The sequence below is a fragment of the Thermus brockianus genome (assembly GCF_021462505.1).
Lineage (GTDB): Bacteria > Deinococcota > Deinococci > Deinococcales > Thermaceae > Thermus > Thermus hydrothermalis.
This window is the reverse complement of record NZ_JAKEDV010000009.1, coordinates 1-53087: the sequence shown is the minus strand read 5'-3', so window position 1 is coordinate 53087 and position 53087 is coordinate 1. Positions and strand designations below refer to the sequence as shown.

At 68.7% G+C, this 53087-nt stretch carries 59 protein-coding genes, 4 pseudogenes and 1 riboswitch (1 of these 64 running past the window's edge); of the genes and pseudogenes, 24 read left to right on the top strand and 39 right to left on the bottom strand.

Annotated features, from left to right (window positions below):
• The 10 genes and pseudogenes from dctP to LXN00_RS10660 all read left to right on the top strand — a co-directional run.
• Positions 1-377, top strand: the final stretch of a protein-coding gene (gene dctP / locus LXN00_RS10700; RefSeq protein WP_234508099.1) for a TRAP transporter substrate-binding protein DctP. The gene continues 889 nt to the left of window position 1, outside the view; the window shows 377 of its 1266 coding nt (coding positions 890-1266); its start codon lies beyond the left edge, outside the window; it ends in the stop codon at positions 375-377.
• Positions 374-1624: pseudogene (locus LXN00_RS10695) on the top strand (TRAP transporter large permease). Before dctP ends, LXN00_RS10695 begins: the two are co-directional and overlap by 4 nt.
• Positions 1625-1840: 216 nt before the next feature.
• Positions 1841-2202: pseudogene (locus tag LXN00_RS12825) on the top strand (transposase); the annotation flags it as partial.
• Positions 2203-2247: 45 nt separating this feature from the next.
• On the top strand, positions 2248-2490 hold the full coding sequence (locus tag LXN00_RS10690) for an AbrB/MazE/SpoVT family DNA-binding domain-containing protein (protein ID WP_234508097.1): 243 nt from the start codon (positions 2248-2250) through the stop codon (positions 2488-2490).
• Complete coding sequence (locus LXN00_RS10685) at positions 2471-2926, top strand: type II toxin-antitoxin system VapC family toxin (RefSeq protein WP_234508094.1); 456 nt, start codon at positions 2471-2473, stop codon at positions 2924-2926. Before LXN00_RS10690 ends, LXN00_RS10685 begins: the two co-directional genes overlap by 20 nt.
• Positions 2927-3014: 88 nt before the next feature.
• Positions 3015-3404: a hypothetical protein gene (locus LXN00_RS10680; RefSeq protein WP_234508093.1), complete on the top strand. Its 390-nt coding sequence runs from the start codon at positions 3015-3017 to the stop codon at positions 3402-3404.
• A 27-nt stretch (positions 3405-3431) separates the two neighbouring features.
• Complete coding sequence (locus LXN00_RS10675) at positions 3432-3785, top strand: hypothetical protein (protein ID WP_234508091.1); 354 nt, start codon at positions 3432-3434, stop codon at positions 3783-3785.
• Positions 3769-4725, top strand: a complete 957-nt coding sequence (locus LXN00_RS10670; RefSeq protein ID WP_234508089.1) for a hypothetical protein — start codon at positions 3769-3771, stop codon at positions 4723-4725. The genes LXN00_RS10675 and LXN00_RS10670 overlap by 17 nt, the downstream gene beginning before the upstream one ends.
• Positions 4722-5441 carry a hypothetical protein gene (locus LXN00_RS10665; protein WP_234508086.1) on the top strand — a complete coding sequence of 240 codons (720 nt, stop codon included), beginning with the start codon at positions 4722-4724 and terminating at the stop codon, positions 5439-5441. Before LXN00_RS10670 ends, LXN00_RS10665 begins: the two co-directional genes overlap by 4 nt.
• A gap of 3 nt (positions 5442-5444) precedes the next feature.
• Positions 5445-5981, top strand: coding sequence for a hypothetical protein (locus LXN00_RS10660; protein ID WP_234508085.1), 537 nt, complete (start codon positions 5445-5447; stop codon positions 5979-5981).
• On the opposite strand, the gene LXN00_RS10655 is transcribed toward LXN00_RS10660, so the two are convergent.
• Genes LXN00_RS10655 through LXN00_RS10640 form a run of 4 tightly spaced genes read right to left on the bottom strand, consistent with a single transcriptional unit; the run spans position 5978 to position 9739 of the window.
• Positions 5978-7858 carry a hypothetical protein gene (locus tag LXN00_RS10655; protein ID WP_234508083.1) on the bottom strand — a complete coding sequence of 627 codons (1881 nt, stop codon included), beginning with the start codon at positions 7856-7858 and terminating at the stop codon, positions 5978-5980. The two genes, LXN00_RS10660 and LXN00_RS10655, sit on opposite strands and share 4 nt — an antisense overlap.
• A gap of 3 nt (positions 7859-7861) precedes the next feature.
• Positions 7862-8605: a hypothetical protein gene (locus tag LXN00_RS10650; RefSeq protein ID WP_234508081.1), complete on the bottom strand. Its 744-nt coding sequence runs from the start codon at positions 8603-8605 to the stop codon at positions 7862-7864.
• Complete coding sequence (locus LXN00_RS10645) at positions 8602-9513, bottom strand: RNA-guided endonuclease InsQ/TnpB family protein (protein ID WP_234508178.1); 912 nt, start codon at positions 9511-9513, stop codon at positions 8602-8604. Before LXN00_RS10645 ends, LXN00_RS10650 begins: the two co-directional genes overlap by 4 nt.
• Before the next feature lie 16 nt (positions 9514-9529).
• Complete coding sequence (locus LXN00_RS10640; RefSeq protein WP_234508079.1) at positions 9530-9739, bottom strand: helix-turn-helix domain-containing protein; 210 nt, start codon at positions 9737-9739, stop codon at positions 9530-9532.
• Between the two features lie 272 nt (positions 9740-10011).
• On the opposite strand from LXN00_RS10640, the gene LXN00_RS10635 reads away from it, so the two are divergent.
• From LXN00_RS10635 to LXN00_RS10600, 9 genes and pseudogenes are all read left to right on the top strand, one after another.
• Positions 10012-11382: a replication initiator protein A gene (locus LXN00_RS10635; protein WP_234508077.1), complete on the top strand. Its 1371-nt coding sequence runs from the start codon at positions 10012-10014 to the stop codon at positions 11380-11382.
• 595 nt (positions 11383-11977) lie between these two features.
• The gene (locus LXN00_RS12660) at positions 11978-12286 is read left to right on the top strand and encodes a hypothetical protein (protein ID WP_267962809.1); all 309 of its coding nucleotides are present in this window, start codon (positions 11978-11980) and stop codon (positions 12284-12286) included.
• Between the two features lie 37 nt (positions 12287-12323).
• Positions 12324-13058 (top strand): CRISPR-associated endoribonuclease Cas6, encoded by a 735-nt coding sequence (gene cas6, locus LXN00_RS10625; protein ID WP_234508075.1) that lies wholly within the window; start codon positions 12324-12326, stop codon positions 13056-13058.
• A complete protein-coding gene (locus LXN00_RS10620; RefSeq protein ID WP_234508073.1) occupies positions 13051-13641 on the top strand; it encodes a hypothetical protein in 591 nt (196 codons plus the stop codon). Before cas6 ends, LXN00_RS10620 begins: the two co-directional genes overlap by 8 nt.
• A 72-nt stretch (positions 13642-13713) precedes the next feature.
• Entirely contained in the window at positions 13714-14676 is a 963-nt protein-coding gene (locus LXN00_RS10615) for an AAA family ATPase (RefSeq protein WP_234508071.1), read from the top strand.
• The gene (locus LXN00_RS10610; protein WP_234508069.1) at positions 14673-15548 is read left to right on the top strand and encodes a ParB/RepB/Spo0J family partition protein; all 876 of its coding nucleotides are present in this window, start codon (positions 14673-14675) and stop codon (positions 15546-15548) included. The genes LXN00_RS10615 and LXN00_RS10610 overlap by 4 nt, the downstream gene beginning before the upstream one ends.
• A gap of 110 nt (positions 15549-15658) precedes the next feature.
• Positions 15659-15865: a DUF2281 domain-containing protein gene (locus LXN00_RS10605; protein ID WP_234508068.1), complete on the top strand. Its 207-nt coding sequence runs from the start codon at positions 15659-15661 to the stop codon at positions 15863-15865.
• Between the two features lie 72 nt (positions 15866-15937).
• Positions 15938-16273 (top strand): annotated as a pseudogene (locus LXN00_RS12820) (PIN domain-containing protein); the annotation flags it as partial.
• Between the two features lie 152 nt (positions 16274-16425).
• Positions 16426-16905 (top strand): annotated as a pseudogene (locus LXN00_RS10600) (chromosome partitioning protein ParB); the annotation flags it as partial.
• On the opposite strand, the gene uvsE reads toward LXN00_RS10600, so the two are convergent.
• Genes uvsE through LXN00_RS12655 form a run of 8 tightly spaced genes read right to left on the bottom strand, consistent with a single transcriptional unit; the run spans position 16874 to position 21582 of the window.
• The gene (gene uvsE / locus LXN00_RS10595; protein WP_234508066.1) at positions 16874-17788 is read right to left on the bottom strand and encodes a UV DNA damage repair endonuclease UvsE; all 915 of its coding nucleotides are present in this window, start codon (positions 17786-17788) and stop codon (positions 16874-16876) included. The pseudogene LXN00_RS10600 and the gene uvsE overlap by 32 nt on opposite strands.
• Positions 17785-18291, bottom strand: coding sequence for a YceI family protein (locus tag LXN00_RS10590; RefSeq protein ID WP_234508064.1), 507 nt, complete (start codon positions 18289-18291; stop codon positions 17785-17787). The genes uvsE and LXN00_RS10590 overlap by 4 nt, the downstream gene beginning before the upstream one ends.
• Complete coding sequence (locus tag LXN00_RS10585; RefSeq protein ID WP_234508062.1) at positions 18288-18785, bottom strand: flavin reductase family protein; 498 nt, start codon at positions 18783-18785, stop codon at positions 18288-18290. The genes LXN00_RS10590 and LXN00_RS10585 overlap by 4 nt, the downstream gene beginning before the upstream one ends.
• Before the next feature lie 2 nt (positions 18786-18787).
• Positions 18788-19411 carry an SDR family NAD(P)-dependent oxidoreductase gene (locus LXN00_RS10580; protein ID WP_234508060.1) on the bottom strand — a complete coding sequence of 208 codons (624 nt, stop codon included), beginning with the start codon at positions 19409-19411 and terminating at the stop codon, positions 18788-18790.
• 50 nt (positions 19412-19461) lie between these two features.
• A complete protein-coding gene (locus LXN00_RS10575) occupies positions 19462-20877 on the bottom strand; it encodes a DUF2867 domain-containing protein (protein ID WP_234508058.1) in 1416 nt (471 codons plus the stop codon).
• Between the two features lie 23 nt (positions 20878-20900).
• Entirely contained in the window at positions 20901-21233 is a 333-nt protein-coding gene (locus tag LXN00_RS10570; protein ID WP_234508056.1) for a nucleotidyltransferase domain-containing protein, read from the bottom strand.
• Positions 21206-21445 (bottom strand): hypothetical protein, encoded by a 240-nt coding sequence (locus LXN00_RS10565; RefSeq protein ID WP_234508054.1) that lies wholly within the window; start codon positions 21443-21445, stop codon positions 21206-21208. Before LXN00_RS10565 ends, LXN00_RS10570 begins: the two co-directional genes overlap by 28 nt.
• A gap of 11 nt (positions 21446-21456) precedes the next feature.
• The gene (locus tag LXN00_RS12655) at positions 21457-21582 is read right to left on the bottom strand and encodes a hypothetical protein (RefSeq protein WP_267962833.1); all 126 of its coding nucleotides are present in this window, start codon (positions 21580-21582) and stop codon (positions 21457-21459) included.
• 59 nt (positions 21583-21641) lie between these two features.
• On the opposite strand from LXN00_RS12655, the gene LXN00_RS10560 reads away from it, so the two are divergent.
• Positions 21642-23045 (top strand): phytoene desaturase family protein, encoded by a 1404-nt coding sequence (locus LXN00_RS10560; protein WP_234508052.1) that lies wholly within the window; start codon positions 21642-21644, stop codon positions 23043-23045.
• On the opposite strand, the gene LXN00_RS10555 is transcribed toward LXN00_RS10560, so the two are convergent.
• The 21 genes from LXN00_RS10555 to LXN00_RS10455 all read right to left on the bottom strand — a co-directional run bounded on the left by LXN00_RS10555 (position 22951) and on the right by LXN00_RS10455 (position 41042).
• Positions 22951-24228, bottom strand: coding sequence for an alpha/beta fold hydrolase (locus LXN00_RS10555; RefSeq protein WP_234508050.1), 1278 nt, complete (start codon positions 24226-24228; stop codon positions 22951-22953). The genes LXN00_RS10560 and LXN00_RS10555 overlap by 95 nt on opposite strands.
• A gap of 420 nt (positions 24229-24648) precedes the next feature.
• A complete protein-coding gene (locus tag LXN00_RS10550) occupies positions 24649-24999 on the bottom strand; it encodes an endoribonuclease YicC domain-containing protein (protein ID WP_234508048.1) in 351 nt (116 codons plus the stop codon).
• A gap of 28 nt (positions 25000-25027) precedes the next feature.
• Positions 25028-25729 carry a class I SAM-dependent methyltransferase gene (locus tag LXN00_RS10545; RefSeq protein WP_234508047.1) on the bottom strand — a complete coding sequence of 234 codons (702 nt, stop codon included), beginning with the start codon at positions 25727-25729 and terminating at the stop codon, positions 25028-25030.
• A 44-nt stretch (positions 25730-25773) separates the two neighbouring features.
• Positions 25774-26436: a DUF4397 domain-containing protein gene (locus LXN00_RS10540; protein ID WP_234508045.1), complete on the bottom strand. Its 663-nt coding sequence runs from the start codon at positions 26434-26436 to the stop codon at positions 25774-25776.
• 111 nt (positions 26437-26547) lie between these two features.
• Positions 26548-28467 (bottom strand): cobyric acid synthase, encoded by a 1920-nt coding sequence (locus LXN00_RS10535; RefSeq protein WP_234508043.1) that lies wholly within the window; start codon positions 28465-28467, stop codon positions 26548-26550.
• A complete protein-coding gene (locus LXN00_RS10530; RefSeq protein WP_234508041.1) occupies positions 28457-28867 on the bottom strand; it encodes a HEPN domain-containing protein in 411 nt (136 codons plus the stop codon). The genes LXN00_RS10535 and LXN00_RS10530 overlap by 11 nt, the downstream gene beginning before the upstream one ends.
• Positions 28836-29168: a nucleotidyltransferase domain-containing protein gene (locus LXN00_RS10525; protein WP_234508039.1), complete on the bottom strand. Its 333-nt coding sequence runs from the start codon at positions 29166-29168 to the stop codon at positions 28836-28838. The genes LXN00_RS10530 and LXN00_RS10525 overlap by 32 nt, the downstream gene beginning before the upstream one ends.
• A gap of 4 nt (positions 29169-29172) precedes the next feature.
• The gene (locus LXN00_RS10520) at positions 29173-30171 is read right to left on the bottom strand and encodes a pyridoxal phosphate-dependent aminotransferase (RefSeq protein ID WP_234508037.1); all 999 of its coding nucleotides are present in this window, start codon (positions 30169-30171) and stop codon (positions 29173-29175) included.
• 44 nt (positions 30172-30215) lie between these two features.
• A complete protein-coding gene (gene cbiB / locus LXN00_RS10515; RefSeq protein WP_234508034.1) occupies positions 30216-31070 on the bottom strand; it encodes an adenosylcobinamide-phosphate synthase CbiB in 855 nt (284 codons plus the stop codon).
• Positions 31067-31756, bottom strand: a complete 690-nt coding sequence (cobA, locus tag LXN00_RS10510; protein WP_234508032.1) for a uroporphyrinogen-III C-methyltransferase — start codon at positions 31754-31756, stop codon at positions 31067-31069. The genes cbiB and cobA overlap by 4 nt, the downstream gene beginning before the upstream one ends.
• Positions 31753-32118, bottom strand: a complete 366-nt coding sequence (locus tag LXN00_RS10505; RefSeq protein ID WP_234508030.1) for a DUF3209 family protein — start codon at positions 32116-32118, stop codon at positions 31753-31755. The genes cobA and LXN00_RS10505 overlap by 4 nt, the downstream gene beginning before the upstream one ends.
• Positions 32119-33222 carry a CbiX/SirB N-terminal domain-containing protein gene (locus LXN00_RS10500; protein WP_234508028.1) on the bottom strand — a complete coding sequence of 368 codons (1104 nt, stop codon included), beginning with the start codon at positions 33220-33222 and terminating at the stop codon, positions 32119-32121.
• On the bottom strand, positions 33219-34295 hold the full coding sequence (locus tag LXN00_RS10495) for a cobalt-precorrin 5A hydrolase (protein WP_234508026.1): 1077 nt from the start codon (positions 34293-34295) through the stop codon (positions 33219-33221). The genes LXN00_RS10500 and LXN00_RS10495 overlap by 4 nt, the downstream gene beginning before the upstream one ends.
• On the bottom strand, positions 34288-35151 hold the full coding sequence (cobJ, locus tag LXN00_RS10490) for a precorrin-3B C(17)-methyltransferase (RefSeq protein WP_234508024.1): 864 nt from the start codon (positions 35149-35151) through the stop codon (positions 34288-34290). The genes LXN00_RS10495 and cobJ overlap by 8 nt, the downstream gene beginning before the upstream one ends.
• Positions 35152-35153: 2 nt before the next feature.
• Positions 35154-35897: a cobalt-precorrin-4/precorrin-4 C(11)-methyltransferase gene (locus LXN00_RS10485; protein WP_234508022.1), complete on the bottom strand. Its 744-nt coding sequence runs from the start codon at positions 35895-35897 to the stop codon at positions 35154-35156.
• On the bottom strand, positions 35894-36559 hold the full coding sequence (locus LXN00_RS10480) for a precorrin-2 C(20)-methyltransferase (protein WP_234508020.1): 666 nt from the start codon (positions 36557-36559) through the stop codon (positions 35894-35896). Before LXN00_RS10480 ends, LXN00_RS10485 begins: the two co-directional genes overlap by 4 nt.
• Entirely contained in the window at positions 36556-37770 is a 1215-nt protein-coding gene (gene cbiE, locus LXN00_RS10475; RefSeq protein WP_234508018.1) for a precorrin-6y C5,15-methyltransferase (decarboxylating) subunit CbiE, read from the bottom strand. Before cbiE ends, LXN00_RS10480 begins: the two co-directional genes overlap by 4 nt.
• Positions 37771-38469 (bottom strand): precorrin-8X methylmutase, encoded by a 699-nt coding sequence (locus LXN00_RS10470; protein ID WP_234508016.1) that lies wholly within the window; start codon positions 38467-38469, stop codon positions 37771-37773.
• Complete coding sequence (locus LXN00_RS10465) at positions 38462-39562, bottom strand: cobalt-precorrin-5B (C(1))-methyltransferase (RefSeq protein WP_234508014.1); 1101 nt, start codon at positions 39560-39562, stop codon at positions 38462-38464. Before LXN00_RS10465 ends, LXN00_RS10470 begins: the two co-directional genes overlap by 8 nt.
• Entirely contained in the window at positions 39559-40218 is a 660-nt protein-coding gene (locus LXN00_RS10460; protein ID WP_234508011.1) for a nickel permease, read from the bottom strand. Before LXN00_RS10460 ends, LXN00_RS10465 begins: the two co-directional genes overlap by 4 nt.
• A gap of 95 nt (positions 40219-40313) precedes the next feature.
• Positions 40314-40468, bottom strand: a riboswitch (cobalamin riboswitch).
• A 31-nt stretch (positions 40469-40499) separates the two neighbouring features.
• Positions 40500-41042: a histidine phosphatase family protein gene (locus tag LXN00_RS10455; RefSeq protein ID WP_234508009.1), complete on the bottom strand. Its 543-nt coding sequence runs from the start codon at positions 41040-41042 to the stop codon at positions 40500-40502.
• Positions 41043-41076: 34 nt separating this feature from the next.
• Here LXN00_RS10455 and cobT point away from each other — a divergent pair, with 34 nt between their 5' ends.
• From cobT to LXN00_RS10435, 4 genes are read left to right on the top strand one after another with little or no spacing between them, the layout of a single operon-like run.
• A complete protein-coding gene (cobT, locus tag LXN00_RS10450; protein WP_234508007.1) occupies positions 41077-42087 on the top strand; it encodes a nicotinate-nucleotide--dimethylbenzimidazole phosphoribosyltransferase in 1011 nt (336 codons plus the stop codon).
• Positions 42088-42783, top strand: a complete 696-nt coding sequence (locus tag LXN00_RS10445; RefSeq protein ID WP_234508005.1) for an adenosylcobinamide-GDP ribazoletransferase — start codon at positions 42088-42090, stop codon at positions 42781-42783. It begins immediately after the preceding gene.
• Positions 42762-43325: a cob(I)yrinic acid a,c-diamide adenosyltransferase gene (cobO, locus tag LXN00_RS10440; protein WP_234508003.1), complete on the top strand. Its 564-nt coding sequence runs from the start codon at positions 42762-42764 to the stop codon at positions 43323-43325. Before LXN00_RS10445 ends, cobO begins: the two co-directional genes overlap by 22 nt.
• Positions 43325-44644: a cobyrinate a,c-diamide synthase gene (locus LXN00_RS10435; protein WP_234508001.1), complete on the top strand. Its 1320-nt coding sequence runs from the start codon at positions 43325-43327 to the stop codon at positions 44642-44644. The genes cobO and LXN00_RS10435 overlap by 1 nt, the downstream gene beginning before the upstream one ends.
• Before the next feature lie 130 nt (positions 44645-44774).
• Here the strand turns inward: LXN00_RS10435 and LXN00_RS10430 are convergent, their stop codons facing one another.
• The 6 genes from LXN00_RS10430 to LXN00_RS10405 form a co-directional block, all read right to left on the bottom strand.
• Positions 44775-48047: a DUF499 domain-containing protein gene (locus LXN00_RS10430; protein ID WP_234507999.1), complete on the bottom strand. Its 3273-nt coding sequence runs from the start codon at positions 48045-48047 to the stop codon at positions 44775-44777.
• Between the two features lie 52 nt (positions 48048-48099).
• Complete coding sequence (locus LXN00_RS10425; RefSeq protein WP_234507997.1) at positions 48100-48660, bottom strand: winged helix-turn-helix domain-containing protein; 561 nt, start codon at positions 48658-48660, stop codon at positions 48100-48102.
• 3 nt (positions 48661-48663) lie between these two features.
• A complete protein-coding gene (locus LXN00_RS10420) occupies positions 48664-49038 on the bottom strand; it encodes a helix-turn-helix domain-containing protein (RefSeq protein ID WP_234507996.1) in 375 nt (124 codons plus the stop codon).
• A 44-nt stretch (positions 49039-49082) separates the two neighbouring features.
• Complete coding sequence (locus tag LXN00_RS10415; RefSeq protein ID WP_234507994.1) at positions 49083-49442, bottom strand: hypothetical protein; 360 nt, start codon at positions 49440-49442, stop codon at positions 49083-49085.
• Between the two features lie 69 nt (positions 49443-49511).
• Positions 49512-52346, bottom strand: a complete 2835-nt coding sequence (locus LXN00_RS10410) for a DUF1156 domain-containing protein (RefSeq protein ID WP_234507992.1) — start codon at positions 52344-52346, stop codon at positions 49512-49514.
• A partial coding sequence (locus LXN00_RS10405) for a Fic family protein (protein ID WP_234507990.1) occupies positions 52327-53087 on the bottom strand: 761 nt, incomplete at its 5' end. The genes LXN00_RS10405 and LXN00_RS10410, both read right to left, overlap by 20 nt.

Sequence of the window (53087 nt, the reverse complement as noted above, 5' to 3'; positions counted from 1 at the left end):
AGCGCTTCCTCGGCTTCGTGGTCCCCTCGGCCCTGGAGCTCGCCGGCTACGCCACCGCTGGCCTCATCTTCCTGGGCCTCGCCCCCACCCTGCGGGCCGGGGGGCACATCCGGGTGGGGCTCCTCCTGGAGCGGCTTCCCCCAGGGCCCAGGCGGGCCGTGGAGGCGGGGGCTCTCCTCCTGGGCCTTTTGGCGAGCCTCTTCGCCGCCTACCACGCCTGGGCCAAGGCGGCGGAGAGCTACCGCTATGGCGACCTGGCCCCGGGGCTACTCCCCTTGCCCCTATGGCTGCCGCAGGGTTTTCTAGCCCTGGGGCTTAGCTTTTTCGCCTTAGGCCTCCTGGAAGCCTTCCTGAAGGCGGCGAGGAGGGAAAGGTGAACCTCCTCGAAGCCAGCCTCGCCCTCATCCTCACCCTCCTGGAGCTTGGGGTGTACGTGGGGCTTGCCCTCCTCCTGGTGGGCCTCCTGGCCCTCGCCCTCTACACCTAGGCCCCCCTTGGGCCCAACCTGGCCACGGCCCTCTGGACGGCCACCTCGGGCTGGAGCCTGGCCGCCCTTCCCCTCTTCGTCTGGATGGGGGAGGTCCTCTATCGGTCCCTCCTGGCCCAGGGGCTTTTCCAGGGGCTTGCCCCGCTCCTCTCCCGGCTCACCGGGGGGCTCCTCCACGGGAACGTGGTGGCGAGCGCCCTCTTCGCCGCCGTCATCGGTTCCTCCGCCGCCACCACGGCCACGGTGAACCGCTTCACCCTGCCCGAGCTCCTGCGGCGGGGCTACCCCAAGCCCCTCGCCCTGGGCTCCCTGGCGGGGGCGGGCACCCTGGGCTTCCTTATCCCCCCGAGCGTCATCATGATCGCCTACGGGGTGATGGCGGAGGTGTCCGCGGCCCGGCTCTTCATGCTCACGGTGGCCCTCCTCGCCCTAAGGCACCGGGACGCCTTGCCGAGGGAGCCCTCGAGGCCCCTCGGGGAAACCCTCCTGGGCCTCCTAAAGGTGGGCCCCGTACTCCTCCTCATCCTCCTCGTCCTGGGCTCCATCTACCTTGGGGTCGCCACCCCCACGGAGGCGGCGGCCATCGGTGTAGTGGGGGCCTTCCTCCTCGCCGCCCTCTGCCGGGAACTCTCCCCTTCCCTCTCCTTTGAAAGCCTCTTGGGAGCCGTGCGTACCACCAGCATGATCGGCCTCATCTTGGCGGGGGCTGGGGTGCTCACCCTGGCCATGGGCTTCACGGGCATCCCCCGGGCCCTGGCCGCCTGGGCGGCCGAGGCCGGGGTCACGCCAATAGCCCTCATCTTCTTCCTAACCCTGGTCTACATCGTCCTGGGCTGGTTCCTGGACGGCATCTCCATCGTGGTCCTCACCATCAGCGTGATCCTGCCCGTGGTGAAGGCCATCGGTGTGGACCCCCTGTGGTTTGGCATCTACCTGGTGATTATGGTGGAACTCGCCCAGATCACGCCGCCCGTGGGCTTCAACCTCTTCGTCCTCCAGTCCCTGACCGGGGAGGACCTCGTCCGCATCGCCCGGTATAGCCTCCCCTTTATGGGGGTCCTCCTCCTCATGGTGGCCCTCCTGGTGGCCTTCCCCGAACTGGCCACCTGGCTACCCCGGACCATGACGGGAGGCTAAGGCCTGGCGGCACGAGCTCGCCATCTGGCGGATGGTATCGCCCCTTGGGGAAACCTTCCTGTAGGCAGCTCCTCGGCATCTTGACTCCAACAAGCGGAATGCCTTCGTGTGCTACTTGATCTCCAGGGTCAGATGCGCAAAAAGAGGGGGTGCTATGAAGCTTAACCGTGAGCACCCCCTTTAACCACCTTGATTCCAAAGGTCCTTGAAGGCTAAGACCTCGCCAAAGACTACCTGGCCAGCAAAACCCTCCTCAAACCCCTCTTCCCCTCTCTACCCCACCTCTCCCGCTTCTACCGCGTCCTCCAAAAAGCCGCCCGCCTCCCCGCCCTCCTGGCCCAACGCCTGGAAGGCGGACCCGGCCTCCCCCAAGGGGTGGACCGCAAACCCCTACCCCTAGTCCACGGCCACCGCATCCACACCCGCTCCTTCCCCCACGTAGCCATCGGCGTGGGCCCTTTGGATTTGCTGGGCTTGTCCTGGGGGTGGTGATGAACGAGCGGGGACGCTTCTTTCGCTTCGCCCTTTTGCCCAGGAACGTTCGGGAGAAGTGGAGCGAGGGGCTATTGGAAGGTATGAATTTCGGCAAACCAAGAAACCCTGAGTTGGGATATACTGAAACCATGGAACTGGCCAAGCTTAGCCGAAAGGGCCAACTCTCCATTCCCAAGCGCCTCCTCAGGGCCATGGGCGTGGAGGGGGAAGCTTACTTCCTAGTGGAGCTCGCCCCCGAAGGGGGGCTCCTCTTGCGCCCCGCCGGGGTCTACCCTCTGGAGGTGTACACGGAAAGGCGCCTCCAGGAGCTCCTGGCAGAGGACGCCCTTACCGAAGAGGAACGGGCCCGCCTTGCCGCAATCCCCCGCTAAGCTCCGCCGCCTTTTTCTAGACGCCAACGTCCTCTTCGCCGCTTGTTGGCAAGCGGGAAGGGCGCGGGCTCTTCTGGAGCTAGCGCCCAAAGTGGGCTTAGAGCTCCTCACCTCCGCCCACGCCCTGGAGGAGGCCCGGCGCAACCTGGAGGCGAAACGGCTGGAGGCCCTGGAGTACCTTCAGGTCCTTCGGGAAAGCGTGCGGCCGGTTCCTGAGGCTCCTTGGAGCTTGGTGCAAAAAGCCTTAGCGAAAGGTCTTACCTTGGAGGATGCACCGATCCTGGCGGCCGCCTGGAGCGCTCGTGCGAATGCCCTGGTTACCGGTGACCGACGCCATTTCGGGCACCTTATGGGCAAAAAGGTGGGAACGGTCTGGGTGCTTTCCCTGAGGGAGTCCTTGGAGTTGGTTCTGGACCTCCTGGAGAGCCAGGGGTGAGGAAAGCTTTGGGACGAGGGGTTTGCGGGGTCCCGTAGGCCCTGAAGTTCCCCCTGGCCCACCGAGGAGGAAGGGAGAAGCCTTGGGCATGGCAAGATCCCTCCGCCTGGCGGTCTTTCTGCTCCTGGGGGGCTTAACTTACGGCCAAAGATTGGGCAAACCCCTGGGGGCTGACTGGAACGCCATCTCCCAAGATCTCTTGGCGACCGGGGCGGCACCCGACACGCTCGGGGAAAGACCTCCCTTGGAGCGCCTCCTCCTTGGGCCCTTGCCTGAGGGTTACCAAGGGTTTTCCCTTTCCGTGGGGCTTCTCCGTTGGAGCGTGCCCTGGACCTTCGCCGGGGCCTTGGAGGGGCTCGTGGTGGCCGATTCTTTATGGCAGGGCTTCTGGCTCACCAACGCCCTCTGGGCCGCAGAGGACGGAGGCATCGCCCTGGTGTTCTTCCTCGAGCGCAGAGCGCCTTTCAAACCCTCATAGGTACGGTGCAAACCCCTCAAGGAACGGGTGAAGAGGCAACTTGTCGCCCTGGAAGAGCGGTTCACACGCCGCAAGGCGCCCTTACTGAAGGCCCTGGAGGAGTACCAGAAGGTGCTCGCCCACCTGGAGAACCTTCGGGCGGAAGGGCGCTACCCCGAGGGCGCCCTCCGGGCGGCCCTTGCCCGGGAGGAGCTTAGGATCGCCTACGTCAAGGGGGAGCTTGCCCGCCTCGAGGAGGCCCACCGCCTCCAGGTGGCCAAGCGCCTCACCCGGGCCCGGGTCAAGGCCGCCCGCCTAGCGGCCCTGGCCCAAGCAGAGGAGGCCTTGGACGACCTCTTCCCCCTGCCGCAAAAGGAGGAAGGCCATGCCCCTGCTCTTTAGCCTGCGCAACATGCGCGCCTACTGGATCGGAAAGCGGGACGGGAGGAATTTCGCCAAGAAGCACGCCAGCCTCGCCTACCTCACGCCAAGCCCCTTCCCCCAGGAGCTCGCCGAGCGCTTCCGGCGCTGGATGGAGGGGGTGGCGGGGCGGTACCTGCGGCTTAGGGCCAGGCTGGAGGAGCGGCTAGAGGTGGTCCGCCACCAGCGGAAGGCCCTCACCCGGGTGGTGGGCCAGGACGAACCCACCCCGGAAGTCTTCGCCCACATGTGGGGCTACGCCGGGCGGTACGGGCTCCTCGGAGCGGTGCTCGCCGCCGAGCTCGTCTACAACAAGCTCGCCATGGACACCCTAGAGCTCTCCCAGCTAGAGGCCTACATCGTGGCCTCCATCGCCACCTTGGTCATGTTCTGGCTTGGGCACGAGGCGGGCAACCAGTTCCGGAAGGGCAACGTGCCCCTCGCCCTGGGCATGGCGGTCTTGCCGGCCCTGATGGCGGTGAGCTTCGCCGCCCTCCGCACGGAGTTCACCCGGCGCATGGCCCAGATCAACGGGGACCCCCTCCCCTCCCCCTGGGCCCTGCCGGCCCTTTTGGTCTTGGGCCTGGCCCTCGTGGCCTTCACCTTCTTCCTGGGCTACAAGAGCCCCCACGAACGGGAGGTGCTCATGCGGAAGCTCTTCCTCACCGCCCGGAAGGAGAGGCGGCTTGCGGAGCACCTAGAGGCCCTACACCGGCACACGGAGCGCGCCCTGGACCAGCTCCTCGCCCACTACCGGGAGGAGGTGGCCGCCTACTGGCGGGGGTTCGCCCGGGCCTGGCCCGCCTGGGACCCGGCCCCCGAGTTCGTGGGATACGTGCCCCCCTTGAACCGCCCCGAGCTCCCACCCCTCACCCACGAGGCCCCGAGCGACCCCCTGACGCAAGAGGTGCGGGCGGGATGATCCCTTGGGTCTTGAGCCTAGCCCTCACCCTGCCCTTTGGCGGGCAGGTCCAGGACTTCCAGGTGCTGGTGGCCCTGGGATGCAGCGCCCCCCGTCACGTGCAAAACGCCTACCGGGAGGCACTGGCCCACGAGGTCCTGCCCCGCCTGGCGGAGAGGCTTCTCAACGAACGGATACGCCTCACCCTGGCCCCCATCACGGGGCGGAGCTACACCGCCCCCGTGCGGGTCCTGGAAACGCCGGACCCCCTTTCCACCCCCCGGTTCAAGCTGGAAAAGGAAAAGGCCCTCTGGCAGAGGCGGGCCCTCGAGGCCTTTGACGAGCTCCGCAGGCGGGCCACCGCCGAGTGCACCAAGGGCACGGAGATCGTGGCCGCCCTAAAGGCGGCTGGGGAGCGGGCCAGGGGCAGGGGGCGCATCCTGGTCCTGGCCCACGGATTTGAGCAGTCCGAGCTGGTGAACCTTTACGATTACCGGCTCAAGCTGGAAAGGCCCGAGGTGCGCAAAACCCTGCTAGAGCGGACAAAGCAACGGCTGGGATTACCTAACCTAAGGGGCCAGGAGGTCTGCATCGCCGGCATCACCGCAGGCCACGACAACAACGCCAACGCCCGGCTCACCACCTCCATCAAGGCCTTTTGGGAAGAGCTTATCGCCGCTTCCGGAGGGAGGCTTGTGGGCTACGGCGCCTCCCCCCGGCTCTACCCCTTCCTATAGGCCATGGCCGCAGTCTGGAAACGCACGGGAGATCCGCTTGGGGACTTTATCCGGCTCATCCTCCTCCTGGAGGAAGCCCTGGAGCGGCTCGGGGCTCCCCCTGAGGCCACCCTGGGGGCCAAGCTCCACTCGGGGGCCGCCCTGGCTTTTTTCCAGAGCTACCCCGATGGGGAGGAGGTGCGGGCCAGGCTTTGGCGGCTCGTGGAGGTGCGGAACGCCGTCCTGCACGAGCGGGCGGAGGTCCCCCCTTGGGCCTTTGAAGAGGGAGAGGCCCTCCTCCGCCGGATGCTTCTCGCCCTGGAGAGGCAGGGGTTCTACGAAAGGGGGGAGCTTGCCGAGCGGGTGGCCTTCCTTCAGGCCCCGCCCCCGCCCGAGCCCGCGCCTATCCTCGAGGCCATCCCCCCGGAGGAGGCGCGGGTCCCCGAACCCTTGCGGGAAAGGCCCAAACGGCCCTGGTGGGCCCTCCGCCTTCCCCTGCCCATTCCCGCGCGGGCCCTTCCCAGAAGGCTCCTCCCCGTGCCCAAGCGTAGGCTCCGCTAGGGAAGCACCTTATCCAGGTCCTCGGGGAAGCGGTGGACCCCTTCCACCCCTTCGGGCACCCGCAGGGCCATGTAGACGAGCCGAGGGCTCCTCTCCGGCGGCGGCGCATTCCCCCAGTCCCGGGCCAGCATGAGCCCCTTCCCCTGGGTCCCCGCCACCCCCTGTACCAGGCTTTCCATGAAGGGGGCCCGTTTCCGGAGTTCCCGGGCCGTGGGCTTGCACTCCAGAAACCACAGGGCACCCCGGTAGAGGAGGACGCCGTCCACCTCCGTGTTCTGCCCGCCCAGGTCCTCCCGCCCTCCCAGGGGCACGAGGTTGCCGCCCATGGCCGCCCTACCTCCTCTGGTCGCAAGGTGGGCCTGGAGCTCGGCGAAAGCGAGGTACTCCAGGGCAAGACCCTTCAGGCTTCCCCTGTCCTTACCGGAAAACTCCCGGCCAAACCGCCTCCACCGGTCAAGGAAGCCTTTGACTAGGGGAGAGGTGTCCCATCCCCGCTCCGCCTCTTCCCAGCCCTCGAGGATGCGGCGGGCCAAAGCCAAGAGCTCGGGGTCCGGGTAAGGTCTCCCCACCTTGCCGAGGAGCCGGTACACTCGCAGGAGAGGGTAGGCCTCCGGGTCGCCCTCCCCCCAGGGAACGGGGAGCTCGCCCCCCTCTAGCCGCAAAAGCCGGTCCCGGTCCAGGTAGGAGGCCTCCACCCCTTTCCCCAAGGCGAGGAATAGGCCCATGGCCAAGGCGGTGGTGCCCCCATTGAGGTTGGCGTGCACGGGTAACCCCCGCCTCGAGGCCTCCTCCACCACGGGGCCTAGAAGCCTGACCACCTCCTTCCAGGCCCAGGGGGAGGAGAGGAAGCTGAAGTGGACCCGCACCCCCTGTTCCCGGAAAAAGGCTTGGGCCGAGCGGAGTTGCCCCTCCATTTCCCCGGTGGCGAGGGGGTAGACCTCCTCAGGCTTGGCGTGGAGGTAAGCGGCGTAAAGGGGCATGCTCTGCTCGGAAAGGAGGGCGAGAAGGCTTGGCCCCTGTGGGGCGGGAAGGGCCTTCTTGGGGGCCTTGCCCTGGGCTTGGGGAGCGAGGTGCGCCGCCAAGGGCTTTTCCGGGTGGGCGAGGAGAACCCCCTGCTCCTGCGCCCAGGCCCGCCAGCGGGCCAGGACGTTGCCCCTTTGTTTGGCGTGGAGGCTTTGCAGGTGGGCGGCGTGGAAGGCCACCACGGGCCGGCACAGGTAGCCTCCAAGCCTCTGGGCCTCCTGGCGGTGCTGGGCGAGGGCGTTCCGCTCCATCTCCCCCTTAGGGTTCCCAAGGTGGGGGCGCACCCAGTAGGGCCGGCCCCGGTAGACCACAAAGAGGCCTCCCCCACGCCCATGAAGCCGCACGGCCTCTGCCCCTTGGAGGAAGGCCCTGGGCGGTTGCACGGGCTCCACCTCCTCCCCCTCGGGCCGGAGGTAGAGGCGGAGGTAGTCCGCTAGCGTCAGGGCAGCACCCCCGTCTCGCACCTCCTCCCCTTCCTCCGGGAGGAAGAAGAGGGCCCGGGGGGCCTCGAGGTCCCGGTGGGCGTCCAGGAGGAAGACCCTGGCCCCCGTCCCCTGCCAGCGGCGGAGGGAGCGGAGGGCGAGGAGCTTGGAGCCCCCGGTGAGGTTGACCCAAACCCCCTCTCCTGGCTCCACCCCTGCCCCGTCCAAAGCCCCCGCTTCCAGCAGGCGGTAGGGGGTGCCCTCCTCCTCAAGGAGCCGCAGAAGGGCCTCCCACTTCTTCTCGTACCCCGGCCAGGGCCTTTCGGCGTAGAAGACCGCTTCCTCCACGCTGCCCGCGCGGCTACGCACGAACTTGAGCCCTATGTAGGCGGGGCCGGGCTCGTTGCCCAAGAGAGAAACGTAGACCGCCATGGCTCACCGGGGCAAGGGGATGGCCTCGAGGTCCGGCTGGAACCCGAGCGCCCCTTGGAGGTCCTGAAAGAGCTTCCGGGCGAGGGCCGCCACCTGGTCCACCTGCTTCTCCGTGGGCACCTGCAGGCCGTGGACGAGGAGGGCCTGGTTTCTGGCCTTGAGCACCCCAGCAAGCCCCTGCAGGTCCCGGACGTTCAGGGAGGCCAGGAGGGGGTCCCCCAGCACCCGGAGGAAGGCCAAGACCTCCAGAAGCCCGAGCTTTTCCCGAACCCTCGGGGCCTCGTTCCCCGGGAGGATGCGCCGAAGCTCCTCCGCTAAAGCCTCCGCCTCCTCCGGGGAGAGCCCGGGGGCCTCGGCAAGGCGGCCGAACCGGCCAAGCCGCTCCTGGAGGAGGAGTTCCAGGGCCCGGTAGGCGTAGAGGGCCGCCAGGGTGGTCTGGCCCCGCTTGCCGAAGCGTTCGCTCAGGTGAAGGAGGGTGGCCGCCACCGCCAGCACCCCTCGGGGGTTCGCCAGGTCCCCTGTGGAAAGAAGCTCCCGCGCCGCTTGGAGAAGCTCCGTTTGGCGCTTGAGGCGCCCGAAGTGGCGGGCCAGGGGGTGCTGGAGCCAGACGTTCCTGCCCAGGGCCTCGAGGAGGCTTTCCCCCTTCCTGGCCGCCTCCTTAAAGTCCAGGGCCCGCCAAGCCCGGTACATCTCGGCGAGGAGGTGGTGACGACTCCTCGGACTAAAGTCCGAGGCTTCTCGGTTCAAGATACAGCTATCCCTGTATCTTTCCCCGAAGGCCCCGTCCAGGCCCGAGCCAAGATGTTCCGCGCAGCGGCCACATCCCTGTGAAGCGGCGTCCCGCAGGATGAACAAACAAACTCCCTCACCCACAGGGGCTTTTTCTCCCTGTGGCCGCACACCGGACAGTCCTGGCTCGTGTATTTGGGGTCTACCCTTATGACTCGCCTACCAGCCTCCTCCGCTTTGTAGGCGAGGATTTGCAAAAACTGCGCCCAACCGGCATCGTGTACGCCCTTGGCTGTGTGGCTACGAGCTAAGCCAAGAACGTTCAGGTCTTCGTGGACGATAGTCCCATAGCGGTTAACAAGCCTCCTCGCCACCTTGTGGTGGAAGTCCAACCTTTGCCTAGCTACCTTCCGGTGTAGCTTGGCAAACTCTTCCTTGGCCTTCAGGTAGCGACAGCTCCCCTTCCCTTTACGAGAGAGCTCCCTCTGCTTCCTAGCCAGCCTCTCCTGGGTCTTCTGGTAGTACCGAGGGGCTTCTATCTTTTCCCCCTCCGAGGTGATGAGGAAGTGGGGGTTGGTCCCCAGGTCAAGGCCCACCGCCTCCCTAGACGGGGGAAGCGGTTTGGGGTCTACCTCACACACAAAGACGATGTACCATTCGTCCCCTTCTCTTTTGATTGTGGCGGTCTTGATTTTCCCTTCAAGCGGGCGGTGCATCTTGACCTTAACCGAACCAATCCCGTGAAGAAGAACCCGCTTCCCGCCCTCCTGGACTTTGATCCCGGTGGCGTAGGCCTGGGGGAAGGTGAAGGCGTCGTAGCGTCCCTTTCCCTTGAACCGGGGGTAGCCGGCTTTACCCTTTCTGGCTTTTAGGCGGCGGAAGAAGCCCTTGAAGGCTCGGTCTACTCTCTTAAGAACGTCTTGCAGGACCTGGGAGTGGACCCTATTTGTACTCCGGCAGGTCGGCTCTTATCTCTGGGAGCCACCTCATTTGTTCGTAGAGGGAAAGGCTTTTCTTCGCTTTCCTATGTGCCATCCTCCGTTCTTGGAGGGCGGCGTTGTAGAGCTGGCGGCAGAGCTCCAGGGTGCGCTCCAGGTCCTTTTGCTGGGGCTTGGTGGGGTAGAGGCGGTATTTGAAGGCTTTACGTGCCACGTGCCATCACAATAGCGCATCCTCCGCTTGTCCTGCTATGTGCACCTTCGACGGGCGTGGGGGAGTTTATGTATCCCCGGCTCGGGAACTGGGGGATTATCGCTTCCCTACGCCGCCCCCTCTTTTCTGTAAAGGGCCTGGGAGTTCCCGCCCGCAGCCACCGCCTCCTTGTACCTGGCCCACGCCTCTTGCAACGCCTTCCACCGTTCCTGCTCTTGGAGCATGGAAACCCTTATACCACAAGGCCCCCCTCCGGTAGAATGGACCGGAACATGGCCGCAAGCCGCCCTTCCAAGAAGGAGGTCCTGGCCCGGGCGCAGCACCTGGACGAGGCCAACGTGGCCCGCCTTGGGCTCATCTCCATCCAGGAGCGCATCCCCGAGGGCTACTCCTCTTGGGAAGAGGAGTTTGAGTTCCTGGGCAAGCCGGTGAAGCTGGCCTGCTACGCCAGCGAAAAGGTGGGGGGCGTGCCCCACGGCTTGGACAACGAGGTTTCCTTGGCCCTCATCGCCCTTTACTTCAACGCCGGAAGCCCCGAGGACGGCACCTTCACCGCCACCCCTTACCAGATCCTGAAGCTCATGGGCCTGGACACCTCGGGCTACTACTACCAGGCCCTCAAGGAGAGCCTCATGCGCCTCACCACCGCCACTTACGTCCTCTCAGAGGCCTGGCGGGCGGATGGGCGCTGGCAGAGCGTCACCTTCCGCTACATAGAGAAGCTGGAGTACACCTCTTCCGCCGAGGGCAAGCTGGACCGGGCCAGCGTCTTGCGCATCACTCTGGCCAAGGAAATCGTGCGCTCGCTAAAGCAAAACTACGTGAAGCCCATTGACATTGAGTTCATGGCGAGCCTCCGCCGCCCCTTGAGCCGGGCCCTGTACCGGCTTTTGGACGCCCAGCGGTTTTCCCCGGAGAACCCGGCCCCCCTCACCCGGTTTGAGGTGAACCTCATGGAGTGGGCCGCCGCCTGCAAGATCGTCCACAAGCGGCCCGACAAGGTGCGGCGCACCCTCGAGCCCGCCCACGAGGAGCTCATAGAGCGCCGCTACCTTCAGTCCGTGGAATACATCGGCCGGGGCCAGAACCAGACCATCGTCTACGTCTTCGGCGAGGAGGCGGGCGGGGTCCCAGATATGGAGGCGGTGGAGCTCCTGATGGCGGAGGGCCTTTCCTTCACCAGCGCCTATTCCCTCGCCCGCCGCTACCCCTTGGCCCACATCAAGGAGCGCTTGGAGCGGTACCGGAACATCCTGGCCTCCGGGTACAAACCCAAGAACAATCTGGGCTTCCTGGTGGACGTGATCCGGGACGAAAGCGGCAAGTACGCCCGCGCCCTCCCCCCCGCCTCCGCCCGCAGGGTCCAGGCCAAGGTGGAGGAGGAGGAGGCCCGCCGCATAGAGGAAGAGGCGGAAAGGGAGTGGCAGAACATGCCCAAGGAGGCCCAGGTGCGCCGGGCGGTGCAGGTGGCCCAGCTCCTTTTGCGTTCCCGCCTTTCCGTGGGCGACCTCGAGGACCTCACCCGCCTCATGGAGGCGGGGGTGCTTGAGCCGCGGCGGGTGGTGGAGGAGCTCAAGGAGGCGGCGTCCCGGGGGACTTTGGAGGAATGGGTCCAAAGTTTCCGCATGGGGCTGGGGGAGTAGGGGTATCGGAAGACTTGGGGAGTTTTGGGCGGGGCGGGAAGCGAAACCCCGCCCTTTTCCCTTAGTTAAGGCAAAATCGGCTCGTACCCCGACTATCGGAAGACTTGGGCAGTTTGCCCGGTCCCGTATCGGAAGACTTGGGGAGTTTGGGGAGCAAACTATCGGAAGACTTGGGGAGTTGGTATCGGAAGACTTGGGGAATTGCTATCGGAAGACTTGGGGAGTTTGGGGAGCAAACTATCGGAAGACTTGGGGAGTTGGTATCGGAAGACTTGGGGAGTTCTATCGGAAGACTTGGGGAGTTTTTCACCCCGGTTTGCGTCCTGAACGCGGTTTTCGCCCCGCCGCCCCCCGTCCTTGTTGTTGATCATCAATATATCAATGGGTTTAGAGCATTTAAGGAGATTAATAGAGATCAACAACACGGCACTATTGTTTGGATCCATTCCCTTTAGCGTTGGACAGGGCTCCCCTCTTTCCTTGCTCCATGTAACGTATCCAAGCAATGGCTATCGGAAGTCTTGGGGTGTCCTTCCCCCGGAAGCCCTCCGTGCCTGGCCCCGGTGGGTGCCCATCCCGAATGATAAAGCTCTGTATGAAGGTCCTCATCCTCACGGTAGGGACCACCCCAGGCCCCCTGGAGGAGGCCTTGGCCCACCACGCCCCGGAAGGGGTGGTTTTCCTGGCGAGCCAGGACACCCATCCCGTGGCGGCGAAGCTGGTGCGGGACTATGGCACCTCCTTGCGCCATCACGCCTCCTTTCTGGACTGGTCCGAAAGCTTTGCTGCAAGCTATCACGTAACCTTGAAGAACCCAAAGACGTTCCTGAAACAGAAGAGACTGGCGCCGGTTGCCTACCTGAAAGCGAGTACCAGGGCCAGCGAAGCGAGCGCTACCGTGTGAGCGATGGGCACCGGGGCCGAATGGGTACAATCGGGCCATGGTCTTGGCGGCGCTGGTGCTCCTCCTGGAGGGCGAGGCCCCGCCCGAGCCCTTGGGCCTAAGGGGGTTTTTCTACGGGCTCCTGCGGGAGGTGGCCCCCGAGGTGCACGACCAGGGGGAAAACCCCTTTGCCCTGGGGTTTGGGGGGAAGGAGGGGGCTTACTGGGCCCGGGTGAGCTTTCTAAGGGAGGACCTCTATGCCCGGCTCTCCCCTACCCTCTTCGCCCTCGAGGGCCAGGAGGTGCGCCTGGGGACCCCCTTCCGCCTCAAGGCCGTGCTCCAGGAGGGACACCCCTGGGCGGGGGTCACCACCTACCCGAGGCTTTTCCAGAACCCCTTAGGGCCGGACCTCCCCTTGCGCTTCCACGCCCCCACCTTCTTCCGCCGCAAGGGGGTGCACTACCCTCTCCCCGAGCCTAGGCTGGTGATGGAGAGCCTCTTACGGCGCCTCGAGGCCTTCGGCACCCTCAAGGCCCCAGAGGAGGTGCGGGAGGCCCTCTTGGAGAGGACCACGGTGCGCTGGCTGGAGGGGCGCACCCTGAGGGCGGCCACGGAGGTGGACACCGTGGGCTTCGTGGGCCGGGTGGTCTACCACCTCCCTAGGGCCACGGAGGAGGAGCGGGCTTGGCTTTGGGCCTTGGGGCGCTTCGCCTTCTTCGCCGGGGTGGGGGCCAAGACTGCCCTGGGCTACGGGCGGGCCAAGGTGTTCGCCCCGAGGGAGGGGGATGGGTAGGCTCCTTGTGGTCCTGGCCCTCCTCCTCGTGGCGGCCTGGTTTTGGCAGCGGCCCAAGCCCCCGCCGCCAGGCGTCCTGGCGCCCCATCCCCCGGTGCAGGAGCCCTTGGGGCCGGAAGATCCCCGTGCCCTGGTGAAGGGCCCCTACCGGCTAATCCCCGTGGCCCGGTTCGGCCTCGAGGCCCGTCTCCTCGCCAAGCGCCGCTACCGCTTTGACCGGTGGGCGGCGGTCGCCCCTTGGGACTTCGCCCTGGGCTGGGGACGGATGTCGGACACCGCCGTTCTCCGCCGCATGCGCATCTGGCAGGCGGACCGCTTCTACTTCTACGCTGGCTCCGGGGAGCCCCCCATCCCTTTGAGGGAGATCGTGGAGCATAGCGCCAACATGCACCTCGTGCCGGCAAGCCCAGGGATAGAGCGGGCCATGGGCCGGGTGCGCCCTGGCCAGGTGGTGCGCCTCGAGGGCTACCTGGTGGACGTCTACGGGCCGGATGGGTCCTATTGGCGGACCTCCACCACCCGCCAGGACACGGGGGCCGGGGCGTGCGAGGTGGTCTGGGTGGTGCGTTTTGCCTTTCGGTAGGGCCGGGGTTCTTGTGTGGGAACCGTCAGAGCCTGGTTGCCGAAAAGCGCACATACCTGGTATCCTTCCCTCATGAAACGGGAAAGGTTGGTTCCCCTCACGGAGTGGGCCCGCAAAGAGGGGATGTCGGAGAGCCTGGCCCGGAGGTGGATCAAGGAGGGCAGGCTGGCGGCGGTGCGCCTGGGCCACTACTGGTACATCCCCGAGGAGGTGGACGGTCCCGAGCGGAGGACGCAGGTTTACACCCTCTTCACCCACGCCGGCGGGGCGGGGAAGACCTCCCTGGCCCGGGACCTGGGGTTTGAGCTGGCCTCGAGGGGGTACCGGGTTCTCCTGATTGACGCCGACCCCCAGGCCAACCTCACCGCCTGGCTCGGCGTGGACCCGAGCGGCGTTCAGGACGAGGAAACCCTCCTTCGGGTCATCCGCCAGGACCTCCTCCCCCCGCCCAAGGAGGTGGGCCGTAACCTTTACCTGGTCCCCGCCTCCGTGAACCTGGCGGTGGGGGAGCTGGAGCTGGACCGGAAGCCCTTGGGCGCCCTGGCCCTGCGCACCGCCCTGGAAAAGCTGGAGCGGTACGACCTGGTCTTCGTGGACTCCCTGCCCTCCCTGGGCTCCTTGGCGGTGATGGCCGCCCTGGCGGGGGACGGGCTCCTGGTGCCCGTGGAGACGGGGGCCAAGGGAATCCAGGCGCTAAAGGCGGTGATCGGGGTGGCCAAGGAGTACCGGGAGGCCCTGCGCAAGGTGGACCCCGAGGCGGTGTCGGGGCGGGGCCATATCATCCGCGCCTTCATCCCCACCAAGTACGACGCCCGCACCGCCGGCGACAACCGGGTGCTGGAGACCATCCAAGAGCTGGAGGAAATCGCTCCCGTAACCCCTCGGATGGCCTACCGGCCTGGCCCACACCGCCGTGCCACGGAGGAGGGGGTGCCCATCCACCTCACGGGGGACAAGGAGGCGGCGGAGGAGGTCGCCCGGCTCGCCGACTTCCTCCTGGAGAGGGTCTTCCGCTTTGAGGAGGTGGTGGCGTGAGCGCCATCCGGGCCTACCTCAAGGGACTGGTGGAGGAGGCCAAACGCCCTGCATCCTCCGTGGCCCTCCTGAGCGAGCTTGTTCCCCGCCCCCAACCCCGCCGCCGCTTTGACGAGGCCTCCCTCCAGGCCCTGGCCGAGTCCATCCGGGCCCAAGGGGTCCTGGAGCCCCTCCTGGTTCGCCCCGTGGAGGGCGGGAAGTACGAGATTATCGCCGGGGAAAGGCGCTACCGTGCGGCGGGGATGGCGGGGCTTAAGGAGGTCCCCGTGGTGGTCCTGGAGGTGGACGAGAAGGCCGCCTCTGCCATCGCCCTCATGGAGAACCTCCAGCGGGAGGACCTGAACCCCTACGAGGAAACCATCGGGGTCCTGGACCTCCTGGCCCTGGAGCTTGGGAAGAGCAGGGACGAGGTGGTGCGCTTCCTCCACCGGATGCGGAACGAGAAGGGGGGTAAGGCTACCCCCAACGTTGGGGGTAGCCCAGAGGCCCAGAAGGTGGAAGAGGTCTTCCGCCTCCTCGGACGAATGACCTGGGACTCCTTCGTGAAGCACCGCCTCCCCCTCTTGAGGCTTCCCGAGGACCTGAAGGAGGCCCTGGAAGGAGGTGCCATCCCCTACACCGCCGCCTTAGAGCTCAAGAAGGTGAAGGACGATGGCCTTCGGAAGGCCCTTCTGGAAGAAGTGAAGGCGGGGCTTTCCTTGCGGGACCTGAAGGCCAGGGTGCGGGAGGCCTTAAGGCGGGAGGAGGCGCCCAAGCCCTGGTACAAGGAGGTGGTGGCGAGGCTTAGCCGGCTTGACCTCGAGGCCCTCCCCCCCAAGAAGCGCCGCCTGGTGGAAGAGAAGCTGAGGGAGCTGGAAGCCGTGCTTCTCTGAGGGTTTGGGGGCTTCTGCGTTCCCCAGAAGAGACCGTTACTCTTGGGACGCCTGAAGGTGCCCCCGGGCCTGGAGAGGTGGCCCAAGGGTGGTAGAAGGGAGGAAGACGTATGGGAAGGCTTGAGGAGTTGCTTCAGCAGTTGCCGCCCGAATTGCAACGGGAGGTTGCCGACTTCGCGGAGTTCTTGCTGGAAAAGCGGCGCCGCAAGCAAGCACGTCCGTTGCGACAAGATTGGGCGGGAGCGCTCCGGGAGTACCGCAGTCAGTACACTGCGCTAGAGCTTCAGAAAGAGGCGTTGCGGTGGAGGGGCGATTGAGCCATGTATCTGGTGGACACGAACGTCTGGTTGGAGCGCTTCCTGGAGTAGGAGCGGGCGGAGGAGGTCGGAGCCTTTTTGGCCCAAACCCCCTCGGACCAGTTATGCCTAACGGACTTCTTCCTCCACTCCATTGGTATCGTGCTTGGCCGGCTTGGCAGGTCGGATGCCTTCGTCTTGTTCGTCCGGGATGCATTCCTGGAGGGGGCCGTTTCCCTCGTTCGCCTAAGCCCTGAGGATATGCCGGACCTGGTTGCGACCATGGAGCGGTATCGGTTGGATTTTGACGATGCCTATCAGTACAGGGCGGTGGAAAAGTACGGCTTGATCTTGGTCAGTTTTGACGGCGACTTTGATAGGACGCCCCTCGGGCGCAGGACGCCTGCTCAGGTACTTGGTAAGGGATAGCCCGGAGTGGAAGAAGGCCAAGTGTCTTCGTAGGCTCTTGGTCCCGGGGCATGACCGGAAAGAGGATCCCCACTAGGGTGGCAGGGGGCGCTCTGGAGCCTAGGTGCGGTTTTGCCCTGGGCCTGCCGCCAGGCTGGGATGCCTACGGGCACGGGAGGGATCGGGAGGAGGTGGTGCGCCTCCTCCACCGGATGCGGAACGAGAGGGGGGGTAAGGCTACCCATAACGTTATGGGTAGCCCGGAGGCCCGGAGGGTGGAGGAGGTTTTCCGCGTCCTGGGGCGGATGACCTGGGAGTCCTTTGTCCAGAACCGCCTCCCCCTCTTGACGCTTCCCGAAGACCTGAAGGAGGCTCTGGAGCAGGGCGCCATCCCCTACACCGCCGCCTTGGAACTGAAGAAGGTGAAGGACGACGCTCTCCGGAAGGCCCTCTTGGAGGAGGTGAAGGCGAGGCTTTCCTTGCGGGACCTGAAGGCCAGGGTGCGGGAGGCTTTAAGGCGGGAGGAGGCGCCCAAGCCTTGGTACAAGGAGGTGGTGGCGAAGCTTGCCCGGCTTGACCTCGAGGCCCTCCCCAAGAAGCGGCGCCTGGTGGAGGCGCGGCTCAGGGCGCTTTGGGAGGCGTTGGAGGAGTAAGGGGCTCCTCGCCCTGCGCGGCCGGGGCCAAAAGGGCCAAAGCCCCCGGCGGGAGCCCTTGTTCCTTCCCCTTGGCCTCCACCATGAGGTCGGCGGGTCCAGGGAGCGCCCGCAAGAGCCGCTCCCAGTCCGCCTCCAGGACCCGGAAGGCGTGGGCCCCGGGGCGCTTGGCCGGGTCCTGGCTTGCCAGGTGGACCTTGGGCCTACCCCGCCAGGTGGGGAAGGCGAGGCGCAGGGCCTCCTCCAGGGAAAGCCGGCCCGGGTTCAGGGCGTGGTGGAGGGTATCCACCACCACGGGCACGCCCAAGGCCTCCGCCACCTTAAGGACCTCCTCCACGGGCCAAAGCCGCTCGTCGTTCTCCAGGGCCAGGTAGCGGAGGACCTCCCTTTCCGCCTTGAGGTTTTCCACAAAGCGCCGGAGGGCCCGCCTTGGGTCCCCGTAGGCCCCGCCCAGGTGGAGGACCAAAACCCCGTCCTCCGCCCCGAGGAGGGTGAGGGCGCGGGCGGAGTAGCGGAGTTCCGCCAGGGAGCGCTCCACCACCTGGGGGTTTGGGCTTCCCGGGTTCACGTACTGCCCCGGGTGGAAGGAAAGCCGTATCCCCAGGGCCCTGGCCAGGCGCCCGAGGCGGCCAAGCTCCGCCCCGTGGGCTCGCTCCCAGGCGTAGGGGAAGGCGGGGTGGGAGGCGAAGGGGATGAGGTGCTGGCCGATGCGGAAAAGGCGGAAGCCATGGGAGGCGTTCCAGCGGAGGATGCGCTCCAGGTCCGAGAGGTTCTCCGCCACCTTGGCCCGCACCCTTTCCTCCGTGAGGGAGGCGAGGTGCAGGGTGTGGTTGGTGCTCGCCCCGAGGGTCAGGTTCTCGCAGGGGTAGCCCAGGCGGATCACCGCCGGACCTCCGCCTCGAGGAGGACCTCCACCTCGTCCCGCACCTCCAGGAAGAGGAAGCGGGGGCGCTCCAGGTTCCAGTCGGAAAAGCGGGTGACGAAGCGGCCCTGGAAGCGGTAGCCCGGCCCCCTCGGCAAGAGCTCCCCCTCCACCCGCACGGGGCGCCTGAGGCCCGCCAGGGAGAGCTCCCCCTCCACCACGAACCGCCCTTGGGCGAAGTAGGCCCGCTTGAGGTAGAGGCAGGCCTCGGGGTATTCCTTTGCCCGGAGGATCTCCCGGGCCTTCTTGTCCCTTTCGCCGTTTCCCGAGTCCCAGGCCGCCTGCGCCAGGCAGACCTTTCCCGAGGCCTCCTCCCCGTCCCACCAGACCTCCCCCCGGGCCGTGGGGTTCACCCCCTCCCAGCTCCCTAGGGGGTAGTAGCCCCGGTAGCGGGCCACGCCCTCCACGGCGTAGGGGGCTTGGGCGAAGGCCAGAAGGAAGAGGAAAGCGGCCCCCACTCTCATGGGCGGAACCTCCAGGTCTCCCCCAAGGTGGCGAAGTCCCGGAAGCCCAGGAAGAGGATGGGCCGCCTTTTGGCCTCGGGGCTTCCCTCGGCGTGGACCACATCCCCCAGGAAGAGGGCGTGGTCCCCGTCCGTGGGCCACTCCGCCACCTTCAGTTCAAACACGGCGAGCGCCTCCTCGGGCACCAGGGTGCGGGCGAGGGCCCGGGCGGGCCTAAGGGGCACGCGGAGCCTATCCGCCTTGCGCACGCGCCGCCCCGAGAGGTAACCCGCCCGCACCACCCAGGCCCGCGCCTCCCAGGGCAGAAAGCAAAGCGCCCCCTCGCCGAGCTCCCGGAGGAGGCTTAGGGTGTGGTTCTTCCGGTCCACGGCCAGGAGGAAGCGGAAGGGGGCCTTGGACACGGGGGTCCACCAGGCCATGGGCATGAAGTTCTCCCCCACGGCGAGGAGGGCGAGGCGCATGGGATAGAAGTGGGCCTGGTAGCGGGCTTCCACGGCTACACCTCCAGGACCTCGGGCGGAGGCTCAGCGAGGACGGCCTCCAACACCCTCCTCGCCGCCTCCTCGGGGGTGAGGGCCCCTTTGGGCGGGCCCCCGAGGGGGGTCCAAAGCCCCGTGGCCACGGCGGGGAGGCGCACCAGGACGAGATGGACCCCTTCCCGGCGGAGCTCCTTGTGGGCCGCCTCCAGGTAGGCCTCGAGGGCCCCCTTGGCCGCGGCGTAGGCGGCGAAGCCGGGGACCCGCACGTAGGCGGGGTAGGCGCCGAAGAAGACGGCCCGGGCCCCGGGCCGGAAGCGGGCGTGCTTGAGGGCGTGGTGGGCGGTGAGGAGGTGGGCCGAGAGCATCCCCTCCAGGAGGTCCCTTGGGGTTTCCCGCACCGGGGCCCGCCCCGCTGCCCCCACCGCGTGGAGGAGGAGGTCCAGGGGCCCCGCCTCCTCCAGGAGGGCCTGGGCCTCCAGTTCGTCGGCGAGGTCAGCGGGTAGGGGCTTCCCTCCCACCTCCTCCGCCAACCCCCGCAGGGCCTCCGTTCGCCGGCCCGAAAGGAGGAGCTCGTAGCCCCTCAGGGCCCGGGCCAGGGCCCCCCCTAGGCCTCCCGTGGCCCCGAGCACCAGGACGCGCATGCCCTAAGCCTAGGGAAGGAGGAGGAAGCCCTTTGTAGCTTGGACTAAGGCTAGCCCGGCTTCTCCGCCTCTTTGGCGATGGCCCGGGCCAGGTCGCTGAAGATGCGGGCGTGGATGGGGTAGAGCGACCACCAGTAGAGGAAGCCCGTGAGGCCCATGGGGGCGAAATAGGCGGTCTGGACCAGGCGGCAACCTTCCCCTTCCGGGAGGGCCTGCCACTCCAGCCACGCCTTCCCGGGCAGGCGCATCTCCGCCCTGAGGCGGAGGAGGCGGCCCGGCTCCACCGCCTCCACGCGCCAGAAGTCCACCGCCTCCCCGGGGAGGAGGAGGGTGGGGTGGCGCCGGCCCCGCCTTAAGCCCGGGCCCCCCAGGAGCCGGTCCACGAGCCCCCTCAGGGCCCAGGCCCAGCCCCAGACGAGCCAGCCCCGCTCGCCCCCCAGGGAGGCGAAGACCCGGTAGACCCTCTCGGGGGGCGCTTGGACGGGGAGGGTGCGCACCTCGCGGATGACCCCCTCCCGGTCCTCCAGGAAGTAACCCCGCCCCTGGAGGGCCCCGGACCAACGGGTCTCCACCTCGCCCAGGGCGATGCGCTCCAGGGCCAAGGCTACCGCCTGCCGATAGGGGATGGGGTCCACCTCGGGGAAGAGGGCCTTGGCCCGGGCGGTGTCCGCCACCAGGGGGTGGAGGATGCCCTCCACCAGGGGCAGGGCCAGGCGGTTGGGAATGGGGGTGACGAGGCCCACCCAAAGGGCGGCAAGCCTCGGGGCCAGGACGGGCACGGGGAGGATGAGGCGCTTAAGGCCCCGCACCTCCGCGTAGGTTTCCATCATGGCCTTGAAGGTGAGGGGCGGGGCCCCCACCTCCACCACCCCCGAAGGCCCCCGCTCCAGGGCCAGGAGGAGGTAGGCCAGGACGTCCCGGATAGCGATGGGGGAGACGGGGTTGAGGACCCAGCGGGGGGCCACCATTACGGGGAGGCGCTCCGTGAGGTAGCGGACCATCTCGAAACTGGCCGAGCCCGAGCCCACGATGGGCCCGGCCCGGAACTCCGTGGTGGGCACCCCCGCCCGCAGGATCTCCCCCACCCGGGCCCGGCTCGCCAGGTGGGGGGAGGGCCTTCCCGTCCGGGGCAGGAGCCCCCCCAGGTAGATGGCGTGGGGGAGGCCCGCCCTTTGGGCCGCCTGGGCGAAGGCCTTGGCCTGGCGCTCCTCCGCCTCCTGGAAGCGGGTCTCCGAGAGCATGGCGTGCACCAGGTAGTAGGCGGCCTCCACCCCCTCCAGGGCCCGGAGGAGGGCCGCTTCGTCCTCGAGGCTCCCCTCCACCACCTCCACCTGCCCCGCCCAGGGGCGGCCTTCCAAACGGCGGGCATCCCGCACCAGGACCCGCACCCTGTGGCCCCTTTCCAGAAGCCGGGGCACGAGCCTTCCCCCCACGTATCCCGTGGCGCCGGTGACCAGGACCCGCACGCCCCTAGCCTAGCCCTGCTCCCCTACGGGGATGGTGGTGGGAAAGGGTTTTCCAGGAGGACGATCCCTTCCCGCGCCGCCTCCCCCACCACCCCGAGCTCCCCCTTTCGCGCGGCCCACTCCTCGGGGGTGAGGGCCACGTAGTCCACGTGCCGCAGGGGAAGGGTGCGGTGGAGGAGGAGAAGGCGGTCCAGGTAGTCCATCCCCCGGAAGGCGGGGGAGACCACGAGGAGGTCGTAGTCGCTTTCCAAGAGGGCTTCCCCCCGGGCCCGCGAGCCGAAGAGGAGGGCCAGGGCGATGGGGAAGGGGGCCCGGGAGAGGGCCTCCCTCAAGCGTTCAAGCCCGCTTCCGCCCACCGGATCACCTCCCGGGCCGCCTCGAGGCGCGCCAGGCCCTGGGCCTTCCCGTAGAGCCGGGCGGGCAAGGTGCCCGCCACATTGGGGCAGCGGCTTAAGGTGTAGTCGGGGGTGAGGAGGCGGGCGGCCTCGCACACCGTTTCGGGGGCGCCGAGCGCCTCCGCTAAGGCCAGGAGGTCGTGGGAGCGGGGGTGGGTGCGCAGGCGCTCCACCGAAAGGGCCTTCAGGGCCTTTTCCGCGGACTGCTGGGCGAAGAAGGCGGCGTAGTAGCGACCGCCACCTGGAGGGTTTCCGCCGTCAAGAGGTCCTCCCGGGCCTGGGCGAGGAGGTTTTCCGCCTCGGGCCGCACCGCTCCCAGTATAGCCCGGGCAAAGGTCTTTCCCTCCTGGAGCCCCTAGCCTAGGGGGCGTGCGGGCGGTGGTGGTGGGGGCGGGGGTTGGGGGGCTGGTGGCGGCCCGCCTTCTGCGGCGGGCGGGCCTCGAGGTGGTGGTGCTGGAGGCCCACACCTACCCAGGGGGGCTTGCGGGTAGCTTTTACCACCGGGGCTTTCGCTTTGAGGCGGGGGCCACCCTCCTCACGGGCCTCGCCCCTGGCGCCCCCTTGGCCCTGGCCCTGGAGGCGGCGGGGGTGGCACTCCCCTTTGAGCCCCTGCCCGAGGGTTTCCCCCTCCTCCAGGTCCTCCTACCCCGAGGCCCCCTGGTGCGGCCCGTGGGGCGGGAGGCGGAGCGGGAGGCGCAGGTGGACTTTTTCGGAAAGGGGGTCCTCCCCTTTTGGGCCTGGCAACAGGACCGGGCGGAGCGCCTCCTCGCCCTGGCCCCCCGCCTCCCCTGGCCCCCGGAGCCCGAGGAGGCGCCCATCCTCCTCCGCACTCTTCCCGGGCTTTTCCCCCTCCTCCCAGACCTCCTGGTGGGGGCCTCGAGGCGGGCCCCGGAGGACCCGGGCTTCCGCCTTTTCCTCGGGGCGCAGCTCCTCATCAGCGCCCAGACGGAGGACCCCTACGCCCTCTACGCCGCCCTGGCCTTGGACCTGCCCCACCTGGGGGCGGCCCTTCCCCCCTACTTGGGCCGCCTGGCCGAGGCCTTGGCGGAGGGCCTCGAGGTGCGGTACAGGGCCAGGGCCCTGCGGCTCCTCCACCGGGAAGGCAAGGCGTATGGCGTGGAGGTGGCCTACGGGGGAAGGCGCCGGGGGGAGCGGGAGGTGGTGGCGGGGGAGGTTTTCGTCCTGAACGTCCCCCCCGAGCCCCTTCTTGGCCTCCCGGAGCGGGTTCCCCGGGATGCGTGGGGCGCTTTCGTGGTCTACGGCGTCCTGCCCTTCCGGGTGCCGCCCCCCTACTACCGGCAAAACGCAAGGGAAAGGCCCTTCGCCTTCCTCTCCTTGCGGCCCGAGGGGGAAAGCACGGTGTTTGGCCTCTCCCTCCACACGCCCCTGGCCCTTTGGGAGGGGCTGGACCGGGAGGGGTACCGGCGGGCCAAAGCCCTTTGGCAGGAAAGGGCCCTCGCCCTCGGGGAGGCCCTTCTCCCCGGGCTTCGGGAGGCGGTCTTCCTCTTCGCCGCCACGCCCCAGACCTACCGGCGCTACGCCGGCCGGGCCTGGGTGGGGGGCATCCCCCAGACCCACCCCTTCCGCTTCCCCCGGGTGCGCCTCCTCAAGAACGCCTTCCGGGTGGGGGAGGGGGTCTTCCCCGGGCAGGGCATCCCCGCCGCCGCCCTTTCAGGCCTCAGGGCGGCCCGGCTGGCCCTGGCCTACCTGGGCCTAGGAGGGGTTCCAGGTACGCCCGGAGCGCCCGGGCTGTCCTCCCCTCCCGCTCCGTGAGGAGGTCCAGGTGGGTGAGGCCGGGGAGGACCTGGGCCTGGAGGAGGGTTTCGGGGAAGAGCTCGGGAAGGCGGAAGCCCTCCGGCCGGTCCACGAGGCCCCGGCCCGCCCCCAGGGCCAGGACGGGGTAGGGGAGGGGCCTGGGCCTCAGGTCGGGCCGCACGTGGGGGTAGCCCGCCACCTCCAGGAGGAGGCGGTAGGGGAAGTACCACTCGGAAAACCCCGTCTCCGCCCGGGCGAAGGCGCGGAGGAAGGCCCTCGGGTCCGTGGCCTCCCCCGTATCCCGCCAGCGGATGGGCCCGGCCCTTGCCCCCCGTACCGTGAGGACCAAGCGGCCCTGGAGGAGGCCCAAGAGGCTAAGCCCCTCCCGGGCCCAGGCCCGGCCCACGCTCACGCTAAAGGTGGGGAAAGGGCTATAGTGGTCGTCCACCCGGAGGAGGGCCTTGGCCTCCCGGGTGGCCCGGTAGGGCCCGAAGGGCACGAGCTCCTCGGGGCGCCTCCCCGCCAGGAAGGCCTCCGCCTCCGCCAGGGCCAGGTCCCTCGGGGAGAGGCCCGGGGCCTGGAACACGGGGCTCGCCCGCCCCGAGCGGAGGTCCTCCAGGCCCGGCAGGCGGCCAAAAGGGGTGTCCTGGCCCTTCAGGAAGGCCTCCCGGGAGAGGGAGACGAGCCCCAGGGTGCCGTCCAGGAGGACGAGGCCCGCAAGCTCCTCCCCGTGGGCCCAGGCGTAGAGGACGGCAAGGCTCGCCCCCAGGGAGTGGCCGGCCAGGACCACGGGGGCCCGCTTCCTGGCCTCCGCCACCGCCCGGTCCAGGTCCTTCAGGTGGACCTCCAGGCCGAAGTCCCGCAAGGGGGAGAGGTCGGGCTCGGGGAGGGCTTGGTAGTAGGCCAAAGGGTCTTCCCCCAGGAAGCCCCTCCGGTCCTCGAGGCCATTGGCCCGCCGCTCCCAGGCCCACACCTCCAGCCACGGCATCTCCCGCTGCAGGCGCTCCGCCAGGAGGGCGAAGTTGGTGCTCCCCCCGAGGAGGCCCGGTACGAGGAGGAGCACCGCCCGGGGGTTCTCCGCGCGGTAGACCAGGGCGTAGCTCCGGTCCAGGCTGGGGCGGCCCGTGGGGGCCCCGGGGAGGTGGAGGTAGGCGCCGGCAAGCGCCCATCCCAGGAGGAGGCCTAGGGCAAGGAGGCGCATGCCTCCATGGTGGTCCGAGGGGCTTCCAGGCTTTGGGCCCGGGGTTACCCTTCTATCCACAAGGCCCTGGCCCCGTCCACCCTTCAGGGCTCGGGCGCTTGGGTGGATGCGCTAGCCCTTCGGCGCTGGAAGCGGTGGGACGGGAAGGCAACGACCTTGCCTGCGGGGCTTCCGGTGGAAGGGGGATGGGATCGTGGAGGTGGTTAAGACCCTTCCGCCGGGGGCCCCTAACCCTTGGGTTCAGGTCCCTTGGGAGGCCACGGAGCCCACGGGCTAGGGGGGAGGCTTGGCACCGCCAAGGGTGGCCCCGCCTCGAGGGCCACCCTCCTGCGGGAAGCCGAGGCCAGGTGGCAGAGCTTTTGCTTGCAAGGGATTGCCTGGCTTTGCACCCCGGCGGACTCGGGGGTTAGGAAGGAGGCGCTAGCGTGCGAGGAAGGCGAGGAGGGTAAGGGCGGCGGCCAGGGCGGTGAAGTAAAGCATGAGGCGGTTGAGGGCGGTGTTGATCTCCGCCTTCACTTCCTGGCGCAGGGAGTCTACCTTGCCGTCCAGCCGGGCGATTTCTTCCTTTACCTCTTGGCGCAAGGCGTCTATCTTGGCGTCCAGCCGGGCGATTTCCTCCTTCACCTCCTGGCGCAGGCTGGCGACTTCCGCCTTGATCTCCTGCCTCAGGAGGTCCATGCGGTGTTCCAGGGAGGAGACCCGGTCGGGGAGGGTGGCCATGACTCCCTCCACGATGCCCTCCAGCTTGTAGAGGCGTTCCTCCGTGGTCATCCCTTGGGGACCAGGATACCACGGGGGCCTAGGCCTCGGCCAGCACCAGGCCGAGCCGCCCGAAGCGGAGGAGTTCCGCCCGGAAGCCCGCTTCCCGGAGGAGGCAAAGGAGTTCCTCCCCGCTTGGCCGGAAAAGCCCCAAGGAGGCCCCGGGCCCCAGGAGGAGCATCCCGAAGAGCCTGCCGCCCTTCCGGAGAATGCGCCTAGCCTCTAGGGCTGCCCTCCTAGGGTTCTGGAACTCATTCCAGGTGGGCCCTATGGCCACCCCAGCAAACGCCCCATCGCGAAAGGGGAGGGCTTCCCCGTGGGCCAGGAGGTAAGGCCCGGGCCGGCGCCGGGCGGCCACCCTGAGGAAGGCGGGGGAGGGGTCTATCCCCACCGCCTTTACCCCCAAGACCTCCCGGTAGACTCCCGTCCCCGTGCCCACGTCCAGGAAGGGCCCACCCATGGGGAGGAGCCAAGCCTTTAGGTGGGCGAGCTCCTCGGCGAAGGAAAGGGTTCCTCCCGAGAGGAGGGCGGTGGACCGCACGCGCCAGGCCTCGTAGGACCAAGCGGTGAGGGGGAAGCGGTTGACCAAGGCCAGCAACGGGCGTTCCGCCCCCATCCGCAGGTCGGGAAAGGGCCCCCGAAAGGGGTAGCGCGCCCCGCACCTGGAGCAGCGGAGGTCCTCCAGACCCGTCCCGCACCGCGGGCAAGCGAGGAGGGGGGAGAGCCAGGTGGGAAGGGGCATGGGAAAGGCCCCCAGGGAGGGCCTGGGGGCCCTAACCTCCGGTTCTAGCGGTTGCCACCCAGGGCGGCGGCGTCCACCACGGGCACCACGGTGAGGGTGCCCGCCTGAACGCTTCCCACGGCGAAGACGGTGTAGGTCTTGCCGCTTTCCAGAACTACCCCAGGGAGCTCCAGGGCCACGGTGGTGGTCCCGGCCACCCGGACCTCGAGGTCATACCGCCCCGCCGGCACCACCAGGTACTGCCCCGCCCGGGGGAAGGGGAGGTTTTGGAAGAGCACCGGCCCACCCTTCACCGCCACGTCCACGGCGGGGGCGTCGGGGGAAGCGTGCACCACCCGGATGCGGGCGTAGCCCGCCCGGGGGAAGAGGCCCGCCAGGGCGTCCGTGTAGACCTGGGGCCGGATCTGCGCCAGAAAGCCCGTGGCGGCCACGGTGTAGTAGACCCCGTCCCTCAGGTCCAGCTCGGCGTCAATGACCACGGGGCCCTCCTGTCCCGCGGGCACCACCTGGACCTGTACCCGGGCGGCGGGTAGGGGGATATAGGGGGTAACCTCCTTGAAGGCGAGGTTCTGGATGGCCCGCTGCCCGTTCACCAGCACGTCCACGGCGGGGGCGTCGGGGGAGAGGTGGGCCACCCGTACCATGGCCCCCTGGGCCCAGGTGAGCCCGGCCAATGCCATCAAAACCCAGGCAAGAACCTTGCGCATACGCACCTCCTCGCCCTCTCTAGGGCCCCATTAGGGTAACGGGGTGCCGCTTGTCTAACCTTTGTCCAAACTACCTTCCGCCCGGGGGTGGCCGGGCACGTGTAGCCCGGGCTACGGGTTCGCCCCCTTAAGGCGAAGGGTCTGCCCCGCCACCAGGAGGTACACCTCCTCCGCCGCCTCCGCCAGGCGGGCGTTCACCTCCCCCAGGAGGTCCCGGTAGCGGCGGGCCAGGGGGTTGGCGGGGACGATGCCGAGGCCCACCTCGTTGGAAACGGCGATGACCCGCTTGCCGCTTTCCCGCACCGCCCTAAGGAAGCGCTCCGCCTCGGCCAGGGGGTCTAGGCCCCTTTCCAGGAGGTTGGCCACCCAAAGGGTGAGGCAGTCCACCACCACCACGGGGTGGCGGGCCTGTCCCAAGGCCCCCACCAGGTCTAAGGGCGCTTCCAAGGTTTCCCAGGTGGGGGGGCGCTCGGCCCGATGCCGCTGGATGCGGGCCGCCATCTCCTCGTCCCGGGCCTCCGCCGTGGCGATGAGGGTGGCGTGGGGCCCGGCGAGGCGCTGGGCCTGGCGGCTCTTGCCGCTCCTCGCCCCCCCCAGGAGGAGGACGAGGCCGGGCTTAGGGGGAGGGTCGGGGCTTTGGGGCGCCCCTTGCCCAAGCCTCCCCGTAAGCCCCAAGCCCCGGTGGAGGCGGGCGAGGTCCAGGTGGGCCTCGAGGGCGTCCGCCAAGGCGTCCAGGGCCTCGTCCAGGGCCCGGGCTTCCCGGCCGAAAAGGGCCCGTAGCACCCCGGGGTTTTCCAGGAGGCCGTGGAGCCAGGTGGCGAGGAGGCTTCCCTCCTGGTGGAAGAGGGGAAGCCCCTCCCCGTGGTGGATCTCGTACCCCTCCGCCTCGAGGCCGTTGAGCCTCCCCCAGTAGCCCGAGAACCCCCCAAGGCGCACCCGCCGCCCCTCCACCCGCTTCTCCCTGCGCATGCGCACCCGGTAGGGGAGGAGGCCGAGGCCCGGGAAGACCCCCTTCTCCTCCACCCCCTCCTCGTCCAGGATGGCCTCCGCGAGCATCTCCGCCCCGCCGCAGACGGCAAGAACGGGCTTTCCCGCCTCCAGGTGGCGCTTGAGGAGGGGGAGGAAGCCCCTTAGCCAGGGGAGGTCCCGGGCGGGAAGCCGGCTTCCCGGCAGGATCAGGAGCTCCGCCCCTTCCGCCTCCTCGGGGGTCCTGGCGTGGACCAAGCGGGCGAGCTCGGATAGGGGCCAGAACTCGTCCAGGTTGGCGGCGTGGGGGTAGCGGAGGATGGCCACCTTAGGGCCCTCCCCCGCCCGGGGGCGGTGGCGGAAGCCATCCTCCTCGGGAAGCTCCAGGGGGAGCATGGGCAGGGTGCCCAGGACGGGCACCCCCGTCCAACCCTCCAGGAGGCCGTAGGCGGGCTCCAGGAGGGAGAGGTCCCCCCGGAACTTGTTGAAGGCGAAGCCAAGGAGGCGTTCCCGGTGCTCCCCCAAAAGGGCCCAGGTGCCGTAGAGCGCCCCCAAGGCCCCCCCTTGGTCCACGTCCGCCACCAGGAGGGCCTTGGCCCCCGCCCAGGCCGCCACCTGGAGGTTGGGGAGGTCGGGCCAGAGGTTGCGCTCCACGGGGCTTCCCGCCCCTTCCAGGACCAAAAGCTCGTACTCCGCCATGAGCCCCTCCAGGGCCTCCCGGACGGGGGCTTCCAGGTGGGGCTTGCGCTCCTTCCAGGGTAAGGAGGAGAGGAAGGGGTCCACCCTTCCCAGGACCACCACCTGGGCCCCCCGCTCCCCGAAGGGCTTCACCAGGACGGGGTTCATGCGCACCTCGGGGGTCACCCCCGCCGCCCGGGCCTGGAGCCACTGGGCCGTGGCCATCTCCCCCCCCGCCACCACCCGGGCGTGGTTGGCCATGTTCTGGGCCTTGAAGGGGGCGGCCTTGAGGCCGAGCCTCCGGAAGTGGCGGAGGAGCCCCGCCACGAAGAGGCTTTTCCCCACCCCGCTTCCCGTGCCCCAGACCACTAGGGCCTTAGCGCCCAAGCCGCACCTCCACCGCCTCGAGGATAGCCTTGGCGTCCTCTAGGGCCTTTTGGGCCTCCTCCTCCGTGTACGCTTCCCTTGGGGTGAGCCCGGGCAGGGCGTCTGGGTAGCGGGTGGGGATGTAGAGCTTGTCCAAGGCGAGGGCTTTGGGGAGGAGGTGCCGGAAGGCGGGGGCCTCCTCCTCGGGGAGGTGGCGGAGGAGGTGGGCGAGGCTATGGCCCCAAGGGTCCAGGCCCAGGAAAAGCCAAAGCGCTTTTAGGGCCTTCTCTCCCGCCTGCTGGGCCAAGAAGGCCGCTTGGGCGAACTTGCGGGCATGGAGGAGGGCCTCCCCCGCCTCCCAATCGTCCTGGGCCTGGTGTAGCCACCGCCTAGCCTCTGCCCGCCGCTTTTCCACGCTCATAGAGGGGCACCGCCTCCTTGAGGATCCCCGCCAGGAAGGGGAGGTCCTTCCGTTCCTCCAGTTCCCTGGGCGTCAGGACGATGGCCTCCACGGGTAGGGGCGCATCCTGGAGGGACTCCAGGACCCGGCCGATACGCTCCAGGGGAGGCAGGTCCGTCTCCGCCACCACCAGGAGGTCCAGGTCGGAGCGGGCGTCCGCCGTGCCCCGGGCATGGGAGCCGAAGAGGTAGAGGGCTTCCAGGGGAAAGGCCTCCTTAAGCCTTTCCACCGCCTCCTCCAGATAGGCCCGAAGCGCCTCCACCCCTTCAGTCTACCCGCTCCGTGGCGAGGACCGCTTCTAGGGCCTCGAGGAGGGCCGTTATGGCCTCCTCCTTCTGCGCGGAGAGCCGGAGCCACTCGGGAAGGCCGAAGCTGGTGGCGTCCCGCACCCGGATGCCCCGCGCCCGGAGGGCTAGGGCCACCTCCCTGGCGCGCCCCACCCGCACCAGGAGGAAGTTGGCGGGGCTTTCCCGGACCTCGAGGCCAAGCCCCCGAAGCCCCTCGGCCAGGAGGCGGCGGAGGCGGAAAAGCTCCTCCTTGGCCCCTTCCAACCAGGCCTGCGCCTCCGGGTCCAGGTGGCCCAGGAGGAGGGCCTCCCCGTAGACGGACACGGGCCAGGAAGGGGCCAGGTGTTGGAAACGGGTGAGGTCCAGGGGGGCCACCAGGTACCCCGCCCGCACCCCCGTGAGGCCGTGGGCCTTGTTGGGGCTATAAAGCCGGAAGGCCCTCTGGGGGAGGGGAGGAGGGGTTTGCAGGAGGGGGTAGTAGGCCAGGTCCAGGACCAAGGCCCCCCCGGCCCGCGCCGCCGCCTCCTCCAGGAAGGGGTAGACCTCCCCCGTGGGGTTGTTGGGCACGCAGAGGAAGGCCAGGGAGCTTCTGGGGAGGAGGTCCAAAAACTCCTCGGGGCTTCCCGCCTCCCAGAGGGGAAGCTCCAGAGCCCTCGCCGCCCGGGCGTACTCGCTAAAGGTGGGCGGGAGGAGGAGGATGGGCCCCCGGAGGTAGTTCCAGCGGGCCAGGCGGTGGATGAGCTCGCTCGTCCCCGTGCCCACCGCCACCTGCTCCGGGGCCACCCCGTGGGCCTCCGCCAGGGCCGTGCGGAGCTTCCGGTAGAGGGGGTCAGGGTAGCGGCCCGGATCCGCCCGCTTTAGGTAGCCGAGGATCACCGGGTTGGGCCCCAGGGCGTTGGCGTTGGTGGAGAAGTCGTAAAGGGGTTCGGGGCCCCCGTCCGGCCCCCCGTGGATGGGCCTTAGCACATCGTCCAGCATGCCCTCCATGATAGGTAGCCCCCTTTCCCAAACCTTGGTCTAGCCTACCGGCCCAGGAGGTGGAGGGCCAACCCCAGGGCCACCCCCAGCCCGTAGCCCCAAAGCCCCACCCGGCGAAGGCCCAAGGAGAGGTGGCGGGGGGTGGGGGAGGGGGCCTCGGGGTTCAGGGCGTACACCCCCCGCTTCCTGAGCCGCACCCCTAGCCCCAGGGCCAGGGCCGCCATGGGGAAGCCGGCGTTGGGGGAAGGGGTCTTGCGGGCCTCCCGCCAAAGCCGCCCCCAACGCCCTGGAGGGCAAAGGAGGAGGCCCGTGAGCCGCGCGGGGAGGAGGTTTAGGAGGTCGTCCGCCCGGGCGGCGAAGGCGCCCTTTGCCCCGTGCTCGGGGTAGCCCCACATGGCGTCGGCGGTGTTGGCGTAGCGGTAGAGGGCGGCTCCCCCGAGGCCCAGGAGGGCGTAGTAGAGGAGGGGGGCGATCAGGCTATCCGAGAGGTTTTCCGCCAGGGTTTCCAGGGCCGCCTCCCGCACCTCCTCTTCGGAAAGGTCTTCTGTCCTGCGGCTCACCAGCCCGGCTAGCCGCTTCCGGGCGGCCTCGAGGTCCTTCCCAAGGGCCCTTTCCACCCCCGCCACCTCGGCGAGGAGCATCCGCAGGCTGAAAAGGGGCTTGAGGAGGAGGCCCAGGAGGACCCACCCCAGGGCCAGGGGGCGGAGGAGGAGGTCCAGGAGGAAGGCGGGGAGGGCGAAGAGGAGGGCCCCCAGGGTCCAGTAGAAGGCCCCCGACCAAAACCCCCGCACCCGCCCCCAGGCCCACGCCAGGTACCGCCCCATCCCGACCACGGGGTGGAAGCGGGCAGGGGGCTCCCCCAGGAGGGCGTCCAGGAGGAGGGCGAGGAGGAGGCTCACCGCAACTCCCCGTAAAGCCCCACCACCTCCCCCACCACCAGGAGGGCCGGGGAGGGGAGGCCCGTCCCCAGGCCTGGCAGGTCCTTGACCCGGCCCAGGCGCACCTCCTCCCCCGGCCAGCCCACCCGGGCCAGGAGGGCCAGGGGGGTTTCGGGGGAGAAGCGCTCCAAAAGCCTCGCCTTCAGGCCTTCCAGGGCGTGGAGGGGCATGAGGAGGACCAGGGTGTCCGCCTGGGGCAGGGGCGCAGAGGGGTCGTGTCCCGTGGCCACAGCGAAGCTTTGGGCGAGGCCGCGGAAGGTGAGGGGAAGCCCCAGACAGCTCAGGGCCCCCACGGCGCTGGTGACCCCGGGGACCACCTCAAAGGGGACACCCGCCCGCTTGAGGGCCATCGCCTCCTCCCCGCCCCGGCCAAAGACCATGGGGTCCCCCCCCTTGAGCCGGGCCACCACCTTCCCCTCCCGGGCCAGGGCGATGAGCCTTTGGGTGATGGCCTCCTGGGGGGTCTTTTCCCCGTACCCCTCCTTGCCCACAAAGACCCTTTCCCCCTTGGCCAGGGCCAGAACCCCGGGGTGGACCAGGCGGTCGTGGAGGACCACTTCCGCTTCCTCCAGGACCCTCAGGGCCTTCAGGGTGAGGTGCTCGGGCCCCCCAAACCCCGCCCCCACCAGGTAAACCTTGCCCCTCATCCCCGTTTTCTTGGGAAGAGGCGATGGAGGCGGTGGTGGAGGGCGTCCAGGTCCTGGTAGAGGGCCTCCGCCTCCCGCCTCAGGGCTTCAAGGCGGCCTAAAGCGGCCTCCGCCGTGAGGAGGAGGCCCCGCCAGTAGGGCTCCTCGGCCTCTTGGGCGGCCCGCTCCTCCAGGCGGAGAAGGGCTTCCCTTAGGGCCGCCTCCATGGCGGGAAGGGTCTTGGCCTCGGCAAGGTGCCGGATCTCGGGCCGCCCCTCCAGGACGGGGGCAAGCTCCTCCCGTTCGTGGATGAGGTCGTGGGCCTCCTTCTCCAAAAGCTCTCCTAGGGCAATCCTAAGGGCCGAAAGCTCGTGGCATGCCATCTAGATCACCTCCAAAACCTTGGGGGCAAAAAGCTCTCCCGCTTCCAGGTGCGTCCTCCTCAGGAGGGGCACGTCCCTTGGTTCTAGCCCCCCATATACCACCCCTTCCGGATAGGCCACCAAGATGGGCCCTTTGCCGCACCGCCCGAGGCAGGGGGTGGGGGTAAGCTGGACCAAGGAGGCGAGGTCCCGTAACCCCTCCTCCAGGGCGCGGAGGACGGCCAGGGCACCGCCTTCCCGGCAGGCCTCCCCCGTGCAGAGAAGGAGGTGGGTGAAGGGTCCGTGGGGGTGGCGCCCTGGGGCGAAGAGGGCGTGGCGCAGGGCGCGAAGCCCGGCAATCTGCGCCTCCCGCCTGGGGGCGAAGCGGCCTATAGGGAAGCGGAAGCGGCAGGTGTCGCAAGGGGCGTGCCCCCCGTCCAGGGCTTCCCGGTACCGGTCCTCCAGGGCCTGGAGGAGGGCGGGGTGGCCCATGAGGGGGGGGAGGACCTCCAGGGAAAGCCCCTGGATCCGGCCGAGGAGCCTCCCCTCCACAACCCCGCGGAAGAAGAGGTGGGGAAGGAGGAAAACCCTCCGCGGTCGGAGCCCAGCGAGGCGCAGAATGGCCTCCTTGGGGGTGGGGCGTGCCTTGGCGGCGTAGGCGGGGACCACGGGAAGCCCCGCGCGTTCTTCCAGGAGCCGGGCCAGGGCGGCGCCCTCCGCGTTGGCCCCGGGGTCCGTGCCCCCCCGGAGGACCAGGACGGCCCCATCCCCCGCCCCGGCTCCTCGTCGCCGGAGGCGCTCCGCCCAGAGCTCCACCAGGGCGGGGTGGGTTCCCAGGGGGCGGGCGAGGAGGAAGCGGGCCTCTGGGTGGCGGGCCTGGGCCGCTTCCAGGGCCAAGGGGAGGTCGGCCTTGAGGTGGCCGGCCCCCAGGAGGAGGAGGGGCAGGACCACCCCGCCCCCCTTTTCTGCCAGGGCCAGGGTGGCCTCGAGGAGGGTGGGCCGGTCGTGCTCAATGAAGCCCAGGTGGACCTCCGTCCGGAGCCGCCGGGCGAGGCCCTTGGCGAGCCCGCGGGCCAGGGCCTGGGCCCGGGGGTCGGGGGAGCCGTGGGCGGCGAGGAGGATCACGGCAGGGCCTCCTCGGGAATGGATAGGGTAAGGACTCCCAGGGCCAGGGTGAGGTTGCCCCGCTTGGTCTTCTCCACCAGCAGCCTCGCCCCTTCCGCCAGCACAGCCGCTTCCGCCACCCCGTAAAGCCCCGTGTGCCGGAAGACCACCTCGGAGGGGTTGGGGATGGGTTGGGCGTTGAGCACCTCGGGGGGGTGGAAGCGTAGGGGAAGCCCCATTTCCTCGGCGAAGGCCAGAAGCCCAGCCTCGTCCCGCTTGAGGGTGGCGGTGGCTATCCGGGCCAGGGCCTCTTGGGCGAACCCCCCTTCCTCCAGGAAGCGGAAAACCTCCCCCCGGATCTCCTCCAACGGGGTCCCCCGGTTGCACCCGAGGCCCAGGACCAGGGCGGGCGGGTGGGCGAAGAGGGCGGGGACGGGGAGGGGGAAGGGCTTCTTCACCGTGAAGAGGACCATCCCCTCCACCCCCTCGGGGTGGGGGCTTGGGAGGAGGCGCAGGGAGGGGTAGCGGGCCAGGGGGCTCAGGTCCACGCAGTCCGCATAGAACCCCACGGGCCTCCCGTCCACCAGGAGGGCGGACACGTCCTTGAGGGGCTTCCAGTCGGGCACCTTGGCGGAGAGGGCCTTGGCCAGGAGGTCGGGGGCGGGGAGGGCCAGGCTATCCGTGCCCGTGGTGAGGACCGCCTCTCCCCCTAGGGCTTCCGCCAGGTAGCGGGCGAGGGGGTTGGCCCCGCCCAGGTGGCCGGCGAGGAGGGGGACGAAATACCGCCCCTTCAGGTCCACCACCAGGACCGCCGGGTCCACCCGCTTGTCCAGGATGCGGGGGGCGATGGCCCTTAGGACGATCCCCGCCGCCATGACGAAGACGTGTCCGTCATGAAGGGGCCAGGTTCGTTCCAGGAGGTCGCGGATGGGTTCGTCAAAGAACCGGGCCTCCAGAAGCCCCCGGTACTTTCCCGCCACGTAAAGCGTGCTCCCGGGCAGCGCCCGGTGGATCGCCTCCGCCACCTTGAGGCCGGGCAGGGTGAGGGTGTAGACCGCCACCCTTTCGGGCCGCAGGGGGCCTAGCTCAGGCATCCCGCCTCCTCAGGGAAAGGCCCGGGGTCTCCCCAGGGAGGGGCTCGCCCGTTTCCAGGTCGTACTTTAGGCCGTAGCCCCTTGGGGTGAGGAGGGTCCCCTCAAAGAAGCGGCTATGGTGGTTGCCGACCACCACGGTGGTGAGCATGCCCGCCTCGGCGGAGAGGAGGCCCTCGAGGGTGGTGAGGGTCACCTCCTGTCGTTTGCGGTAGGCGCTCTTCACCAGGGCGGCGGGGGTTTCCCTTGGGCGGTAGGTGAGAAGGATCTCGGCACTCCGCCGAAGTTGCCAGTCCCGCCGTTTGCTTTGGGGGTTGTAGAGGACCACCACGAAGTCCCCCATGCCCGCCGCATGGAGCCTTCCCTCTATCACGGGCCAGGGCGTCAGGAGGTCGGAGAGGCTGATGAGGCAGGTGTCGTGGCTTAAGGGGCTTCCCAGGAGGCTCGCCACGGCGTTGGCCGCCGTCACCCCGGGGACGACCTCGAGGGCCACCTCCTTTTCCCCCAAGGCGAACCGCCCGGGGAGCCCCACGCCCCCGTCTACCCGGCGGAAGCCCCGCTCCTCCATGAGCTCCAGCACGGGGGCTGCCATGCCGTAAATCCCAGGGTCGCCCCCCGAAACCAGGGCCACCCTTTGCCCGGCCAAGGCCCGCTCCAACGCCTCCTCCGCGCGGTCCAACTCCTCCGTCATCCCCTTGCGCACCACCTCCTTGCCGGCAAGGAGCCCCATCTCCTCCAGGAGCTTGATGTAGGTGCTGTAGCCGATGACCACCTCCGCCTTCCCCAGGGCCTCCTTGGCCCTCAGGGTGAGGCCGGGGAGGTCGCCTGGGCCCATGCCCACCAGGTAGAGCTCTCCCATCTTCACCTCCTGTACCGGTGCCGGAAGTTCGGGTCGTAAAGCCGGCTTCGTACCCCCTTCGCCCGCAACGCTTCCCCCACCAGGAAGACGGTGGTGTCCCGGGCGGGGAGTTGGGCCAAGCCCGAAAGGTCGGTGAGCCCCACCTCTTCGCCCGCCTGACCCACCCTGTGCCCGAAGAGGACCGGGGTGTCCGGGGCTAGGCCCGCCTCCTGGAGTTCCCGGGCGAGCCTTTTGGGGTGCATGCCGGAGAGGTAGACCGCCAGGGTAAGGCCGGGTCGGGCGAGGCTTTTGGGGTCCTGCCCCGGGGGCATGGGGGTGCGCACCCCAAGCCGGGTGAAGGCCACCGCCTGGGCCACCTCGGGGGCGGTGAGGGCGAGGCCCGCCCGGGCCGCCAGGGCGAAGGCGGCGGTGACGCCGGGCACCACCTCCACCTCCACGCCCAGGGCCTCGAGGGCCTCCTTCTCCTCCAGGAGGGTGCCGTAAAGCCCCGGGTCCCCCGAGTGGAGCCGCACTACCCCTGAGCCCTGGGCTGCCTCCTGGGCCAGGAGGGTTGCGATCTCCTCCAGGACCATCCCTTTGGAGTCCCGTAGGACGGCCTTGGGCGCAAGCGCTTGGAGCGTCGCCTCGGGGAAGAGGCTCCCCGTGAAGAGGACGAAGCGGGCCTCCTTGAGGAGGCGCGCCCCCTTGACCGTGAGGAGCTCAGGGTCCCCCGGCCCCCCGCCTACCACGTGCACCACAGGCCTCATACCTCCTCCCGCCATAGCCCCACCAGGGTCCAGTAGTCCCTTTCCATTCCCAAGGCCTCCTCCAGGGGCAGAACCCGTTCCCCGTCCATCCCAAGCCGCAGGAAGGCGAAGCCCTTCCTGTCCGGGAAGGCTTCCTTTAGTCCCGGTAGGTCCTTGGCCTTGTAGACGAAGACGCTCTGGAAGCGGTCTAGCCCCTTGGGTTCCACTCCCTTGAGCCCCGTGACCGCGGCGAAGCCTCCTTCCCCCAAGGCGATGGGCCGCAGGATGCGGGAGGCCGCCAGTTGGTGGGCGCTGATGCCGGGGACGGCCTCCACCGCTATGCCCTCCAGGTGGGGGAGGAGGTTGAGGGGGGAGGCGTAGAGGAGGCTATCTCCTAGGACCAGGTACCCGCCCTCCCCGTGGCGGGCGAGGGCCTCCCGGATGATCTCCGCCGCTTGCCTGCGCGCCCGCTGGCGGGCCTCGGGGTCGTGGCCCGTGAAGAGGGGCAGGGGGACGAGGGGCTTGCCGGGGGGGATGTGGGGCCGGGCCGCCCTGAGGGCCAAGGGCTCCCGCCCCTCCTCCTCCGGGTAGAAGAGGACGGGAAGCCTCTGGATGAGACGGAGGGCCTTGAGGGTCACGAGCTCGGGGTCCCCAGGGCCCACGCCGAGAAGGTAGAGCCTCATGCCCCCTCCTTTGTGGCGGCGAGGAGGACCGTGGGGTTTTGCGCCTCCAGGCGGCGGTAGGGCCCGAGGGGCACCACCCGGCTCGCCTGCACCTGCACCCCCTCCACCTGCAGGCCCGCTTCCCGGAAGAAGGCGTAGGCTTCCAGGAGGTTTTCCAGGGTGATGGCCGCCACCACGAGCCTGCCTCCGGGCCTTAAGGCCCGCAGGCTTTCCGCCAGTATTTCCCGCATCTCTCCCCCGCTTCCCCCCACGAAGACGGCGTGGGGGGCGGGGAGGCCCTTCAGGGCCCCGGGGGCCTCCCCCCGCACCAGGACGAGGTTGTGGGCTCCGAAGCGGCGGGCGTTCTCCTCAATGTGGGGCCAGGACTCGGGGTTTCGCTCCACGGCGTAGACCTGCCCCCAGGGGGCGAGGCGCGCCGCCTCAATCCCCACGCTCCCCGTGCCCGCCCCGACGTCCCAGAGGATGCCGTCCGGGGGTAAGGCGAGGAGGCCCAGGGCCAGGAGGCGCACCTCCCGCTTGGTGATGAGGCCCCGCTTGGGAACCCGTTGCTCAAAGGCCTCGTCGGGGAGGAAGCCCAGGCGGGGAGGGAGGGGGCCTTGGGCCTCGAGGACGAGCACGTTGGGGTCCAGGAAGCTCTCCCGGGCCACGGCCTCCAGGTCCGGGAAGCTCCGCACCCGCTCGTCTTCCTCCCCGAGCCTTTCCGCCACGTGGGCCCGAAAGGGCCCCGCCCCCATGGCGAGGAGGGCTTCCGCCACCCGGGCGGGGGTGTTCTCGGGGTCGGTGTAGATCACGGAGAGGGGGGAGAGGGCCACTTCCAGGAGCACACCCCCGAGGGGCCTCCCGTGGAGGGAGAAGAAGCGGGCCTCGTCCCAAGGGCGCTTGAGCCGGGCGAAGGCCTCCTGGAAGGCGGTGGGGGCGGGGTGGACCTCCGCCTCGGGGAAGCGCTCCAACACCCTCTTCCCGATGCCGTGGAAGAGGGGGTCCCCGGAGGCCAGGAAGGCCACCCTCTTCCCCGCCTGGACCCGCTCCGCCGCCCGGTCCAAAAGGGCCTCCAGGGGTCCTTTCACCGCCAGTTTTTCCCCCGGGTGCTCGGGGAACTGGGCCAGGTGCCTAGCCCCTCCCACGAGCACCTCCGCCTCTGCCACCCGCCGCAGGGCGAGGAGGCTAAGCCCCTCCCGCCCCCGCGCCCCCATGCCGATGAGGTAGACCATCTAGCCCTCCCGGTGGGCCCTGGAGGTGTCCACGCCTCCGTCCGCCGCCAGGCGCAGGAGGGCGTGGAGGGCGGCCACCACCAGGGTGGACCCTCCCTTCCGCCCCTCGGTGACGATCCAGGGGACGGGGGCCTCCGTGAGGGCCCGCTTGGCCTCGAGGACGTTCACGAACCCCACGGGCATCCCCAGAACCAGGGCGGGCCGCGCCCCTCGCCTTATCGCCTCCACCAGGGCCAGGAGGAAGGTGGGGGCGTTCCCCACCCCCACGATGCTCCCCTCCAGAAGCCCCTTTTCCTCCGCGTAGGCCACGGCGGCCTCCGCCCGGGTGCCCCCCGTGGCCTGGGCCCTCCCTATCACCTCGGGGTGGGAAAGGAGTTCCACCACCTCGTTCCCAAAAAGCCGGAGGCGCTCAGGGTTGAGGCCGCAGGCGATCATGCGGGCGTCCACCAAGATCCTCGCTCCCTCCTGGAGGGCTTTAAGACCGGCCTCCACCGCCCCCGGGCTAAAGCGGGTGATTTCCTTGTACTCAAAGTCGGCGGTGGCGTGGATCATGCGGCGCACGATGGGCCATTCCAGGGGGGAGAAGCGGTGGGGGCCCGCCTCGAGGTCCACCAGGCGGAAGCTTTCCTCCTCTATGGCCCTGCCCTTGGCTGTCATCTGGTGGGTGGGGTTTTTCCGCTGCTGGATCAGGTCATCCACGGTACACCTCCCGGTCTGGCCAGGCGGCGAGGCACCGGCCCTCGTCAAAGTCCGTGAGGGCCACGCTCACGAAGGGCCTGGGGCCGATATAGGCCTGGAGCTTCTCCTGAGCTAGCCGCACCAGATCTAAGAAGAAGCGGTCAAGCCCTTCCTCTAGGGCGAGCTCAAAGAAACGCCGGGCGGTGGCGGCCCCTTCCGCCTCCTTGAGCGCCCTGGGGCTCGCCCCCGCCTCCTTGAGGAGGCCGAGGAGCATGGGTAGGTTCACCTCGCCTCCCGCCGCGTGGGTCATGGTCTTGCCGTCGGCCATCTTGGAGATCTTTCCGATCATCCCCACGATGCGCACCACCTCAATCCCCACCTTCCGCGCCGCCCGGAGCACATCCCCCACGAAGTCTCCCATCTCAATGAAGGCCATCTCGGGCAGGTGGGGAAGGAGCCTCTGGGCGAAGCGCTCGCTTTTGCCCCCGGTGGTGGCGGCGATTTCCAGGAGGCCGTTGGCCCGGGCTACGCCCACCGCCTGGACCACGCTCATGCGAAAGGCGCTGGTGGAGTAGGGCTTCACCACCCCCGTGGTGCCCAGGACCGATAGCCCCCCGAGGATGCCAAGGCGTGGGTTTAGGGTCTTTCGCGCCAGCTCCTCCCCCCCCGGAATGGCGATGGTGATGGCGAGGGGCCTTTCCGTCACCTCCCGCACCGCCTCCCAGATCATCTGCCGGGGCACGGGGTTGATGGCCGCCTCCCCCACGGGCACCCCGAGCCCGGGCCGGGTCACCACCCCTACCCCTTCGCCCCCTTCCAACCGGTCCTCGCTGGCGAACCGCACGTAGGCCTGGATCTCTGCCCCGTGGGTCACGTCGGGGTCGTCCCCGGCGTCCTTGATCATCCCCACCAGGACCCCGTCCCCTTTTGGCTCCAGGCGGAAGACCCGGAAGGGTTGCCGCCAGCCGGCGGGAAGCCAGATGTCCACCACCTCGGGGGCCTGCCCCAGGAGGGCTAAGGTGGCCGCCTTGGCGGCGGCCGCGGCGTTCGCCCCCGTGGTGAAGCCGATGCGGCTTCCCTTCTTGTCCCGGGGTGGGGGGTAGGGGTGGCTCATGCGGGGCGCAGGGCGTACAGCCGGAGGGAGACGAGGAACCCGAAGAGGCCTAGGCCCAGGGGGAGGGCGAGGGCCTCGAGGTCCACCGCCAAAAGCTCCGCCAAGGCCAGGAGGAGGGCCATACCCACCACCACCCAGCCAAGCCCACGGCTCGCCCTGCGGGCCCTCTCCGAGTCCTGGGCTAGGTGCTGGAGGCGGCTTGCCAGGAGGCCGTCCACCCCGTCCACCAGGAGCATCCCCAGGGTGAAGAAGAAACCCAGGCGCAGGGGGGAGAGCTCCGCGGAGAGGGCCAGGGCGGAGAGCTGGCTTGCCGTTTCAAACCCCAAGCCGAAGAGGAGGCCCAGGAGAAGGGGGTGGAGGAAAGGGAGGCGGTTTGGGGCCCTCTCCTCGGGCCTGAGGAGCCGGTAGAGGTTGAGGCCGGCCACCAGGAGGAGGAGGAGGGTGGGGAGGTGGAGGGCCTCGAGGTCCACCCTTTCCAGGAGGGCGGCGGCGGGGAAGGCCAAGAGGGTCACGATGGCGCCGTGCCCCAAGGCAAAGAGGACGCCGTTATAGGGGGAAGGGCGCACCCGGGAGAGCCCGTCCACCGCCGCCAGGTGGTCGGGATCCACCCCGTGGCGCATGCCCAGGGCCACGGCCAGGAGCTCCAGCCCCGTCATGGGGCACCCCTACCTTGGGGGGATACCGCCTTTCCTTTCACTTGGGAACGCCTTTTTCTCGTCATCCTTGCCTCCTTTCGCCCCTGCTCGGGGGCAGGTGAGGCGCGCGCTAGGGCGGGTATTCGGGCTTCCGGCCACGACGTGGGGTCTAACGCATGGGCCGGTTACCGTTGCGGCACAGCGCCGGACTTTCACCGGTCTTCCCCCTTTTCCGCCCCAAGACATCCGGGCCTTGGGGCACCCTAGCCGCACGGGCCCCGCTAGGGGGCTTGCCCTAGGTTTTACTCCTCTTCCCGCCCCCCGTCAACCGCTGGGGGGGCTATCCGCCCCAGGACCCTCCTCGGCCAGTCCACCACCACGGCGCTTCCCGGGAGGACGAGGCCGTCCTCCCCCAAAGCCCGGAGCACCGCCCGCACCACCCCCCCGTGGGTGAAGAGGAGGGCGGGTGCCCTAAGGGTTTCCAGGAAGCGAAACACCCGCTCCTGGAAGGCCTCCAGGGTCTCTCCCCCAGGGGGATGGAAGCCCTGGAACCGGAGGAGGGCTTCCTTGTGGAGGGGGTCTAGGCTTTCCCAAGGGGCTCCCTCCAGGGCCCCGAAGTGGATCTCCCTAAGCGCCCGGGTGGGCTCGGGGGTAAACCCCGCCAGGGCCGCTGTTTCCAGGGCCCGCCGCAGGTCGGAGCTATGGGCGGGGAGGGGAGGGAGGAGCCCTTTAAGGGCTCTCGCCTGTTCCCGCCCAAGGGAGGTTAAGGGGAGGTCGGTCCAGCCGAGAAGCCTCCCCTCCCGGTTCCAAAGGGTTTCCCCGTGCCGCACGAGCCAGAGCTCCATGGGTAGAGTTTACGCTTTTGGTATAGTGGGGGCCATGCGGCGGGAGGTTTTGGAAGAAGCCCAAAGGCGCATGGAGGACCTCACCAAGCCGCCCCGCTCCTTGGGGTACCTGGAGGAGGTGGCGGTGCGCCTGGCGGCCATCCAGGGCCGGGTGAAGCCGGAACTGGGCCAGGGAGCGGTGGTGGTGGCGGCGGCGGACCACGGGGTGGCGGCGGAAGGGGTTTCCGCCTACCCCCAGGAGGTCACGCGGCAGATGGTCCTCAACTTCCTCCGGGGCGGGGCCGCCATCAACCAGTTCGCCCTGGCCGCCCACTGCGAGGTCTACGTCCTGGACGTGGGGGTCATGGGGGAGCTCCCCGACCACCCCCGCCTCCTCAAGCGCAAGGTGCGGGAGGGCACCCGCAACCTGGCCCTCGAGCCCGCCCTCACCCGGGAGGAGGCGGAAAGGGCCCTCGAGGCGGGCCGGGAGGCGGCCAGGCGGGCTTTAGCGGAAGGGGCCACCCTCCTCGCCGCCGGGGACATGGGCATTGCCAACACCACGGCGGCCGCTGCCCTCACCGCCGGGCTTCTGGGCCTTTCCCCGGAGAAGGTGGTGGGCCGGGGGACGGGGGTGGGAGAGGAGGGCCTCAAGCGGAAACGGGAGGCGGTGGGGAGGGCCCTCGCCCGCCTGCGGCCCGGGCTTGACCCCTTGGGGGTGGCGGCGGAGGTGGGGGGGCTTGAGCTCATCGCCATCGCCGGGGTGTACCTGGAGGGGTACGCCCAAGGGGTTCCCCTGGTCCTGGACGGCTTCCCCGTGACCGCCGGGGCCCTTTTGGCCTGGAAGCTGGAGCCGGGGATAAGGGACCACTTCTTCGCCGGCCACCTCTCCCGGGAGCCCGGGCACCGGTACCTCTTGGAGGCCTTGGGCCTCAGGCCCCTCCTGGACCTGGACCTGGCCCTGGGGGAGGGGACGGGGGCGGTCCTGGCCATGCCCCTCCTCCGCGCCGCCGCCCGCATCCTCCACATGGCCACCTTCGCCGAGGCGGGGGTTTCCCGGGGCGGGTAGGTGTTTCGGGCCCTTTTGGCCGCCTTCTCCCTCCTTTCCGTCCTCCCCGTGGCCCGGGCGCTGGAGGGGGAGGACTTTCGCCGGGCCTCCGCCTTCTTCCCCCTGGTGGGCTACGCCCTGGGGGCTTGCCTCGCCCTCCTCGCCTTCCTCCCCCTCCCCCCGGGCCTCCTCGCCGCCCTCCAGGTGGCCCTCCTCCTGGGGCTCACGGGCCTCCTGCACCTGGACGGGCTCCTGGACGCCGCCGATGCGCTTCTCGGTTCCCGGCCTCGGGAGGAGAGGCTTCGCATCCTCAAGGACCCCCACCTGGGCCCCTTCGCCTTCGGGGTGGGGGGGCTCTACCTCCTCCTCCTCTGGCAGGGCCTGGCCTCGGCACGGGACCCCCTTTTCCTCCTCCTCTTTCCCGGGTTCGCCCGCTTCGCCTTCTTGCCCTTCCTCCACCTTTACCCCCTCCTGGGCCCGGGGATGGCAGCCATGGTGCGGGGGGGGCCGTGGGGGGTGGCCTTTCTCCTCGCCCTGCCTTTCCCCCTCCTCTTCCCCCTTTCCGCCCTCGCCGCCCTCCTCGCCGCCTTCGGCGTGGGAAGGCTCGCCCTGGCCCGGCTTGGGGGGGTAAACGGGGACATCCTGGGGGCCATGATCGCCCTGGGGGAGCTAGCTTCCCTGCTAACCTATGCCCTATGGAAGAGCCTCGCCGGGTGAAGCCCTACGCCAAGCCCCAAGGGGAGAGGAGGGGTCTCCTCCTGGTCTACACCGGGGACGGCAAGGGCAAGAGCACCGCCGCCTTCGGCCTCGCCCTCAGGGCCCACGGGCGGGGCCTGAGGGTGCGGGTCTTCCAGTTTGTCAAGCACGCCACCGCCCGCTTTGGGGAGCACCGGGCCTTCGCCCGGCTCGGCATCCCCATAGAGGGCCTCGGGGATGGTTTCACGTGGAAAAGCCGGGACCTCGAGGCCTCTGCCCGCCTGGCCCAGGAGGGGTGGCAAAGGGCCAAGGAGGCCCTCCTCTCGGGGGCGTACGACCTGGTGGTCCTGGACGAGGCCACCTATCCCTTGCGCTACGGGTGGATCGCCTTGGAGGAGTTCCTGGAGGCCCTCAAGGGACGCCCGCCCCACGTGCACGTGGTGGTCACGGGCAGGGGGGCGCCCGAGGCCCTCTTGGACCTGGCGGACACGGTGACGGAGATGCGCAAGGTGAAGCACGCCTTTGACCAGGGCGTCCCGGCCCAGAGGGGGATAGAGCACTGATGCGCCTCCTCCTTGCGGCTCCCCACTCGGGCGCGGGCAAGACCACGTTTTCCCTCGCCCTGGCCTTGGCCCTGAGGGAGCGGGGCCTGAAGGTCCAGGCCTTCAAGGTGGGCCCCGACTACATAGACCCCACCCACCTCGAGGCCGCCACCGGCCGCCGCCCCTACAACCTGGACGGCTTCTTCCTGGACGAGGAGGGCCTCCGCTCCCTCTTCCGCCACGGGGCGAGGGGGGCGGATTTCGCCCTGGTGGAGGGGGTGATGGGGCTTTTTGACGGGAAGGACCCCTTGGGGCGGGTGGGGTCCACGGCCCAGGTGGCGCGCCTCCTGGGCCTGCCCGTGGCCCTGGTGGTGGACGCTAAGGGGATGGCGGGCTCCATCGCCGCCCTGGTGCGGGGCTTCCGCGACCACGACCCCGAGGTGCGCCTCGTGGGGGTCTTCGCCAACCGGGTGGGTTCCGAGCGCCATGCGGAGCTCCTCCGGGAGGCCCTCGCCCCCTTGGGCCTTCCCCTCTTGGGCTGGCTCCCCCAGGACCCCGCCCTGGCCCTGCCCGAACGGCACCTGGGCTTGGTCCTCGCCGGGGAGGTGGCCCCGCCCCTGGAGGCCCTGCGGCGGGCCTTCCGGGTGGACCTCGAGGCCACCCTTCGCCTGGCCCAGGCCGCCCCGCCCCTCCCCGAGGCCAAGCCCTTCCTCCCAAAGAGGCGTCCTCCCCGGGCCCGGGTAGCCTACGCCTGGGACCGGGCCTTCCGCTTCTATTACCCCGAGGCCTTGGAGCTTTTGGAGGCCCTGGGGGCCGAGCTCATCCCCTTTAGCCCCCTGGAGGACGAGGCCCTTCCCCAAGCGGACGCCCTCCTCCTCGGGGGTGGCTACCCGGAGCTTTTCGCCGAGCGGCTTTCCGCCAACGGGGCCATGCGGGAGGCCATCCGCCGCTTTCCCGGGCCCGTGGTGGCGGAGTGCGGGGGGTACATGTACCTCTCCCAGGGGCTTTGGGTGGGGGAAAGCTTCTACCCCATGGTGGGCCTGGTCCCCGGGGAGGCCCGGATGGCGGATAGGCCCGTCCTGGGCTACCGGGAGGTGGAGGCCCTCCGGGATAACCCCCTGGCCCTTAGGGGAGAGGTGTTTAGGGGCCACGAGTTCCACTACGCCCGCCTTCCCCAGTCCCCAAGCCCCGCTTGGCGCCGGGTGGGGGGAGAGGAGGTGGAGGGGTACACGGACGGCAGGGTGCTGGCGAGCTTCGTGCACCTCTACCTTCCCGCTCGGCCTGAAGGGGCGAAGCGGCTCTTGGCAAGGGCCCGTGTGGAGGGTGGAGGGCTCGCTTAGACCTACCCCCTGTTGGGGTAGAGGATGGGAGCCAGAGGAGTTCGGTTTCCCGCCCGTTTCCTGCGGGGCCGCCTAGGCGTCCTCGTTGAAGGAAAGCCCCGGCCCCAGGTTGGCGGGGGTGGGGCCGGGGCTAGTCTTCCAGGCTGTAATCGTGGCTGATGTGGGGGCTATTCTCCCGCAAAACCCGTTGGAGTTCCTTGGAAAAGCCCTCCTCGGCCTCCGCCTGCACCTCGAGGACCACCCTCACCCGCACCCCGGGCTCCCCCGCCAGGTGGCGGACGATCTCTTCGGCCACAAGGCTTGCGTCCCTTACCAGGTCGGCGGGGTGCACCTCCTTTTTCAGGTAATAGCGGCGGGGCCTGGGCTCGGCGGAGATGGACGGGGCGGGGCTGGGGGCTGGGCCAACGTCTTTGTGGGGATCTATCACCGTCGGCGGAGGGCCTGAGGTTCCTCCGTCCCGCCCCTTCTCTTGCCCCAGCAAGGCTTCGGCCCGCTCTCGCTCCAGGAGATACCCGGAGAGGTTAGGCGTGACGGGTTCCCGAAGGAACACCCTGGCCCTCTCCCCTTTCCGGTCGGCGTAGCCGAAAAGCCCTTCCTGAACGCCCTCCCTAACCGCACGGAGGAGGACCTCCTCGTCCTTGAGCTTGGGCAGGTAGGGGTAAGAGGCGAAGGCCTCCCAGAGCCAGCTTAGGGAGAGCTCCCCGTCCTTGGCGGCGAAGAAGCCGTGCTTGGTCAAGGTTTCTTCCAAGAAGTTAGGGTGCCACTCCGTGTAGACCAGGCCTTCGTTCTTCGCCTTGGCCGCCGCCCGCTCCAGGGGTTTGCCGCTACCCAGGAGGCGGATGGCGCTCAGCTCCAGGTGGGGGGCCTTGGGATCGGGTTGGTGGAAGGCCAGGAGGTGGCGGTAGGCCTCTTCTAGGCGCAGGTCAAGCGTTTCGCTCGCCTCCTTCACCCGGGCTTCCACCTGGCGCACGTCCGCCTGGCCCAGGTTAAGCCGCTCCTTGTCCTCCAGGATGGACTTCCAGGCCAGGTAACGGCGGCTCGCTTCTATTAGGTCGGGTACCAGGGTGGCCTCGGCGGCGAGGAAAAGGAGGGTGTTCCGGTAAAGCCTCGGGGCCTGGCCCCGGCGCTCCAGAATTTCCCGGGCGAGCCGCTCCGCTTCGGAGTTCTCCTTGGCGTAGGGAGCGGTGGGGGGCAGGACTACCAGACGCAAGGCGGGTTCGTCGGGCATGTCCCCGCTTCCCGAGGGGGCGGCGTGGACCGCTTGGAAGAGGGCGGGGCGGGCCCTGGCCCAGGCCTGGAGGCGGGAGAGGATTTCCGCCATGGCCTCGTGCTCGTCCAGGGAGGCCATCCGGTCCTGGGCCAGGCGGTTCAGGCTAGGACGGGTTTCAAACCAGTAGCGGTCCCCCTCGGCGTGGAAGTAGGTGAGGCGGTCGGAAAGGGCCTTTAGGGCGTCGGTGAAGAGGGAGGGGCTTTCCCCGGGCTGGGCCACCCCCAGCTTCACCCGCACCCCCTGCACGCCCTTGGGGCGGTGGGCCTGGCCCGGGCTTGCAGCGGCGGGGGCGGTGGCGAGGAAGACCGCACGGGCCACCCTGCGGGCGGCGTGGTGGCGGGCCAGGGCGGGGCGCTCCCGCTCCAGGATGAGGGCCTTGGCGTTGGGGCCGTCTATGTCGGCGTCCACCACCTGGTCAAAGCCCTCCTGGTAGCGGGAGAGGTGGCGGACGAGCTCATACCGAGGTCCTCCGGCGTCTAGGGGTAGGCTCCCTGGGAGAATGAGAAGGGAAGGGTCGCCCCGGGTCCAGAGGGTGTGGACCACGAAGGCCATAAGGCGGAGGACCCCCCGGGTGCGCTGGAAGCCCTCGAGGGTGGACCAGTCCTCGTAGAGCCGGTCAAAGAGTTCGGGGTGGATGGGATAGGCCGCCTTCATGCGGCGCTCGTAATCGGGCTCCAGGACCTCGCTGGGGAACTCGCCCTTGTTTTCCCGGTAGTAGCGCATAAACTCCCGCACCACGGCGTCCCGCTGGCGGTACCCTTCTTCCGAAAGGGGAAGAAAGAGGCGGCGGCGGACGATCTCGTAGGCTTCGTCCTGGGTGGCGGGTTGCCACACGGACTCCAGCCTCCCCACCACGTTTTGCAGGCGGATGAGGGCCTCCCGCCCGCCGCTTCCCCCCACCTCCATATCGGAAGCGGGCAAGGAGGCCACCACCAGGGTACGGGAGCTCCGCTTGGCCGCCTCGGTAAGGGCCTGGGCGAAGGTGAGGTTTTGGTCAAAGGTGCCGGCGGGCAGGTCCGTTTCCCCGTAGAGGTTGCGAAGAAAGGCTACCCACTCGTCAATGAGGATGAGGGCGGGGCTGAAGCGGTCAAAGAGCGCCTTGAGCACGTCCGAGCCCGGGGCCACCCCCTTCTGGTCTTCCTCCTCCACCATGCGGTAGCCCTCCACGCCCCCAAGCTGGTAGGCGATTTCCCCCCAGAGGGTGCGCACGGTGATGCCTTCGGGCTTGAGGTGGGTGCGGGCGGGGCTGAAGGCGGTGCCCACGAAGACGGCGCGGCGGGCCACGGGCACCTGGGTTATGCCCGCCTGGGCCAAGAGGTCTTCCAGCCCCGGCACCTCCTTGGGGTCCACCCGGCCGCCGAAGAGGTGGTAAAGGGCCAGCATGGAGTGGGTCTTGCCGCCCCCGAAGGCGGTCTGGAGCTCCACCACGGGGTCGCCCCCTTCGCCGGAGAGGCGCCTAAGGGCGCTTTGGAGGAGGCGGGAAAGCCCTTGGGTCAGGTAGGTGCGGCGGAAGAACTCCTCCGGGTCGCCGTACTCGGGGCCAGCCTCCCCCTTGTGAACCTGGGCCAGGTCGGCGGCGAACTCCGCCTCGCTGTAGCGGCCCGAGGCCACGTCGGGGTGGGGCGTGACCACCTCCCGCCAAGGGGGAAGGCCTCTAGGGGCCAAAACCTGGGTGGGTTCGCTTACCCGGCGCTCGGCCTCGCGCCTTGCGTCCTCTTCGTAGCGCCGCCTGAGGAGCTCGCGGGCCATGCGCCCGGTTTCCCGGGCTTCCTCGGCGGCGATCATCTCCAGGAGGCGGGTGATGCTATCCAGGGCCCGGTGGGCGTCCTCGAGGCTGAAGGCGTTCTGGTGGCCCCAGCGGTTGCGTACCTCTATGAGCTCCTTGACCAGCGTCCGGCCCCAGCGGCCGAGCTTCTCGTCAAAGACCTCGGCCCAGCGGTAGTCCATGAGCTTGAGGAGGGCCTGGGTGTCCGGGTCTTGGAGGGAGTAGCGGTCCCCCCTCAGGACCTCCGCCATCTCCTTGGCCCAGTCCTCCTTGTAGACCCTGCGGTACTCCTGTTCCACGAAGGGCTTAAGGGCCTCCTTCAGGAGGTCCAGCCCACGCCCCACGATTTCGCGGTTGCTGAGCGCCATAGTAAAAGCATATCGGCCAGGAGGAAGCGCCCCTGGCCAAACGCACCTCGCGTTAAAGCTTTAGCACGGGAAGCACCAAACGTGGGAGCCCCATCTGGCTGGTTAGAAAGTCCACGTAAAGGCGGAGGTAGGGCCAGAGGTTTAGGGGCAGGTTTCGTTGGCTGAAGGTTTGGAAAAAAGCCCCTTCGGGGAAGTGGGCGCTTTGGTAGGTGGCGGCTACGCGGAGCTTCAGAAAACCAAAACTGCCAAGGGCGTCCTTGATGTCAAGGTGGAGTTCCAGACCGGCTTTAAATCCGCCCTCTATTTTGTCGGGTCCAAACGCCTTTAGAGGGGTGAGCACGGGCTCCAGGGGCTTCCCCTTCTGAGGAGGGCGCTCCAACTTGGCTTGGACCTCCACAAGCTCCACGGACAGGATTTCCAAGCCCTCAATAAAGCGGCCGTAGGCCTTAGGGTCCACCTCCGTTTCGGATGGGGTGCCCTTGGGCTGGAGGAGGCCCGCCCTGCGCAGGGTGTTGTAAACCCGTTGGTACGACAGCCCGAGCTCCTTAGCTATTTCTGAAACGCTTTTTCCCTTCCTGTAAAGCTCGCGGATGGTTTCCGATTTGCTAGCCATGGTTTAGGCGGCGAAGGAGGAAGCCTCTTTCGGAGGGGGATACAGGGAGTCCACACTCACATGGGCCCAACTTGCGGCGCCCGTTTCCAGGGGCTCATCTGGGGAGAGGCTGTAGCGGGCAAGCACCTCGCCGCTTTCGTCAGCGAACTCAAGCCGCAAGGAAAGGCCCAAAGCCTGGGCGTACCGGGCCAGGGTTTCCAGGGTAAGGGAAAGCCCCGCAGCGGTTTCCAGCTGGCTAATGCGGCTACGGGAAACCCCAAGGCGCTGGGCTACTTCCTCCTGGGTGAACCCCCGGTGGTCCCGCAGGTAGGTAAGAAGCTCCCGCAGCTCCTCCTCCAAAACCTCCCGATAGAGCCGCCGCTCCTCGGGGTCCTGCATGACCTCCTTGAAGTATTCTGCAAAATTAGTGCCCCTAGGCATACTCAGTTCACCTCTTCCCTGTGAGCCCGGACGACAAGGTCCAAAAGGCGCTTGTCGGGTTGGTCCTCCTTCTTGAGCTCTCCAGCCACGACCAAAAAGGTGGAACCCAGACGAAGAAAGTAAATGCGCATGGCGCCTTCCTGGGTGAGTTTGCGAAGCTCGTGAATCAGCACGCCCTTGCGGCGGAAGGATTTGACCTTGGGTGGCCGCATTTCGTCGGTACCAAGCTCTTGAAGTTCCCTAAGAAGGCGCATGGCCAACTGGTGGAGGTGGGGGCGAAAGCGCTTCAGTTCCTCAAGCCACTCGCGAAAAGGTTCGCGCCCTTTGGGGTCTTGGTAGAAGACCACCTGGTATCGCCCCACCTCACGCCCCCATGTTATTACCCCCAAGATAGTTAGTCAAGGCTAACCTCCGTGCCATCCTCGGCTGCTCTAGCCAAAAAGCCTTTCCTGGACCCCCTTACGCTTTGCGGCCTCCAGTGCCAAGTGCCCATAGCTTCCCGCCAGCAGGTTGAAGTTCAGGGCGTCTTCCGCTCGGCCTTCGCGCTCGGCGATCTGGTAAAGCCGGTAGGCGAGGGCCCTCGCCCCCTCTTGCAGGTTCCCAGCGAGCCTGGCGAGGAGAGCCGCGGCGGCGCTTTCCCCAGGCCCGGCCAGAAGGCGGATGAGGTGGTGGGCCGCTTCCCAGACGGAGGGGCGCTTATCGGCGCTGGGGTCCCAGTCCTCGGGGTATTCCTCGGGGCGGAGGAGCCGCACCTTGCCGCCCTTGGCATGGAGGATACCCCCCTCCACCAGGCCCGCCACGGCCACGTTCTTGGCCTTGGCTAGGGTTTCGGCGTCCCCATAGGGGCCTTCCTCGTAGCCGTACTGCTCGTACCAGGCAATGGCGAAGCGGGTGTCGGGGTCAAACTCCGCCTCCTCCTCGGCCAGGAACTCGTCCAGGACCTGATTGATGAGAGCCAGGGCTTCCCGCACGGAAAGGGGGCGACCATCCGGCTCCAAGACGGCGGCGTAGCGGCTGAAGACGGCCATGCCGGGCCCGATGGCGCTTTGGGCCAGGTCCACAGGGGGGATGCTCCCTTGGGTGAGTGCCCTTAGGGCCTCGGGGAGCTCTTGACGCAAGGCCCGGAGGAAGTCCTGCCGGGTCGCCCTGGGGGCCCCTTGCGGGCGCGGGCGGCAGACCAGGACGATGGAGGAGGCGAGGGCGTTTGCTCCCTGGCCCCGGGGGCGGTTGGCGAGCTCCGTGCGCATGGGCCAGGTGGCGGTTATCTGGAAGCCCTCGTCCACCAGGCCCTGCAAGAAGGTTTCCCATCCGGTGGAGGCCACCTGGGGGGTTCCCTCCTCTTCTTGCCCCTCTTCGTCCACCTCCTGTTGCTTGAAGGCGTAGTAGAGGCTTAGGGGGTAGTCCGGGTGGGCCTTGGCGCGCAGGTGGCGGAAGACCTGGCGCATGCCCTCTTCAAAGCGGCGCTTGGCGGCCTCCTTGCCCCCGTGCCGGTAGGGGTCGGCGATGAGCTCCTCCTCCTTGGGCACGAGAAGGGTACGGAAAAGCTCGGGGTAGGTGTCTTTCAAGGTTCTCCGGAGCCAGACATAGAAGAAGTCCGAGAGGGCGGCGTAGCTGATGTTGTCGTAGTAAGGGGGGTCGGTGGAGATGAGGGGCGGGGAGGGCACCCCGTTCACCGATTCCGTGGCGTTCACCTGGCGGGCCTGGCCAGGGGGGTGGGCGGGAAGGGCCTCTAGGGCGCGGGCTACCCAGTCCACCATGCCTTCCCAAGCGCCCGTGGCTTCTCCGAAGGGGTTGGCCTCGGCGAAGTCCCAGGTCATGGGGAGGGCTTGGCGGGCAAATACGCTTCGCACGTTATCCCGACTAGCATCCCAGGTGGCAAGGGTGCTGTGACGATTGGTCATGTGGTTCAGTGCCAGGGCTAGATACACACCGACCGCCTCCGCATACGCCCTAGCCTCCCGCCCTCCTTGGGCCAGGGGTACGCCGTCATCGGGAAAGCCCGCCTTTAGGGCGTCCTGGTAGGCTCTCTCCCTAGCCTCGGCCACCAGGTCGGCGAAGGTGGTGAGGGCCTCGAGCTGGCGGGGGGTGAACAGGTCGGCATGGGTAGTCAGGCCGTATTGGGTGCACCAGATGTTGCGGGGGTCGTGGGCAAGCTGTGTATCAGGTTTCCATACAGGCTTTGCCTTGTGAGCTACCCTTTCGTGCTCGGGCTCCGGGGCATGGTAGCTCCGGCCCCCCTGCCCCTCGGCCACAATGGCCATGAGCCGGGCCCCAAGGCGCCCCGCTTTCCCCTCCTGGCGCACGTGCTCCAGGGGGATGGCGCTCCCGCAGACCAGGCAGATCCCGCCCCGGCGGTTGATGGTGCCCTCCACGGGGGGTTTCCCCTTATGCTCCACCCGGAAGGAAACCCTTCCCCCCGCCACCTTGGGGACCACGAAGGCTTCCTTGCCCTTCTTCTTGGAAAGCCAGAAGGAGCGAACCAAGGGAGCCTCCGCCCGGCACCCGGGGTTGGGGCAGGTCACGGTCCGGGCCCAAATCCAGGCGATGACGGTCTTCCCGTCCACCTCGGGGTAGAGGTGCCCTATGCGCTCCCTGGCCCTTTCCCGCATCCAGGCCCCGTAGTGGCGCACGTCCCAGGCAAGGCCCTGGGCCCCATGGAAGCGGTCGCTTGCGTTGGCCTTCGCCCGGTATTCGGGGTTCACGGGCGGCAGGCCGGCAAAGCGGGCGGGGATTTCCAGAAGGGCCTTGTTGAGGAGGACGGCCACGGGGTTCAGGTCCCCGGCGTGGGCGGAAAGGCCCAGGCGCTGGGCCTCTAGGGGTATGGTGCCGCCCCCGGCGAAAGGGTCCAGCACGGGCGGGGCTTGGCGAAGGAGGGCCTCTATGGCGGGGCGGTCCTCCTTGGAGGCGGGAGGGGCTTGGCCTAGGCTTCGGGCCAGGCTCTTGGCGATTTCGTACTGGGCCTCGGCGATAACGCCCTGGCCCGGGTTCAGGGCCTCTTGGGGATTTTTGACGTTATCCCAGTTTACCAGACGCTCCAGGAGCTCAAAGAGCCTTTCCCGCTCCTGCTGGGCCTCCTCGGGGGGAAGGTGGACCCCGGGGTCGTCCACCAGGCTGGCGAAGAGGACGGCTCGGGCGGCGGCCAGGGGCCGCCTGGCCCACCACAGGTGCAGGGTGGAGGGGTGGCCATGGCGGATGGACTTTTCCCGGCTCGCCTCCCGGTTGATGGCCTCGAGGGGTAGGGCGACCTCAATGAGCTTCTTCGGCATGGCTGGGCTCCTCCAGGGTTTGCAGGATTTCCCGGGCGCCGTAAAGGCGGTTGCGCCGGGCCTGGCTTAGGGGCGTGAGTATACCGTCTTCCACAAGCCTCCCTATTAGGCGCATGGCCCAGGCGTGGGTTACCTCTAAACGTTCCCGCACGATGGACGCCGTAAGTACGGGCTGCTCAAAGAGAAGGTCAATCAGGGCTAAGAGGTGCGCGCTCCCGCCCTTGTCCTGATAGATTTGCCGCCAGTTTTGACGGAGGGCTATGAGTCGCTGGGCCTTTTGGGTGGCGTCCTTCGCCTCGGTTTTTACACCTTTGAGGAAGAAGACAATCCATGACATCCAGTCTCCTGTCTGGCTAACGCGCAGAAGGAGATCGTAATACTGGCTCCTATGACGCTCAAAATAGGCGGAGAGGTACAAGGCCGGCTCGGGCAAAAGGTTCCGCTCCAAGAGCATCAGGGTAATCAGGAGGCGACCAATGCGGCCGTTGCCGTCCAGGAAAGGGTGTATAGCCTCAAACTGGTAGTGTACCAGGGCTATCTCCACCAGGGGGGGTAGCCCATGGTCGCTGTGCCAGAAACGCTCCAAGGCGTCTAGGGCTTCCAGCATGGGGCCTGGAGGCGGGGGCACGTAGCGGGCCTCAGCCAGGGTGCACCCCGGGGGGCCAATCCAGTTCTGCGTTCGCCGGAACTCGCCCGGGGCCCGGCTTTGGCCCCGTACCCCTTGCAGGAGAACAGCGTGCA

Bases quoted from the DNA above. Each gene is read 5' to 3' on its own strand.
- LXN00_RS10690 (WP_234508097.1), top strand. From the start codon at position 2,248: ATGGAACTGGCCAAGCTTAGCCGAAAGGGCCAACTCTCCATTCCCAAG.
- LXN00_RS10680 (WP_234508093.1), top strand. From the start codon at position 3,015: ATGGCAAGATCCCTCCGCCTGGCGGTCTTTCTGCTCCTGGGGGGCTTA.
- LXN00_RS10670 (WP_234508089.1), top strand. From the start codon at position 3,769: ATGCCCCTGCTCTTTAGCCTGCGCAACATGCGCGCCTACTGGATCGGA.
- LXN00_RS10665 (WP_234508086.1), top strand. From the start codon at position 4,722: ATGATCCCTTGGGTCTTGAGCCTAGCCCTCACCCTGCCCTTTGGCGGG.
- LXN00_RS10660 (WP_234508085.1), top strand. From the start codon at position 5,445: ATGGCCGCAGTCTGGAAACGCACGGGAGATCCGCTTGGGGACTTTATC.
- LXN00_RS10655 (WP_234508083.1), bottom strand. From the start codon at position 7,858: ATGGCGGTCTACGTTTCTCTCTTGGGCAACGAGCCCGGCCCCGCCTAC.
- LXN00_RS10635 (WP_234508077.1), top strand. From the start codon at position 10,012: ATGGCCGCAAGCCGCCCTTCCAAGAAGGAGGTCCTGGCCCGGGCGCAG.
- LXN00_RS12660 (WP_267962809.1), top strand. From the start codon at position 11,978: ATGAAGGTCCTCATCCTCACGGTAGGGACCACCCCAGGCCCCCTGGAG.
- cas6 (WP_234508075.1), top strand. From the start codon at position 12,324: ATGGTCTTGGCGGCGCTGGTGCTCCTCCTGGAGGGCGAGGCCCCGCCC.
- LXN00_RS10620 (WP_234508073.1), top strand. From the start codon at position 13,051: ATGGGTAGGCTCCTTGTGGTCCTGGCCCTCCTCCTCGTGGCGGCCTGG.
- LXN00_RS10615 (WP_234508071.1), top strand. From the start codon at position 13,714: ATGAAACGGGAAAGGTTGGTTCCCCTCACGGAGTGGGCCCGCAAAGAG.
- LXN00_RS10605 (WP_234508068.1), top strand. From the start codon at position 15,659: ATGGGAAGGCTTGAGGAGTTGCTTCAGCAGTTGCCGCCCGAATTGCAA.
- LXN00_RS10590 (WP_234508064.1), bottom strand. From the start codon at position 18,291: ATGAGAGTGGGGGCCGCTTTCCTCTTCCTTCTGGCCTTCGCCCAAGCC.
- LXN00_RS10580 (WP_234508060.1), bottom strand. From the start codon at position 19,411: ATGCGCGTCCTGGTGCTCGGGGCCACGGGAGGCCTAGGGGGGGCCCTG.
- LXN00_RS10555 (WP_234508050.1), bottom strand. From the start codon at position 24,228: ATGCGCCTCCTTGCCCTAGGCCTCCTCCTGGGATGGGCGCTTGCCGGC.
- LXN00_RS10550 (WP_234508048.1), bottom strand. From the start codon at position 24,999: ATGACCACGGAGGAACGCCTCTACAAGCTGGAGGGCATCGTGGAGGGA.
- LXN00_RS10545 (WP_234508047.1), bottom strand. From the start codon at position 25,729: ATGCCCCTTCCCACCTGGCTCTCCCCCCTCCTCGCTTGCCCGCGGTGC.
- LXN00_RS10540 (WP_234508045.1), bottom strand. From the start codon at position 26,436: ATGCGCAAGGTTCTTGCCTGGGTTTTGATGGCATTGGCCGGGCTCACC.
- LXN00_RS10530 (WP_234508041.1), bottom strand. From the start codon at position 28,867: ATGAGCGTGGAAAAGCGGCGGGCAGAGGCTAGGCGGTGGCTACACCAG.
- LXN00_RS10520 (WP_234508037.1), bottom strand. From the start codon at position 30,171: ATGCTGGACGATGTGCTAAGGCCCATCCACGGGGGGCCGGACGGGGGC.
- cobA (WP_234508032.1), bottom strand. From the start codon at position 31,756: ATGAGGGGCAAGGTTTACCTGGTGGGGGCGGGGTTTGGGGGGCCCGAG.
- LXN00_RS10505 (WP_234508030.1), bottom strand. From the start codon at position 32,118: ATGGCATGCCACGAGCTTTCGGCCCTTAGGATTGCCCTAGGAGAGCTT.
- LXN00_RS10495 (WP_234508026.1), bottom strand. From the start codon at position 34,295: ATGCCTGAGCTAGGCCCCCTGCGGCCCGAAAGGGTGGCGGTCTACACC.
- cobJ (WP_234508024.1), bottom strand. From the start codon at position 35,151: ATGGGAGAGCTCTACCTGGTGGGCATGGGCCCAGGCGACCTCCCCGGC.
- LXN00_RS10485 (WP_234508022.1), bottom strand. From the start codon at position 35,897: ATGAGGCCTGTGGTGCACGTGGTAGGCGGGGGGCCGGGGGACCCTGAG.
- LXN00_RS10480 (WP_234508020.1), bottom strand. From the start codon at position 36,559: ATGAGGCTCTACCTTCTCGGCGTGGGCCCTGGGGACCCCGAGCTCGTG.
- cbiE (WP_234508018.1), bottom strand. From the start codon at position 37,770: ATGGTCTACCTCATCGGCATGGGGGCGCGGGGGCGGGAGGGGCTTAGC.
- LXN00_RS10465 (WP_234508014.1), bottom strand. From the start codon at position 39,562: ATGAGCCACCCCTACCCCCCACCCCGGGACAAGAAGGGAAGCCGCATC.
- LXN00_RS10460 (WP_234508011.1), bottom strand. From the start codon at position 40,218: ATGACGGGGCTGGAGCTCCTGGCCGTGGCCCTGGGCATGCGCCACGGG.
- LXN00_RS10455 (WP_234508009.1), bottom strand. From the start codon at position 41,042: ATGGAGCTCTGGCTCGTGCGGCACGGGGAAACCCTTTGGAACCGGGAG.
- cobT (WP_234508007.1), top strand. From the start codon at position 41,077: ATGCGGCGGGAGGTTTTGGAAGAAGCCCAAAGGCGCATGGAGGACCTC.
- cobO (WP_234508003.1), top strand. From the start codon at position 42,762: ATGGAAGAGCCTCGCCGGGTGAAGCCCTACGCCAAGCCCCAAGGGGAG.
- LXN00_RS10435 (WP_234508001.1), top strand. From the start codon at position 43,325: ATGCGCCTCCTCCTTGCGGCTCCCCACTCGGGCGCGGGCAAGACCACG.
- LXN00_RS10430 (WP_234507999.1), bottom strand. From the start codon at position 48,047: ATGGCGCTCAGCAACCGCGAAATCGTGGGGCGTGGGCTGGACCTCCTG.
- LXN00_RS10425 (WP_234507997.1), bottom strand. From the start codon at position 48,660: ATGGCTAGCAAATCGGAAACCATCCGCGAGCTTTACAGGAAGGGAAAA.
- LXN00_RS10420 (WP_234507996.1), bottom strand. From the start codon at position 49,038: ATGCAGGACCCCGAGGAGCGGCGGCTCTATCGGGAGGTTTTGGAGGAG.
- LXN00_RS10410 (WP_234507992.1), bottom strand. From the start codon at position 52,346: ATGCCGAAGAAGCTCATTGAGGTCGCCCTACCCCTCGAGGCCATCAAC.